The organism is Halorussus sp. MSC15.2, from assembly GCF_010747475.1.
Classification (GTDB): Archaea; Halobacteriota; Halobacteria; order Halobacteriales; family Haladaptataceae; genus Halorussus.
Genome location: NZ_VSLZ01000008.1, coordinates 55218 through 103537, shown reverse-complemented (window position 1 = coordinate 103537; position 48320 = coordinate 55218). Strand labels below are relative to the sequence as shown.

Below are 48320 nucleotides of genomic sequence, written 5' to 3'. Positions count from 1 at the left end.
TTGCCGTCCGTCGATGCTGCTATTCGGGCGGAAAAGCAGAAAACCAGAGAGTACCGCGTCCTACAACTGCACCGCTTTCTTGTTGGTCAGCGTCTGTGGCACGTTGTGGTGGTAGGTCACCGCACCCGCCGAAGTCACTATTTTGATGGTGAAGTCCTCGGCTTCCTTGAGACCGTGAGATTTGTCGGTCAGCGCCGTGGCGTCGAGCGTGACTTGGAACCTGTCGGCCTGATCGACGAGGACCGGCGCGGTGTCGCCGATGTCCTTAATCGCCGAGACGCTGAACTGCGTGTCGTTGGCGACGTCGCCCTTCGTCAGAATCGCCGCGTTGTCGGGACCGAGCCACTCGACCGTGGCGGTCGAGAGGTTCACGTCGCCGGACCCGGAACTCTTCATCACCGTCAGGTCCACGGTGTGAATCGATTCGTCGTTACCGACCGTCCCGGTCGTACTGACGACGTTTACGCGGTTGGTCACCTGTGCCGTCGATTCCTCGCCCGTCTGCTCGGACTTCGTCTGGAGGAAGCCCGCCGTATTGATGAGGACGCCCGCCGCGATTGCGGCGACCAGCACCATCGCGATGAACACGATGAGGGTGCCGATGCCGACCTGACCGCGGTCGACCCGCCCGTTTTCGATGTCGAACATGGTTCTCTTCTGGCCTTCTTTTCTCGGACGTAGGACATAAAACCCCGATATCATTATCACAGTTGAAAATAGGACTGAAACCGCATCTTAGGAACTAACTCGGCATTTCAACCCGACACTACGAATATGGTGTCAGGGTGCGGTCAAATACGTTACTTCGGAAGAAAACGCACTCGACGCAGAGACGCCGTCGCCTCAGGGCCAGTTACCGCTCTCTTCGTATGCATCGACGACGCGCTGGATGGCGACCACGTAGGCGGCCGTCCGCATGTTGGGTGCGCCGGTCTCCTCGTAGGTCTCGACCAGATTGTCGAAGGCGTCGGTGATGATGCGTTCGAGTTCCTCGTTGACGCGTTCCTCGGTCCAGTGGAACCGCTGGCGGTTCTGGACCCACTCGAAGTACGAGACGGTGACCCCGCCCGCGTTCGCGAGGATGTCCGGGAAGACGTAGGTGTCGGTCTCCGAGAGGACGTCGTCCGCCTCGGGCGTGAGCGGGCCGTTCGCGGCCTCGACGACCACGTCGGCCTGCACGTCCCGCGCGAGGTCGCCATCGATGGCGTTTTCGAGCGCGGCGGGCACGAGCAGGTCCACGTCGAGGGTCAGCAGGTCCTCGTTGGTGAGTTCCTCCGCGGCGTTGTGATAGCCGGCGACGCTGCCCGTCTCGCTTTTGTGCTCCTTAACCGCGACGGGGTCGAACCCGTCCTCGCGGTAGATGCCGCCCGAGGAGTCGCTGACTGCCACCACGTTCGCACCGAGTTCGTGGAGGAGTTTCGCCGCAATCCATCCAGCGTTCCCGTATCCCTGCACGGCGACCGACGCGCCCTCGATGTCGCGGCCGAGGTAGTCGAACGCCTCGCGGGCGGTGAGCATGGTCGAGCGTCCGGTCGCTTCGACGCGACCCGCACTTCCGCCGCTGTCGGGCGACTTCCCCGTGATGACGCCGGGTTCGGTCGTGTTCTCCAGCGTCTCGTAGGTGTCCTTTATCCAGTTCATCTCGCGCTGGCCCGTGTTCACGTCGGGAGCCGGGATGTCCTTGTCGACGCCGATGAACGGTCGAAGTTCCTTGGCGAACGACCGGGTGATGCGTTCGAGTTCGTCCTCGCTGTAGTCGTCGGGGTCGATGATGATACCGCCTTTCCCGCCGCCGTACGGGATGTCCACGACGGCGCACTTGTAGACCATCCACCCGGAAAGCGCCTTTACCTCGTCGCGCGAGACGTTCGGGTGGTAGCGAATACCGCCCTTGTAGGGACCGCGGTCGCCGTTGAACTCCGACCGAAACGCCTTGAACACCTCGACGTCACCGTCGTCGGTCTCGACGGAGAGATTCGTCTCCAGCACGCGCTCGGGATGTTTTAGCCGATTCAGCACGTCGTCGCCGACGTTCATGTACTCGGCCGCGTCGTCTATCTGTTCCTGCAGACTCTCGAAGGGGTTTGCTTGCTCGGACATGAATGGTAAACTCTACCGTCGTCTTACGAGTTCTCCGTAGCGACTCATACAGTTTCCGGAACAGTTCAATTATTTGCGGCGTCGTCCGGCCGCAATCTCCCGGTTTTGTCTAACCAATACCCTATCCGACTGATAGCGTAAGTGTGTGTATAAGGTCCTAAGATGAGTCTATAGCATTAATATTTTATACGACTGCGGGAATCTACGGCTACGATGCGTCGCCGCGACGACTCGTGTCGGAATCGGGGCAATCCGACGGGGAGACGACCCGAGAAACGAGTCGAGCAGTCGACGTGACGACTACACCATGTCTTCAGGAACTGTCGAAACCACGGACCAGAAGCGTAGCGACGAAGAGACCGAAGAACCCGAGTCGGCGCTCGAAACGGCACGGCGGCAACTCGACCACGCCGCGGCCCACCTCGACGTGGACGAGGGCGTCATCGAGCGACTGAAACACCCGACGAAGGTCCACCGCGTCGCCGTCCCGCTGAAGCGCGACGACGGGTCGGTCGAAGTGTTCACGGGCTACCGCGCCCAGCACGACGACGTGCGCGGCCCGTACAAGGGCGGCCTGCGCTTCCACCCCCACGTCAGCGAGCAGGAGTGCGTCGGCCTCTCGATGTGGATGACGTGGAAGTGCGCGGTCATGGACCTGCCGTTCGGCGGCGGGAAGGGCGGCATCGTGGTGGACCCGAAGGACCTGAGCGACGACGAGACCGAACGACTCACTCGTCGGTTCGCCGAGGAACTACGTAAGTTCGTCGGGCCGAAGAAGGACATCCCGGCCCCCGACATGGGCACCGACGCCCAGACGATGGCGTGGTTCATGGACGCCTACTCGATGCAGGAGGGCGAGACCATCCCCGGCGTCGTCACCGGTAAACCGCCGGTGGTCGGCGGGAGCGAGGGTCGCCAAGAGGCACCCGGCCGCTCGGTCGCAATCATCGCTCGCGAGGCCGCCGACTACTACGACTACGACCTCGAAGACACCACTATCGCTGTGCAGGGATTCGGGTCGTCGGCGCGAACGCCGCCCGCCTGCTCGACGACTGGGGCGCGAACGTGGTCGCGGTCAGCGACGTGAACGGGGCCATCTACGACCCCGACGGACTCGACACGCACGCGGTTCCCTCCCACGAGGAGGAACCCGAGGCCGTGATGACCCACGACGCCCCGGAGAAGCTCTCGAACGAGAAGATTCTCGAACTCGACGTGGACGTGCTGATTCCGGCGGCTATCGGGAACGTCATCACCGCCGACAACGCCGACGACGTGCAGGCCGACGTGGTCGTCGAGGGCGCGAACGGGCCGACCACGTTCGCCGCCGACGCAACTCTGGAGGAGAACGGCGTCGAAGTCATCCCGGACATCCTCGCGAACGCGGGCGGGGTCACCGTCTCGTACTTCGAGTGGTTGCAGGACATCAACCGGCGTCAGTGGTCGCTCGAACGCGTCAACGACGAACTGGAGAAACACATGCTCTCGGCGTGGGACGACGTGCGGAGCGAGGTCGAGGCCCGCGACGTGAGTTGGCGTGACGCCGCCTACGTCGTCGCGCTGTCGCGTATCGCCGAGGCCAAGACGACACGCGGTCTCTGGCCCTGATAGTCGGTCGGGAATCGAAGCGTCTCCTCTTCTGCGGTCAGTCTCGGTCGGCGGCCTCGGCGTACGCCAGCACGCGCTCGGCCTGCGCTATCAGCGGTGCGTCTATCATCTCGCCGTCCACTCGGAAGACGCCACGACCCTCGGCGTCTGCCTCCGCCTCGGCCGCCAGCACGCGCTCGGCCCACTCGACGCGCTCGGGGTCGGGCGTGAACGACTCGTTGATGGGACCGACCTGCCCGGGGTGAATCGCCATCTTCCCGTCGTACCCCAACTCGACCGCGAACCGGGTCTCTTCGCGGAGGCCTTCCGCGTCCTCGATGTCGGTGTACACCGTGTCGATGGCGTCCACGTCGGCGGCGCTGGCCGCCAGCACGACGTGCTCGCGTGCGTGGAGGACTTCGGTTCCCTCGTCGGTCCGGGTCGCGCCGAGGTCCGCCGCGAGGTCCTCCGCGCCGAACGCCAGCGCGTCCACTTCGGGGACTGCCGCGATGTCTTCGGCGGCGAGGATTCCAGCGGCCGTCTCGACCAGAGCGATAATCGGCACCTCGGCGTCGTGCTCGGCCAGCAGGTCGGCCAGCGTCTCGGCGTCGTCGGGGTCCTCGGTCTTCGGCAGCATCACCGCGTCGAGCGTCGCCGCCGCGTCGCCGCCCTCACCGAGAACGCCACGGAGGTCGTCGTCCGCGGCGATACCCGTCGGATTCACCCGGATACAGACCTCGCAGTCGGGCGAGAACTCGGGGTCGGCGAGAACCGCCCGTACCGACTCCCGGGCGTCGGCCTTGCTTCCCGGAGCGACTGCGTCCTCCAAGTCGAACGCGATTACGTCGGCCCCCGCGGTCGGCGCTTTCCGCATCATCTCCGGGCGGTCGCCCGGTGTGAACAGTAGGCTTCGTCGTGGCATGTGCGTAGGAACGACGGCGTGGGCTTTCAACCTCGTGGAATAGCTCACGACGTTCCGAACGGTCCGACGCGGAGTCGGAGGGAGAGGCGGTCGGAGCTTCCATCGAACGTACGAACACGTTTCTAGTTTATATTATAGAATAATTCATTATAATTTATTACGTATTCGGGGATGCAGTCATGAGACGACGCAAACTACTCAGGAACACCGCATCGACCGGCCTGCTGGCGCTGGGTGCGACGAGCGTCGCCGCGGCCGCGACCGGAGAAGGAGAGTTCGACCCCGAGGAACTCGACGACGACCCGATGGTGTCCGTCGTCGAGGAGGAGACCGGCGAGCGGGTCGAAAAGCCCCTGTCCCAGACCGACGCGACGCTCTCGGACTGTTGTCTGGTGAAAGACGGGTGTGCATGTGCGTGTTACTGCTGCATCTGTTGAGGCAGTGCTGGCCAACAGAAGCGACGTGAGTGTCGAGCAGGAGCGACAACCAATCCGTAGCGCCGGACCGAAACGTCCGGTCACCAGCGGACCGACTCGTTCTTTCGCTTCACCGTGCTCGTTCGACCGACTCCGCGGAGACCCGTCCGTCGGTCGCTTCAGTCCGCGTCAGCGAGCGAAAGCGCAGTGACAGTCCCGCCGCAGTCGGCCACGTAGGCCGTCTCGCCCGCGACGGTCACGGGGGCGACCACGACGTCGTCCGCCCGGTACCACCACGCCACCGTCCCGTCCGCGACGTCTATCCCGTACACCACTCCGGTGTCCGTACCGACGACGACCGTCCCGTCGGCCACCGTCGGCGACGCCCAGATTCGCGCACCGAGGTCCGTCCGCCACGCGACCGCCCCGTCGTCGGCGTCGAAGGCGTAGACGAGGCCGTCTCCGTTGGCCGCGAAGACGGTCCCGTCGGCCACCGTCGGCGACGCCCACACGCCCGCGCCGGTCTCGGCGCGCCACTTCTCTCGTCCCGTGACCGCCGAGACCGCGTACACGCGGCCGTCGTCTACCGTCCCGACGTAGGCCGTCTCGTCGCCGACCGCGGGCGCACCGCGCACCGCGACGTCGGGCACGAACCGCCAGCGCTCGCGGCCGTCGGTCCGGTCGTGGGCGTACGCGCCGCCGTCGAGACTCGCTAGGAGGAGTCGCTCGTCGTCCACCGTGAGCGCACAGAGCGCCCGCGAGGCGTTCCGAAACGTCCGGAGCGGGGAACCGCCTCGGGCGTGGAGGGCGGCCACGCGGCCGTCGTCGGCCGCGACGAACACCGTCCCGTCGGCGACCGCCGGAGACGCCTGTACGTCGCCATCGACCGTGAACTGCCACCGGGGGTCGCCGGTCGCCGCATCGAGTGCGAGGACCGTTCCGCGACTCGTTCCGGTGTAAACCGCGTCGTCGGAGAGAGCAGGACCGGTGACCCGGCCGCCCACGCGGACTGACCAGCGTTTCGTTCCGTCGGCACCATCGAACGCGTGCGTGCAGCCGTTCGCACAGCCGAGGTACACCGTCCCGTCCCGGACTACGGGTGCGGTTTCGGCCGGGCCGTCGGCCCGAAACCGGAATCGCACCCGGTCGGGCGACAGACGCCGGTCGGTCCCGTCGTCCGTCTGTCGCCGGTCGTGCGCTGCGTCGGGGGTCGTCGGACGCCGGCGCGCCCGTCGCGCGTGCGACTCGCGTGCGTCCGACCCACCGGCCGAGGGCGTCGCGCCCCGCGGCGTCCCCTGCGCCGCTTCGCGTCCGGTGGCCGAGCCGACGCTTTCGTCCCCTGTTCGCGGTCGCGCCCACTCGAACCGGCTTGCGTCTTCAGACATGGTAAGCCTCGACTGTGACTGACTGCGACCCAATTTATTCGGGTCTTAGCCTTTGTTATGCTCCCGTTACTGAACCTCAGGTGGGGCCTACCTCCCGCCGCGGCCGGACCGCGCGGTCGAACCGGCGGGATTTTTGCCGAATCGAGCCGACTCCTTGACCATGAGCGGACTCTACTACGAGGAGTTCGAGGTCGGCCAGACCATCGAGCACGAGAAGCGTCGGACGATTAGCGAGAGCGACAATCAGGAGTTCTGCGACATGACGATGAACCAGCAACCGCTCCACCTCGACGCGGAGTTCGCCGCCGACACGCAGTTCGGCGAGCGGTTGGTCAACGGACTCTACACGATGAGTCTGGCGGTCGGTCTCTCGATTCCCGACACCACCGACGGGACCATCGTCGCCAACCTCTCGTACGACGGGGTGGAGCATCCCAACCCCGTGTTCCACGGCGATACCATCCGCGCTCAATCGACCGTGACCGACAAGCGCGAGACCAGCGACGGCGAACGCGGCGTCGTGACGATGCGCGTCGAGGCGTTCGCGGTCAACCGCGACGAGGAGGGTACCGAGGGAGACGGCGAGACACTGGTCTGCGAGTTCGAACGGACGGTGCTGTCGCTGAAGCGCGAGTAAGCCTGACCGACACTCCGAGACCGGGTCGAGTCGTCCCGCAGGACTGTTGACTGTCACACCGTCGGTGAGCGGGCCGTCCGAAGCGACCGGCCCTCCGTGACTCCTCGACCCCGACTACGTGAATTAATTTCTAGAAAAATTTTATGTAACAATAGTGCGTACCGTCTCTTGGCCATGAAACGCCGACAACTCGTCAAGAGCGTGGCGGCCGGAAGCGTCCTCGGCCTCGGAAGCGGTATCGCCAGTGCCGAACCGAAACTCATCAATCCCGAAGACCTCGACGCGATTCACGTCGTCCGCGACGGTGAACGTGTTCGGACCGTGGAGAACCCGACGATGGAGGAGTTCGACCGACTCCACGACGAAATCAGCGGGGACGAGCAGGTGGTGACCCCCGACGGCACCTGTTTCCCGAAGTGCTGTCAGGATTGTCCGCCGGATTGCAGTAGTTGCGGGTGTGCGTGTTACTGTTGTGATACTAGCAGCAACATCTGTTCGTGCTGTAGTCAGGTGGACAACCCCGAGCAGACGACGTGCTGTCCCGACTGTTGAATCCAACCGACGCCAGATAGCGCGCGGTGACCGGTCCGGTCGCGACCGGTCGCCCCGAAGCTATCGACCGGAACCGAATCCATTCGCGGTCGGCGAGGACTCGACGGTGAGTGGCGGACGATGGCCCCGGGAAATCGAGAGACCGTGTTGTGGGAGGGACCGCAGAGACGGCGCAGACGAGAGCGAGGTCGGTCCGCGCCGACTCAAACCACCATCGCGTACAGCGCGAGGTTGACGAGGACCGCTCCCGTCCACGGGACCGCGAGTCCGGCGGGCACGAGCAGGCCGTGTCGGTCGGGCAGGAGTCGCCGACAACCCAGTCCGACGCCGACCGCGAACAGTTTCAGACCGACCATCGCCGAGAACCCGAACGTCTCGATGGCGGTGCGAGCGACCGGGTTCGACTCCGACAGCCCCATCTGGAGACCGTAGTAGGTAGTGAGCAGGTCGCCCACGAGCGCGACCGCCACGAGAAGCCAGAGCAGTCGCTCCGTCCTCGAAACGTCCGCCACCGCGGCGGTCACTCGTCGTCGACCCGTGCGAGTCAGCGTCGGCCAGTAGCGTCCGTCCGAACTCATGGGGAGAACCGGCGCGAGGTGCGCCCAATCACGGACGAACGGACGACGAGACGGGCTATTGTTATACGGGTCCTTCGTTCTCGACGGAGAGCGGTAATCGAGCGATAGCTCGCCTTCTCGCTACGAATCGGGTACTCGGATTCGGACGAATAGCGTGTCGGACACCGCTTCCACCGTTATCGCGGCGATAACGTCCGACAATTGTGGTCTACGAGGCCAACTGTACGAGCAACTGCTGTAGCTACATCTGCGAGCGTTACACCTGCGACGACGGGTCGGAAGTGTGCGACCCGACGACTGTCGGCCGAACGACCGTGGAACTGCCGGGTTACAGAATCGTGCCGTGCTTCTTGTCCGGCAGTTCCTTCTCGACGCCCTCGTAGAACGCGAACCGGTTCTCCAGTTCGGTCCGGAGCGTGCTCGGCGGGACGATTTCGTCCACGACGACTTCGCTCGCCATCCGGTGGATGTCGATGTCCTCGCGGTACTCCTCGCGGAGTTCCTGCTCCATCTGGGCGCGCTCTTCTTCGTCGTCGATTTCGGAGAGTTTGCGGGCGTACACCGCGTTGATGGCGGCCTCCGGTCCCATTATCGCGATTTCCCCGGAGGGGAGTCCGATGATGCTCTCGGGGTCGTAGGCCGGGCCGCCCATCGCGTAGATGCCCGCGCCGTAGGCCTTCCGGACGACGACGGTCTGCTTGGGGACGGTCGCGGACGACGTGGCGTAGATGAACTTCTTGCCCTTTTCGAGGATGGCGTCCTTCTCGACCTGCGACCCGGCCATGAATCCCGGCGTGTCACACAGGTAGAGCAGGGGAATCTCGTAGGCGTCGCAGGTCCAGATGAACTCCGCGGCCTTCTCGGCGGCGTCGGGGAAGATGGCCCCCGCGCGCTGGGCGGGTTGGTTGGCGACGATGCCGACCGGACGGCCGTCGATGCGGGCGAACGCGGTGATTATCTCCTTGCCGTACTCCGACTTGAGTTCGAAGTAGGAGTCTTCGTCCACCACGCGGTCGATGACGTCGGTCATGTCGTACCCTTTGTTCGGTTCCTGCGGGACGATGGAGTCGATTCCCTCGGGCGACTTCAGCGGTTCCCTGCCCTCGGTCTTCGGCGGCTTCTCGTCGGCGCTGTCCGGGAGGTAGGAGACGAGGTCGGCGACGAGTTCGCACGCGTGCTCCTCGTCGTCGGCCACGAGGTCCGCGCTCCCCGAGTGCTTGGCGTGGACGTCCGGGCCGCCGAGTTCCTCCATCTCGATGTCCTCGCCCGTGACCATCTTGACCATCCGCGGGGAGGCGATGGCCATCGCGGACATGTCCCGGACCATGACGGTGAAGTCGGCGAACACCGGCGTGTAAGCGGCTCCGGCGATGCAGGGTCCGTAGAGGACGCAAATCTGTGGGACGCGCCCGGAGAGCATCGAGTGGTTGTAGTAGTACTTCCCGATGCCTTCCCGGTTGGCGAAGAACCCGGTCTGCTGGTCGATGCGCCCGCCCGACGAGTCCATCAGGTAGAGGACCGGCTTGCCGGACTTCAGGGCGCGCTGTTGCATCCGGAGGAACTTCTCGACGCCCTTCTCGGCCATGCTCCCGGCCTTGACGGTGAAGTCGTTCGCCATGAAGTGGACCTCGCGGCCCTCGAACTCGGCCGCGCCCGTGAGCAGGCCGTCGCCGGGGAGTCGGTCGTCGTTGTCCTCGGCGTCCACTTCGGGGCTGTCTCCGTGCCACGCGTCGAAGTTGGCGAACTTGCCGTCCTCGAACAGCATCCCGTCCTCGCCGAACCAGAGGTCGAGGCGGTCGCGGACGAACAGTTTCCCCTGCTCTTCGAGTCGCCGCTTGTACTTCTCGGGACCGCCCAACTCGATGTCCTCGATTTCGGCCCAGAGCGCCTCCTCGCGCTCGGTCGGTCCGAGGTCGTCGGAGTCGGTGGCCCCGGCGGTCGATTCCGCGGCCGACCCGTCTGACGCGCTCGCGGCGACGGGCGCTCGCCGGACGACCGCGGGCGAATCGGCGTCACCCACGAACACTTCCACTTCGTCGCGGACGTGTTGGGCCAGCGCCTCCGCGATGGCGGAGGCCTCTTCGTCGGTCGCACCGTCGCTGACGCGGACTTTCATGTAGATGACTCCGGCCAGCGATTTCAAACAGTTTTCCCTTTAGGTTGGCGAATATTGCCGTCGGCCGGGCGCGACGCCCGCGACGGCGACTGGCCGAACGACGCCGTTCTGCAGCTTCCGTGACCGCGTAACCGACTCCTACGGACGGGACAGACGCCGCTTGCGTCGGCTCACGTCGCTCGTAACTATCCGCTTTCAGATATATCATCGAATATGAACCGCCGAACTCTCCTCGCCACACTCGGCGCTGGCGTGTTCGCTGGCTGTACCGGCTCTGACTCCACCGCACGGACGACCGATGCGACGACAACGGACGAGACGACGACCGCCGGTGAAACCACTACAGGTGACAAGACCCACGAGGCCGACGACACGGAGACGGCCGACAGTGAGTCGGGCGAACGGGCGCTCGCAGTCGGCGAACGGGTGGACGACCAGCAGTTGAGCATGGTCGTCCGCGACGTGTCGAAGACCGACAAGCTCGGAGAGTTCACCACGGCCGGTAGCGGGAACACGTTCGTCGTGGTCCGGCTCGCGGTCAAGAACACCACGAAAGACACCTACCTCGGTTTCAGCGGCTTCCTTCAGACCCGCGCCAAGGACGATTCGGGCTACACCTACGACCAGTCGCTGTCGGCGACCGACCAGACGTTCACCGGCGGCCAACTCGTCCCCGGCGAGGTGTCGCGGGGCGATATCGTGTACGAGGTTCCGAAGGACGCCTCGGGTCTCACCCTCCAGTTCGACTTTCGGGCGGTGTCGTTCCTGACCGTGGACCGCGTGACCGTGGACCTCGAATCGACCGCCGACTCCGTGGCGGACCTGAAACAGGACCTCGGCGTGGACGTTCACGACACCGGGAAGTCGGTCAGTCACGGCGGCGTCGGCGTCACGGTCAACGGCGTGGAGTACGCCGACACGCTCGGGGACTTCGCGCAGGCCGGGGAGGGCAACGAGTACGCTATCGTGGACATTACGACGAGGAACGGGACCGGGAAGGCCCAACACATCTCGACGGCGCTCCAGATGCTCGCGAAGGACGGGAAAGGGCGGTCGTACTCGCTCAGTATCGACGCCGCGACGGCGCTCGACCGACCCTACGACGAGGCCTCGGCGCTGGCCGACGGCGAGAAGCGCCGCGGCAAGGTGGCCTACGAGGTGCCGAAGGGCGTCAGCCCGCTCTACTGGACGTTCGAGTACTCGCTCTGGACCGACGGGGACAAGACGTTCTGGAAGCTCAGGTAACGCTCCGAGTCCACCGGAGCGCTCCATTCTCCGCGCCCGTCCCCCGGTCGGCTCGCAGACACGACCGTCTCCCGACCAACTCCCGCGTACGTCTGATGCGGACACGCTGCGTCTCGACGAGACCGACGGCGAGTTCGGTCTCCGCGACGCCTCAGCCGACAGCCTTTCGGACCACGCGACGAGACCCGAAACATGAATCTCGACGCCTACTTCGGGGACTTCGCGGCCCGCGACTGGCAGACCGCCGCGGAGGGGACGGTCCGAATCGCCCTGCTCGGACTCGGGGGATTCGCCCGCGAGCACGTCCTGCCCGCACTGACGGGCGGCGCGCGGCCGCCGGTGGCGAAAGCGACGCCGCTACCGACCGCACGCGGTTCTGCGAGGTCACGGCGCTGATTAGCGGGTCGCCCGAGAAGGCCGACTCGGTCGCCGACCGATACGGCGTCGGCACCGTCCTCACCTACGACGAGTTCGAAGCGGGCGAGGGTGTCGAGACCTTCGACGCGGTCTACGTCGCGGGACCGAACGCGCTCCACCTCGACTACGCCCGGACCGCGGCCGACCACGGCAAGCACGTCCTCTGCGAGAAACCCATCGAGACGAGCGCGGACCGCGCCCGCGAGATGGTCCGGGTCTGCGAGGACGCGGGCGTGACCCTGATGGTCGGCTACCGCCCGCAGGTCGAACCCGCGACGCGTCGCCTCCGCGAGATGGTCCGAGACGGCGTCCTCGGCGACCCGGTGACGTTCCACGGCTGGTTCACGGGTCACATCCTCGACGCGGGCGGTCCCGACCAGTGGCGACTCGACCCCGAGATGGCCGGGGGCGGCGCGCTGATGGACGTGGGCGTCTACCCCCTGAACGCGGTCCGGTTCCTGCTCGACGCCGAACCGGTCGCGGTCCGGGCGACGACCAGCGCGCCACACGACCAGTTCGAGGGCGTGGACGAACACGTCGCCTTCCAGTTGGAGTTGCCCGAGGGCGCGAGCGCCTCCTGTTCGGCGAGTTACCACGCGCAGGCCGACGACCGCCTCCGACTCGTCGGCACCGAGGGGCAGGCCGAACTCGCTCCCGCGTTCAACTCCGAGATTACCCCGACGCTGACCGTCGAACGCGGCGACCGGCGCGTCGAGTACACCGGCCCGTTCGTCAACGAGGTGGCCGAGGAGTTCGACTACTTCGCCCACTGCGTACTGACGGACGAGACCCCGGACCCCGACGGCCGCGACAGCGTGGCCGACATGGAGGCGGTCGAGGCCATCTACGAGTCGGCCGAGACCGGTCGGCGAGTTACGGTCGGCGACGTCGGCCCGTAATCCTCCGCGCTGCTCAGTTCTCCGATTCGCTCTCGCCGACGTGCAGTCTTTCGCGCCCGGACTCCTCGTTGTACCCTTCCGAACGATACTTTAGATTTATACCACTACGACCGTACCGTAACCTCGTGGACCGAACAGTTCCCCTCGCGTTCGCTCTCCTCGGTGTCGTTCTCGGCGCGGTCGGCCAACTGAACAGTCTCGCCCCGGCGCTGTTGCGGGGACCGAGCCTAGCCACGCTCGGCCCCGGATTCGCCCTGCTCGGCGGCGTCCTCTTCCTACTCTCGACGGTCGTCGTGGCGTGGGTCGGTTACCGGACCGGTCGGCGAGTCAATCTCCCCGCGGAGTTCGGCCGGTTCGCGGCGACCGCAGGTGCCGCCGGTGGACTCGGCTTTCTGGTCGGCGGTACGACCACTCTCCTCGTCGCGCCCGTCCCGCTCGACGACGTTCTCGCCACTGTCGTCTTCGCAGTGGGATACAGCGCGGTCACGAAAGGCGTCTCCATCGGACTCTACGGTCTCGCCGGGGCCGCAGTGGGACACTTCCGCGCTACCGGAGGAGTTTGAGCCGTCGGGAACGGGGTCCGTCGTCAGTCGTCAGCGAGGTCGGACCCGTGCCAGACGACGGCCCAGTCGGCCGGACTCGGAAGCCCACACCCGGTCAGTGCGACGAGTGCGACGGTCCCGAGGTGGTCGTCGGCCGCCACGGGGTCCGGAAGCACCCCCGCCGCGACCAGCACGAGCGGGAGGGCCAGCAGGACTGGGAGGAGCGCGGCGACGCGCAACACCCAGTCGGGCGTCTCGGTCGGCACGTCCGTGACCTCGACGCGCACGAGACCGCCAGTCAGCGCGTTCGGAAGCACGCCCCACCCTATCGGCGAAGTCGAGTCGGCGTCGGTGTCAGGGAGGACGCTGACGGTGTACTCGGCGTCGGTGAACGAGAGCGGAGCGACGTGGAGGAGTTCGTGGACGCAGATTCCCACCGCGAGGGTGGCGAGCAGGACGGCGCCGAGCGCGAACCAGTGGCCGACCGTTTCGGGCGCGAACCAGTGGAGGGCGAATTGCATCGGACGTGACGGCGGTGTTCGTCGCGCGGACTCAACTGTTTCGGAACTGCGTGGGGGCCGCGGTCGGCGGCCGGGTTACTCCAGTTCGAGGTCCTCGGGTCCGTCGGCGGCACGCGCGGCGGCGAGTTCCGCCAGCACGCCCTCGGCGGTCGTTTCGTCGGTCCCGGCGTAGGGGTCGTCTACGGCGTCGAACGGTTCTGAGTCGTCGAGTCCGGCCGCGCGCTCTATCGCGCGACTGAATCGCTCACCCAGCGACGCAGTGAGTCGGTCGGCCGCCGTCTCGGGCGTGACCCACTCGTGGTCGTCGTGTTCGTGATTCAGCGAGACGTCGCGCTGGTCGGTTTCACACCGGTAGACGAGCGTCACCATCGGGTCCGCGGTCTCGCTGTCGAGCCACCCGCCGTACCCGGCCTCGACCGGTGGACCGACCGCAGCGTCGACGTCGAGTTCCTCGCGGAGTTCTCGTCGAAGTCCGCCGACGAGCGTCTCCCCGAACTCGAAGGTCCCGCCGGGTGGCTCCCAGTGGTCGCCGACCCGAGTAACGAGAACGTCGCCGTCCGGGCCGAACAGTATCGCTTTCTGCGTTATCTTCCCGACGAAAGGTTCGGTGTTATCGGCCATGGTGGACCGTACCGGCCAGTCACATAAATAAGTGGACAGAATGCGGACGGCGTGACGTACCGCCCGACTTCAGAACTGCGATTCGAGCCTGTTGATTAGCTCCTCGTTGCCGACGTAGACCGGCGTGCGCTGGTGAATCTCCTCTGTCTCGGCGTCCAGCAGCGACTCCTCGCCGTTCGAGGACGCGCCGCCCGCCGACTCCACGATGTACGCGATGGGGTTGCCCTCGAACTGAAGTCGCAGTTTGCTCTCCGGTCGGGACTCCAACTCGGGGTAGGCGAACACGCCGCCGTAGGTCAGCACCTGATTCACGTCGCCTATCATCGCACCGCCGTACCGGAGTTTGAGTTCGTCCTCGATGTCGCGAGCGTAGTCTGCGAACCGGTCGGTCCAGTCCGGAACGCGCCCGCCGAATCCGTAGACCGTCGGGTCGTCGGGCAGGGTCACGTCCTCGCGGACCGCGCGGCGTTCGGCGGTTCCCTCGTCGGTCTCCTCGACGACGTACTCCGTGACGTCGCCGTCGCGCGCGACGACCATCGTCGTGATGGGACCATAGAGGACGTAAGCCGCGGCGACGAGGTGAGTCCCCTTCGCGGGAAGTTCGGCGTCGTACACCCCGAGGACGGTCCCCATCGAGTTGTTCGACTTGAGGTTCGAAGAGCCGTCGAGGGGGTCCACGGTGACGGCATATCCGCCGTCGTCTCCGCATTGGACGACGTCGTCGCGCTCCTCGCTGGCGAACTGACTCACCCCGTCGATGGCGGTCAGGCGCTCGGCGAGGAGTTCGTCGGCCCAGACGTCGGCGGCCAGTTGAGTCTCGCCGCTGGCGTTCTCGGCGTCGGTCTTCCGGCGACGACCGGAGAGACCACCGCGAATTTCGGGGGCCGCGCGAGCGACGGTCTCGACGATTTCGGTAACCGCGTCGCTCATTCGTCGAGCGCTTCGTCGGCGGTGGCTTCCTCGAAGATGACCTGTTCGAGCGCGTCGAGGATGCGCTCGGGTTCGTCGCGCTGCCAGACGTTTCGACCGACCGCGAGGCCAGCGCCGCCGGCGTCCATGACAGCCTCGACGCTGGAGAGGAACTCGTAGTCGCTGACCTTCGACCCGCCCGACATCACGACCGGCATCTCCGCACCCGACTGGACCGCCCACTCCATCGACTCGCGGTTGCCGGGGTACTTCACTTTCGCCATGTCCGCGCCGATTTCGAGCGCGATGCGAGTGGCGTAGGCGATGACGCTCTCCTTCGTGTCGTTCTTCAGTCCCTGTCCGCGCGGGTACGACCACATGACGACCGGCAGGTCGTACTCGCTGTGGGCTTCCTCCTGCACGTCCCGGAAGTCCTCGTACATGTCCTTCTCGTTGTTCGACCCGGAGTAGACGGTGTAACCGACCGCGTCCGCGCCGAGTTCTGCGGCGTACTCGACCGACCAGTTCTGGGGGGAGTGGGGTTCGCCCATCCAGAGGTTACTGGTCCCGTTGAGTTTCGCCAGCAGGTTCACGTCGTCGTCGTAGGAGGGGTAGTAGGTCTCGGCGACCCCCTTCTGGACCGCCAGCGACGTGACCGCGTCGTGGGTGGCGATGTCGAAGACCTGCTCGGGGTCGAGGGTCTCGGGCACCGAGTCGAAGTCCGCGGAGGGACCGTGTTCCAGACCGTGGTCGTAAGCGAGGATGAGCGCCTTGCCGTCGCGCGTTACCGGGGAGTCTTCGAGTGGTATCATCCGTTTCAATCTCCGATAACATCGTATAAGAGTCTAATGGTCGGAGCGTATTTTCAGAGACTACAGCAGAATCGGTTTCGGGACGTGAGGAAGTCCCTGAGAGGCCGGACGCTAGAAGAGGATATTACTACTTAGATAGTTAAAATCCAGCGAAAGCGGTCGAGTCGCAGCAGTCGAACGCTCGGCGACCGCTCCGGAGAGAGATTCGATAGTCGGGACCACGGACTACGGTCGAAGAGACGAACGTGACCGATACTGCCGACGAACCGCAACGAGAAGGGGCTACGCGAGGTCGCGGGCCGCGTCGCGCCACTCGGCGACGCGCTCCTTGTCGAGTCCCAGCGAGTCGGCGACGTGTTCCGGGTCGGCGGTGGCGAGACTCCGGACGGAGGTGACGCCGCCGTTGGCGAGGATTTCCGCGGTCCGCTCGTTCACGCCGGGGACGTCGGTCACGGGGTCGGGTTTGCTCCGCTCGCGCCACGCGGCCTCGGCCTCCTCGGCGGCCCCGCTTCCGTCGGTGGACGCCTCCCCGGTCGGCGTCCAGTCGCCGCTCGTCACGTCGGCCGTCTCGGGTTCGTTCGACTCCCAGTCGCCGCTGCTCGCGGCGACCCACGCGCGCTCGTTGTCCTGCAGTCCGCGGACCTTCTCCGAGCGGCGTTCGAGCGAGTCGTCGTTCTCGTCGCTGCCGCCGAACGACCAGTGAAGCGAGTGTTCTTTCCTGAGGCGGGTGGCGACGCCGGGGTTCACGCCCGCCTCGACGAGCATCTCGTAGGAGACCGACTTGTCGGCGATGCCGGTCCCGTCGAACTCCGCGTCCGCCAGCACCTCCGCCGTCGCGGGGCCGACGAAGTGTATGTCTGTCAGCTCCGCCACGCCGTCAGTCGATTCGTCGTCGGGGGCGTCGTTTTGGCTCACGAGGCGTCACCAGTTTGTATCCGACTCACACTGACACGGCTTGAATGTTTTGCATAGTGTGAATCGAATTCTACGTGTGACGGGTGGAATTATCTGTGGCCCCGCGGCGAAACACACAGTACCACGCGTTCGGAACTGACAGTCGTGAACGAACTCAGGTCTCACGTGGCCGTAGACCGACGGCGCGACCAGACGCGGGTCGCCAGCGAGCGCCCGATACGAGCGACCCGAAATCGCCCGACTGTGAACCGTCTCACCGGGGTGGTGACGTGAGTCTCGACCTCCCCGATGACGCGGCGCTGGTCCTCGTGGACTTCCAGCGCGGGTTCAACGCGCCGTCGTGGGGCGACCGGAACAACCCCGACGCCGAGGAGCGCGCACGGGACCTCCTCGGGGCGTGGCGTCGAGCGGACCTGCCGGTGGTCCACGTCAGACACGATTCTCGGGAGACCGATTCGCCGCTCCGGAGAGACGGCGAGGGCTTCGCGTTCAAGTCCGGTCTCGAACCCGCCGAGTCCGTGGGAGGTGAGTCTGACGACGGAGATGCAGAGGTGGAGTTGGTCAAGCGGGTCAACAGCGCGTTCGTCGGCACGGAACTGGAGTCGTGGCTCCGCGAGCGCAACTGCGAGACGCTCGTAATCGCGGGACTGACGACCGACCACTGCGTCTCGACCACGACCCGGATGGCCGACAACCTCGATTTTCGGCCCGTCGTCGTCTCCGACGCCACGGCGACCTTCGACCGCGAGGCACCCGACGGGGAAGAGATTCCGGCCGACCTGAGCCACCGGGTCGCACTGGCGCACCTCCGGGGCGAGTTCGCCCGAGTCGCCGACAGCGACGCGGTCGTTCGGTCGCTGGAGTAACCCGCCGCCCTTCGGTAGGCTTACGGCCCGACCGCAAGAATTGCCGACCATGGTACGCGACCTCGACAGCATCGACAGTATCGGCGTCGTCGGCGCGGGAACGATGGGAAGCGGCATCGCGCAGGTCGCCGCCCAGTCGGGTTACGACGTGGTGATGCGCGACGTGAAGGAGGAGTTCGTCCAGAACGGCTTCGACACCATCGAGGACAGCCTCGACCGCTTCGTGAGCAAGGAGAAACTCTCCGCGGAGGAGGCCGAGGCGGCGACCGAGCGCATCACGGGCACCACCGACCTCGCGGACCTCGCGGACTGCGACGTGGTGGTCGAGGCCGCCGTCGAAGACATGGAGGTCAAGCAGGACATCTTCGCCGACCTCGACGAGGCGATTCCCGACGACGTAGTGCTGGCGACCAACACCTCCACGCTCTCCATCACGACCATCGCCTCCGCGACGGAGCGCGAGGAGAACATCGTCGGTCTCCACTTCATGAACCCCGTGCCGGTGATGACGGGCGTCGAAGTCGTCGTCGGCGAGAAGACTGACGACGAGGTGGTCGAGTTCGCCCACGCGCTCGCGGAGGACCTCGGTAAGGAGACGTGGGAGTCCGACGACAAGCCCGGGTTCGTCACGAACCGCATCCTGATGCCGTGGCTCAACGAGGGCATCCGCGCCTACGACGAGGGCGTCGCCAGCAAGGAGGACATCGACAAGGGGATGAAACTCGGCACGAACGTCCCGATGGGACCGCTCGAACTCGCCGACCACATCGGACTCGACATATGTCTCGACGCGAGCGAGACGCTCCACGAGGAGTTGGGCGACCGCTACAAACCGGCCTACCTGCTCAAGCGGAAGGTGGACGCGGGCGACCTCGGAAAAAAGACGGGCAAGGGCTTCTACGAGTACTGAGAGTCGTCTCGAACGGGGGTGGCGTTCTCACGACGGCGAGTACGGCTCTTCTTCCAACTGCGCGCGGAGTTCGCCGATGTTCTCGCGCTCGACCCCGCCGGACTGGAACAGTTGGATGACCGCCATCACCTCCGCACGCGATATCTTCACGCCGCCCTCCTGCACGACGTCCTCGGGTCGCTCCAGCAGTTCGCGGCTAGTGCCGACCGCGAGCAGGAACGGGATGGCCCACGCTTCGAGGGTGTTACCCCGCGACTCCGGCAGGGCTTCGAGGTACCGCTGGGCGTCGTCCATGTACCCCCGCGCGTGGCGAGTCACGCGCTGGATGACGCCGGCGACCGCTGTCTCGTTCTCCGGGGCCGTGACGTTCGACGGACTGACGCCGCGTTCGCGGAGCCACGTCGCGGGGAGGTAGACGTTGTTCTCCTCGCGGAAGTCGTCGGACACGTCTTTGGCGACGTTGACCAACTGGAGCAGGAGCGCGAACCCTCTCGCGTTCGCCCGGAGAATCTCCGCGCGCCGGTCGTCCACGTCTTGGGCGACCAGATTGGTGATGAGTTCGCCGACCGTCCCCGCGGCGTACCAGCAGTACTCCTCGAGTTCGTCGATAGTGCCGATTCTGAGGCCGCCGTCGTCCTCGTATCGTTGGACGAACTCGGCCATCCCGCAGACGAGTTCGCTCACGGGCGGATAGATGGCCGACTGGGCGTCCTCGCCGAGCGACCGGAAGGTGGCCACGACGCGGGGCGACTCGGCGACCACCTCCCAGTCCTCGTCGGCATCGACCTCGTCGGTGTTGGCGGGAAGCCACGGTTCGACCGCAGTTCGGAACTCCTCGATGCTCGTCTCGTCGTCGGGGTCGAGCGCCCGGTCGTACAGACGGAGGAGTCGCGCCTGTTCGTCGGGCGAGATGTGTCCGGCATCCTCGACCGTGTCGGCGACGCGACAGAGCAGGTACCCGACACAGATGTACGAGGCCATCGGCTCTTCCAGCACGTCGATAGTGATGGCGAACGTCCTCGAAACGCCCTGCACAGCGTCGAAACACCAGTCGATATCGCTGTCGGCGAGACGTCCGGTAGGCGACTCCGTGTCCATTGACTTTTGGGTCTTTAGGACCCGAGAGTGAAAAGCTTGAGCAAATACCATAGGATTTACCGCCGACGCGGCGCGAGGTACCCCCGATTCGACCGAAGAGGCGACAGTCCGACGCGACACAAGTCGGCTACCCAACGTTTATTCTGGCCCGGCGCGTCGGAGTAGGTATGATTCCGACGCCGAAAGACGCCGCGAAGGTCCTCGTCGGCAAGCCCCTGAAGTTCCACACGAACAGGCTCAACGTCGCGTCGTTCGTCCTGCAGGCCGCGCTCGCGCTCCGAAACGGGAACCACAAGCGAGCGTTCCTCCTGTTGGGCGCGGCGAGCGTCGCGCCGAAACATCCGGCGGCCTCGTGGCTGGTTCAGGGTGCGCTCACCGCCGACGACATCCGCCGGAAACTGTTCTAACTCGTCCCGGAGTCACCGAACTCTCCGGACGTGACGCGCGTCGGCGGGCCGAATCGCCGAAGCGAGGGGACGCCGAGCCAGTAGGTTCCTGCGAGTACCGACCCGAGCGCGCTAGCGAGCATGACGGTTCGACTGCCGAACCGCGACCCGGCGAGACCGCCGAGGAGCATCCCCGCCGGGACGACGAGACTCGACGCGCTCCCGACGACGGCGGTCACGCGCCCGAGCAGGTCGTCGGGCACGCCGGTCTGAATCGTCGCCGAGACCGAGACGTTGTAGACGCCGGCGGGAACCCGCGAGAGCGCGAACAGCGCGACCGTGGCGAGTCGGCCGGGGACGACCACCGCGAGCGTCCAGAGGAGACCCGACGCGGCGAACCCGACGATAGTGGTCGCACCCAACGGGAACTCGTCCACCGCCGAGGCCGCGACCGACCCGAGCACGATTCCCACAGTGGTCGCCGCCAGCAGCAGACCGTAGGTCTCGGGACCGCCGACCGCGTCGGCGAACGCCGGGAGGACAGCCAGCGTGACCCCCGTCAGGAAGTTGGCAAACAGACTCGCCGCCAGCATCTTGCCGACGATTGACTCGCCGAGGAGCGCAACGCCCTCACGGAGGTCCGCGAGGTAGCTATCGAGGTCGAGACTCTGCGCGGCGGTCTCCCCGTCGCGGGGCGGAATGGACAGCGACCAGTAGAGCAGGCCCGCGACGACGAACGTGGCGGCGTCGACGACGTAGAGCGCGACCGCACCGCTGACGGCGATAAGTGCCCCGGCGACGCCTCTGGCCGCGGCGTCCACGCTCTTCGCGGTGACTTGGGCCGCCGAGTTCGCACGGACTAAGTTCTCGTCCGAGACGAGTCGGGGTAGCGTAGCGTTCTGGGCCGGTCCCGTCAGGAGGTTCGCCAGCGCGAGCAGCGGCATCACGGTCAGCACGACAGCGACGTTCAGGTGTCCGAGCACGGCCGCGAGGGGCACGCCGAGGACGAGGACGGCCTGCGCGAACTCCGAGAGCGTGAGCGCTCGACCGAGGGGGAGTCGGTCCACGACCGGGCCGACGAAGAGTTTCAGCACGCCCGGAACGCGCGTCAGGAACCCCGCGATTCCGGTGTACGCCGTCGAACCGGTCAGGTCGTAGACGAGCCACATCGCGGCGACCGCGTAGAGACCGTCGCCGAGGACGCTCACCGCGTGTCCGGCGAGCATCCTGCGCAGGTCCGCGTTGCGGAGGACCGCCGCTCTGCGGCGGACCGCCGCGCGAAGTCCGTGTCCGTTCACGGTCGAGACCGACGCCCGGCGGTATCTTCAGCGTTCGGCGAACTGCAGTTCTGTAGGATATATTACTTTTTCCGTGAACTTGATGCGCGTGGCGGAAGCAACGACCGGCATGGCGAACTCGGAGGACGTGACGGACGCCCTCGAAGTCCTCGGTAACGAGATTCGCGTCTCCATCCTGCGCGAACTCGCGGACGCCGACGGTCCGCTCTCGTTCACCGAACTCCGCGAACGGGTGGGTATTCGGGACACAGGGAAGTTCAACTACCACCTCACGAAGCTCTGTTCGTACTTCGTCCGCGACACCGAGGGCGGGTACGAACTCGGCCACGCCGGGTCGCGGGTCGTCGCCGCGGCCGACCCCCACGCCGGGTCCGAAGGGTCCGGCGAACCGACCGCCGCCGACGAGACCTGTCCGGTCTGCGGCGACGAGAACTGCGAGAAACTCTTCCACGTCCACCTGACGCCCCCGTGGGGGTGAGGACGAACTCGTCGCCCGACGGGGGTCCGACTCGCGCTCCGAAGGGAAAACTAAAGGGCAGTTCCTCCCCAATTTTCGCCCATGGATTTCAGTCTCTCCGCAGAGCAGAAGCAGATACGCGACATGGTCGCGGAGTTCACGGACGAGGAGATAAAGCCCCGCGCGCCGAAATCGACGAGAACGACGAGTTCCCGCAGGACCTCGTGGACCAGATGGCCGACCTCGGCCTGATGGGGATGCCGTTCCCCGAGGAGTACGGCGGGGCCGGACTCGACTACCACTCCTACGCCATCGGACTGGAGGAGATTTCGCGCGGGTCGGGCGGTCTGGGCACCGTCGTCGCGGCCCACACCAGTCTCGCGGGGAACATGCTCTACGAGTTCGGCGACGAGGACCAGAAACAGGAGTACCTCACGCCGCTGAGCCGCGGTGAAGACGTCGGGGCGTTCGCGCTCTCGGAGGCGGGCGCGGGGTCGGACGTGCCCGCGATGGACACCACCGCGGAGAAGGACGGCGACGAGTACGTGGTCAACGGCGGGAAGCTCTGGATTTCCAACGGCTCGGTCGCGGACACGGTCACGCTGTTCGCCAAGACCGACCCCGACGCGGGCAACAAGGGCATCTCGTCGTTCGTCGTCCGGCCCGAGGAGGACGACGGCTTCCACGTCGAAGGCACCGAGGACAAACTCGGCGACAAGGGGTGTCCGACCGCGGAACTCCGGTTCGACGACATGCGCATCCCCGAGGACCGCCTGCTCGGCGAGGAGGGTCGCGGGTTCGTCCACGCGCTCAAGACGCTCAACGGCGGGCGCATCACCATCGCGGCGCGGTCCATCGGTCTCGCGCGCGCGGCGCTCGAAGACGCCCTCGAATACTCGCAGGACCGCGAGCAGTTCGACCAGCCCATCTCGGAGTTCCAGACCATCCAGCACAAACTGGCCGACATGGACACCAAGGTGCAGGCCGCGAAGATGCTGATGCACCGGGCGGCCGACCGCAAGATGCGCGGCGAGGACTACATCAAGCAGGCCGCGCAGGCCAAACTCTACGCCTCGGAGGTCAGCAGAGAGGTCGCCAACGAGGGCATCCAGATTCACGGCGGGTACGGCTACACCAAGGACTTCCCTGCCGAACGCTACTACCGGGACGCCAAACTGAACGAGATTTACGAAGGGACGAGCGAAGTTCTCCGCAACACGATTGCGAACGAACTCCTCGACTGAGGAGTGGTGTCTCGCCTTCTCGGGTCGCTTCTGCGGGTCCGCTTGCTGTGGCTCCCAGCGGTCGGACTGCTGTTCGGTTCGATGCTGGTCGGCGCGGAACTCCTTCCTGTCGGTGGCGGGGTCGGAATCGTCGTCGCGGGGTCGCTGACCGTGCTCGCGGTGCTTGTCGGTGGACTGCTCTACCTACTGTTCTGACGGCTGACCGCCGTCCACTTTCTCCCGCATCCACTCGAAGTGCTCCTCGACCCGGCGCTCGCCCGCTTCGGTCAGCGCGTACGCCTCGTGAATCCCCTCGGTGCGCTTCTCGACGAACCCCTGTTGAATCAGCCAGTCGAGCGCGCCGTAGAACGACTTCGAATCGAAGTGCGTGTCGTAGTGGTCTTCGAGTCGGGTCTTGAGACTCTGGCCGCGGAGTCGGTCGGTCTCGTAGAGCAGGACGCAGAGGTCGCGTCGCCGCCCGCTCTGGAGCCATCTGGTCATGGTCAAGCGATTCGGCCGAGCGATTACGACGCTTGCGCTTCGGCGACGGACCCACGCGGCGAACGTACGCCCGACCAACCGCCGGGATGCGCCCGGCCGACCAATTCTCGTGGGTGGGATAAAGGGGTCGTCGGTCGCGCCCGAAGGGCTTGGTCGTCAGAGCGACCGCGACCGGGCGAGGGCTTCGATAGACCGTCACTATCATTCTGACCGTCGTTCTATGCCCGATTGAGTTTCTCCGCACTCCCGAGAGACGAATCGGTACCTTCGACTGTCACCACCCCAAACCTTCGGCCATGACCGACGAAGAGCAAGCCGAAAACGCGGGCGTCACCGCACGGTACTACGAGACCGACGACGAGCGCGTGTTGGAGTTCGACGGCGACCGCGCGACCGCCGCCATCGCACAGAACGTCGAGGGGTACGCCATGTTGAAGGTCCGGCCGAGCGCCGACGGCGACGAACTCGAACGCTACTACGGGTTCGACATGGCGCTGGACCACGCCGCCGAACTGCTGGGCGTCGCGCCACACGACCTGCCGATTCCGGGCGACGCCGAAGACATGGGGATGTGACCGACGCGGAACCTCGACGCCGAGCGTCGGACCCGGCGGAAGTGCCGCATCGACTCGACCGGTTCGCTCACTCCGGGCACCCACTCCTCGTGGCTACTGCGGGTTGATGCACCACCGGGAGACTCGCGACTGTCGGGAAACCACGTCAAGGATGTTCAGGGATAGGACGACGCTAGCGCGCCGGAGGACACAACATCTATCCCGCGTGCGGCCCCATTCTCTCGCATGACAGAGTACACCACCGTCTCGATTCCGAAGGACCTCGCAGACCGCGTGGACGAGACCATCGAGGGAACCAGTTTCTCCAGCACGAGCGACCTCGTCCGGTTCCTGCTCCGGAGCATCGTCATCCAGCATCAGAAAGAGGGCCACCTGACCGAGTCCGAGTTCGAGGAGATTACCGGCCAACTGCGGGAACTGGGGTATCTGGAGTAGCGCCGCCGTCGAGCGTCGGGTTCGGTCTCAGACCAGCGACTCCGTGGGCGGTTCCGCGTCCACCACTTCCAGCGGTTGCCTGCGGCCCGAACGGTCGAACGCCGCCAGCGACGACTCGTCCCACGGCGGTACCGCGACGAATATCGTCTCGTGGAGGTCGTCGGTCTTAGCGACTTCGAGGTTACCACGAGGGTGAGAGACGAACCGGCCCTGCGTCTGTCCGGCGGGGACCGACAGGTCCACGCCGAACACGGCGGTCAGCGACTTTCCGGCGTCCGGCGGATAGAAGTGCGTAAAGACGGGGACCTCCGGCGGTACGTCTCCGATGCCCTCCAGTTCTGCCGCGGGCGTCACTGCGAGGGAGACGGTCAACTCGTCCGGTTCCGACTCCGCCGCGAAGTCGAGTAACACGTTCACCAACCCCCGAGTTACGTACACCACACTCGACTTTGGGGGTGTCGGTGTATAACGATACTGCCCTGCGAGGGTATCCGACAGCCGGTCCGGGTGGCGGATGACAACTACTTTCACTTATGACGACGTCCGTCTGACTTACGTCAGACTTCTACATGTTGCGAAATATATAGAATTTTTTATATTTTAATAGCTATTACTGCTAGTTGCAATGGCAGACACCAACGTGACCTCGTACCTCGCAGAGAATCCCCGGATGATGGGCGTCCTGTTCACCATGCTGCTGCTGCTCTCGCAGGCAGGAAACGCGGCAGGAGCGTTCGCAGTCTCGTGCTACGGCCCGTAAATCAGAGTTCGTCCGCGTCGACCGACCGACTCCACGTGAACTGACCGTCGATTTTCAGCGGAATGTTCTCCAGCGCGAGCGTCGTCCGTAACTGGTCCCGAGTCAGCGTGAAGGGACCGTGTTCGCCCGAGGCCAGTCGATACTGCTCGGATTCTTCCAACTGCGGTTTGAAGAAGCCACCCATGCCACCGTCTCCCGAGACGTAGCTCTGGACCGACAGTTCGAACTCGTCGGTCTCCTCGTCGCCGGTCTCGATGGCGCAGAGGACTGCCACCCCGCTCTCTGTCTGGGCGATGTCTACGTTCCCGTCGCCGACGACGATGTACTGATTGCCGACGATGCTCCGGTCCCGAGCGATGGACAGCGCGGCCCGGAGCGGGAACCCCCGGTTCAGCAGGCGAACCATCGTCTTCCCCACCCTGACTGCGCCGCTGTTTATCACGTCGCTCAACGTGACGACGCCGCCGACGCTGCCCGCTTCGACCAGTGCCATCCCCTGCTCGTAGGAGCGACAGGCGTTCAGCACGAACGCCTCGGCACCGACCGACTCCAACTCGGCCGCGTCGAGATGACCGTCGGAACACTGGAACCCGTCGTCGTCGATGTGGCGATGTAGTGGAGGAACGCGGTCTCCTCGGCCAGCACTGCTCGGAGTTGTGCGGTCGTCAGGTCTCGGTGGACCGTCACCTCGAACGGGAGGTTCTCGCGCGACCCGTACACTTCTGCGGCGATGTCGCGCTCCTCGTCCATCTCGACGTCGTTGCATACCACCGCGATTTCGATGTCGTCGGTCTCGGTCTCCTGTTCGAGGCGGTTCCGAAACGCGGTCGTCGTCGCCTTGCTGGCGTCCACCGGAGCGTGGTCGCCGAGCCACGCCTGTTCCACGGAGTCGGTTCGCTCCGGTTCGACTACCGGAAGGTTCTCGCCGGACTCGGCCGTACTCCGGGTGAAGTCGCCGTCGTTCGCCGTCTCGCCGTCGCGGGCGACCTCTCCGACGGTCGCGGTCGAAGTCTGGGGCGTCGTCTGGCGGACGTCCGGTGTTCGGACGACCGCGAGGTCGTCTACCAGAAACGGGAGCGACGAGACGTTCTCCGGCGCGGGTTCGACGTGAGTGGTCAGTTTCCACGACGGAACGTGGTCGGCGACCACCTCGAACGGGACCGAGAGGTAGGCTTCGACGCGCTCGGCCAACGGCCGGTCGTAGAGGTCCGCGAAGTCCAACTCGACCAACGGTTCGACCGCCGCTCGCTCGTGCAACTCCACCGGATAGTACCCCTCGGTTCGCGTGACGCAGTCCAGCAGGAACGTCTGCCGGAGCGTTCTGGCCACCTCTTCTTCGAAGCCCTGCGGGCCGTCGAGCGCGTACTCGAACCCCTCGTCGGTGACGATTCGGGGTGCGCTACCCGGAACCATCTCCGCGCCGAGATAGAACGCGAGCGGCGCCGCCACGTAGGCGTGGCTCAGGTCCGGCGGGAGTTCGACGCGAACGCCGGTCTCGGGCACGTCGAGTTCGTCCGGGACGTGGAGTTGCTCGCCCACTTCGACCAGCGGTGGGTGCCCTCGGAGCGTCGGGAAACTCCGCTCGGGTGACGTGGTCTTCAGCGCCGACCCGAATGTCGAGAGCGCAGTCATGACGTCACGGGGGTTCTCGGTCGTGGTGACTGTCGCCGCGGGCCGCTCGTGGTGCGAGCGCGCACCGATTCGAACCTCCGTCTCGGAGTCGAACTCGAACCGAATCCCGTCGTCGCTCGCCGTCACCGACAGTGCACCCTCGACTGCGAGGTAGAGTTTCATCGGCGTACACAACTCGACGTCGTACGCGCCCGGTGGAAGTCGTCGGTCGGTCCCCGGATTCACTTCGAGACGCATCTCACCGTCCGTGTTCCGGACGTAAGACCCCACGAACGTCGGAAGCGTGACCGCAACGGTCGTGATAGCTACCGCTTCGTCCACCGGAAACCGGAAGCGTTGGGTGTCGGTCGGCGTCGGCGAGACGACCGACGGAGTACGAACGGCGTACGTTCGGCGCTCGATGTGGTCCCGAATCTCGATGCCCGGACGCTCCGACGTCGGGTCGAACGAGAGGCTCACGGCCACACCTCCCGCCGTCTCTGCGCCGAATCCACCCCTCGGAGGAAACGCATAGGATTCAATTTAACGTCCTACTCCAAAAATTTATCGTCCGTTACGTTTCTGCGTCGTTATACTATCGGTTCGCGTTCACTACACTTGTCGCTCGCACGATAGCCGACTCACGCTACCGCTGGAGTAACAGTCGCAGGTTTTCCGCGTAGAGTTTCGGCGTCGCTCGTCGCGCCCCGCTGAGGGCGTCGTCGAGCGCACGCGTCGCATCGTCCAATACCCCCCGTCCGTGGCCGAAGAGGACGCGTTCCGGTCGGAGACCGCGAAGCGACGATGGCGGCGTCAGTCGCAGCATCGGGTGAACGCCGATTCGCTCGCCGGGCGTGGTGAAGTACGGCGCGTTGCCGACGCTCTCGGGGACGACGAGCGTCCCGTTCTCCTCGTCGTAGAGCGCCGCCTCCGCCCACCCGAACGAGTCGAAGACCGTCAGGACTCGGAAGTCGGTCCCCGGCAGGGTGGCGTCGAACCGCCGGAGTTCGGCCTCGGTCTCCGGGACGTCGTCGAACCACGAGGGAACGTAGACCGGAACGTCGTGGCGTTGCGCGATAGCGTCCGCGTCCCGATAGTGGCGGTTCAGGAGGACGACGACGCCCGTGACGTCACCGAACTCCGCGAACAGGTCGTCGATGTCCGCTGCATCGACGGGGTCTACCACCCAGACGCCCGGTTCGGTGGCGAGGGCGTGACTGGCACGCAACATCGCCTCGTCCGGGTGGGCAATCCAGCCGACGCCGTCCTCCCAGCGGTCGATTTCCTCGTAGTCCGTCGCTGGCTGTGACTTCTTCAGTGGCATGCCCGTCGATACGGGTCGTAGCCACAAAATCCCCACCGACGCGGACCGAGACGTGGGAACCGGACGCGCGGACGGAGGTCGCGCCCCGTTTTCGTCACGCACGGGCTTTATCCGCCGGGACCGCGTACCTCGAATCCATGCTCTCGGGGTTGCGATGGCTGGCGCTCGAAGCGAAGTACCTCGACCGTGCACGCGAGTTCTACGCGACGCACCTCGATATGACGGTGGTCCGGGAGGGCGACGGCGAAGTCGTCCTCGACGCCGGTGAGACCGACCTCGTCCTCCGGGAACCGGGAGAGGTACCTCGCGGCGGAGTCCATACACACTACGCGTTCGCCGTACCGCCGGACCGCTACGACGCGTGGTACGACCGTCTCGACGAGTCGTTCGACCTCACCGAGTTCGACTTCGGCGGTGGGAAGTCGTTGTACTTCTACGACCCGGACGGCAACTGCGTCGAAATCGGTAGCGTCGGCGAGGGCGACGCCAGTATTACCGAGGTGTTCGAGATAGTCCTCGAAGTCGAGGACCTCGCGCGCGCCGAATCGCTCTACCGCTCGCTCGGCTTCGAGGTGGTGGACCGCGGCGACCAGCGCCGCCGTGTACGCCTCGGCGGTCCGGTGGACCTCGAACTCTGGGAACCCCACTTGGGTATCGCCGACGCTCGGGGCGGTCTCCACGTCGATGTCGGGTTCGCGGCCGAGGACCCGGACGCGGTGGCCGAATCGGTGCGCGACCGCGTCTGCGAAGTCGAGCAGAGAGACGACGGCGTCCGCGTGCGCGACCCGGACGGCCACTACCTGACGTTTCAGTGAGGGCCGAAACCGGAGTCGGGACCCGTCGCCCGTTCGCACTCGAACCGGCGCGCCGCTCGTCGTCCGACGTGTCCGGACGCTCCGACGTGGCGGGGAGGAATCGCCTCAGAGCCGGTCGGCGTCCACGCTGACGTCGGTGGGAGTCACGATGAGGAACTCCCGGAAGTGAATCAGGTTCCCGCCGCGTTCCTTGACTCGCGGCGCGAGGTCGGCCGCCAGTTCCGGCAGGTCCCCCTCGATAGCGAGTACGAGAACGTCACCGCGTTCGATTACCTCGAACCACTCGCGCTCGTCGGTCGTCCCGTCGAGTTCGCCGAGAACGATTCGCCGGTCGCCCTGCTCGCGGTCCTCGTCGCCGTCCTCTATCTCCTGTTCGACTGTCTGGAGGTCGAGGTCGAAACCACTGGTCATACCCGCTCGCTCACACTCCCTCGGGAAAGACCTTGCCCCCGGCGGTCGGTCGGACGCCGCTCGTTTTAACTCGAGGAGCGAATCGCACGCCGAAGTCGTCACTGGGGTCGGTTTCGATACGGAGAGAACGAATTCAGCGAGAGTCGTCAGTCCTCGTCGTACTCGCGCTTGAACCCGCGGAACTCGGTCCGGTGGGCCTCCTCGTCCGCGAGGATGGTCACCGCGATGTCTTCGGTCACGGGGTCCTCGTCACCGGCCGCCGTGATGAGCGAGCGGTACGTCTCGATGGCGTCCTCCTCGGCGTCGAGGACGCCCTCGATGACCGACAGCACGTCGGTGCTGTTCTCGGGCGGTTGGAGGCTCTCCTGTCGGGCCTCGAAGTCGTAGGACGCGGGCGGGCGCTCGTCGAGTTGCTTGAGTCGCTGGCCAAGCATCTCGGCGTGATTGAGTTCCTCCTGAATGTCGGTTTCGAGGCTCTCCTTGACCTCCTCGGCGCTCACGCCGTCGAGAACGATGGAGTTAGTCAGGTAGTTCATCACCGTCTCGATTTCGTCGCTGTACGCCTTCTTGAGCAGGTCCGTGACCTCTTGAGTTGTCATACGTACGGCACTACGTCCGCCAGCCTTCTTACTGTTCCGGCGATGACAACGTGTTTGACGAGTCCGCGCCCGAGAGATTTCCCGCTCGGTGTGTGAGCAATTAACTCGCTCGACCTCGCTCGCCCGCCCGTTATAATAATATGTGTATTAGGTAGACTAAGGCAATACGAATGATTACAGGACGTTTCAGTCGTGCGATTTTGCGAGCAGTCCGTCTCTCGCCGTGGTGTCACTCGTCCGAAACCACCTGTCTCAGCGACACCCTTAAATAGGAGAAGGGCACCACCCTGAGTTACGATGTCCGACAACGACATTGGCTCGTCCGGTACCAGCCGGGCGGGTCGAGTTCTTCGATGGCACGTTAGCTACTGAGACCGAGTTCGAGTCCGCGCGGGTCTTCGACACCACCCTGCGGGACGGCGAACAGGCTCCCCGTACCTCCTTCTCATACGACGAGAAGCGAACTATTGCAGAGGCCTTGGACCGGATAGGTACCCACGTCATCGAGGCGGGGTTCCCGGTCAACTCCGACGCCGAGTTCGAGGCCGTCAGCGACATCGCCGCGAGTACGTCCGCGACCACCTGCGGTCTCGCGCGCATCGTGGAGAAGGACGTGGAAGCCGCGCTCGACTCCGGCGTCGAGATGGTCCACGTCTTCGCCTCGACCAGCGACGTGCAGATAGAGGATTCGATGCACGCCACCCGCGAGGAGGTCGTGGAACGCTCCGTCGCCGCGGTCGAACGCGTGAAGGAGGCGGGCGCGACGGCGATGTTCTCGCCGATGGACGCCACCCGGACCGACGAGGACTACCTGAAGCGGGTCGTCGAGGCGGTCTCCGAGGTCGGCGTCGATTGGATAAACATCCCCGACACGTGCGGCGTCGCCACGCCGAGTCGGTTCGCCGACGTAGTTCGCACGGTAGACGAACACAGCGACGCGCGAATCGACGTTCACACCCACGACGACTTCGGCATGGCCACGGCCAACGCCATCGCCGGATTCGAGGCCGGGGCCGACCAAGCGCAGGTCTCGATAAACGGCATCGGCGAGCGAGCCGGTAACGCCGCCTACGAGGAGGTCACGATGGCGGTCGAGTCGGTCTACGGCGTCGATACCGGCATCGACACGACCGGCATTTCGGAACTCTCGGCGATGGTCGAGGAGTACAGCGACGTCCCGGTCCCGGCGAACAAGCCGGTGGTCGGCGACAACGCCTTCGCCCACGAGTCCGGCATCCACGCCGCCGGAGTCATCGAGAACTCCGACACCTTCGAACCGGGCGTGATGACCCCCGAGATGGTCGGTGCCGAGCGCGAGTTCGTGCTGGGCAAGCACACCGGCGCGAACTCGGTCCGCAAGCGACTGGAGGAGAGCGGGTTCGACCCGACCGACGAGGAGGTCCGGACGGTGACCCGCCGGGTCAAGGACTACGGCGCGGAGAAGAACGCCGTGACGGTGGCCGACCTCGAACGGTTCGCCCGCGAAGCGGGCATCACGCACGAGGAATCGGAGGTCCGCGCCTGATGACGACCGACGGAGTCGCCTCCGCCCGCCAGCCGTGCGCGGCGGAGTCCGGACGAGGAACGCAACCGGCGCGCCCCCGTCGGCGGACGGTCGCCGGTGTGGCACGACTGCGACCTTCGCGCAAAGGTTGCGCGGCACACAAAGGTTATGAGCGTCGCCCCCGGAACGTACTCAGTAACGATGCGACAGTCACCCACTGCTACCGACGCGGGGCGTCTCACGTCGGTCGGCGCGCGAGCGGCCGACGCCGCGAGCAGTGCGACTGTCGAGCGCGTGATTATTGTAGGGGCCTAAGCCCCTACACTACCACTTCTCCGACCCGAGTTTTCGCACCGTTTTCAGACCGACCAGCACGCGCTCGACCACCAGTGACACGAAATCGCACGACGCCGATGACCCAAGACGCATCGACAGAGACCACCCGCAGACGAACCGCTCGGGGAGGTGACTACCGTGAGTGAACCCGCGAAACCGCGGTTCCCCGAGACCGACGACGCCGACGCCGAGGAGTCATCGACCGAGGTGACGGCGGACGACGCGCGCACCGAAGCCGAGACGACCGAATCCGGTCCCACGACCGCGCGGAGGCCGTCGTCACGGCGCTCGAACGCGCCGGGGCCGAGACGCTGTTCGGCGTGCAGGGAGGGGCCATCATGCCCGTCTACGACGCGCTCTACGACTCGGACCTCCGGCACGTCACGATGGCTCACGAGCAGGCCGCTGCCCACGCCGCCGACGCCTACGGCATCGTCTCGGGGACGCCGGGCGTCTGTCTGGCCACGTCCGGGCCGGGCGCGACCAACCTCACGACCGGCATCGCTGACGCCGACATGGACTCGGACCCGATGGTCGCGCTGACCGGACAGGTACCCACGGAGTTCGTCGGCAACGACGCCTTCCAAGAGACCGACACCACCGGACTGACCACGCCGATTACGAAGACGAACTACTTCGCCCAGCGCGCCGACGACGTCGGCGACACCGTCGGCGAAGCGTTCGCGCTGGCGGGCGCGGGCCGACCCGGCCCGACGCTGGTGGACCTCCCGAAGGACGTGACGCAGGCCGAGACCGACGCCGAACCGGGCGAGGCGAAGACGCCCGAGACCTACAACCCGCAGACGGTGGCCGACGAGGAGTCGGTCGCCGCGGCCGCGCGCACGCTCAAACGCGCGGAGAAACCCGTCGTCCTCGCGGGCGGCGGCGTCGTCAAGGGCGAGGCCAGCGAGCAACTGCGCGAGTTCGCCCGGCGATACCAGATTCCGGTCGCCACCTCGATGCCCGCCGTGGGAGCGTTCCCCGAGGACGACGACCTCGCCGTGGAGATGGTGGGGATGCACGGGACGGGCTACGCGAACATGGCCACGACACACTGCGACGTGATGCTGGCGGTCGGTTGTCGCTTCGACGACCGACTCACCGGCGGCGTAGAGACGTTCGCTCCCGACGCCGAAGTGGTCCACGTGGACATCGACCCCGCGGAAATCTCGAAGAACGTCTACGCGGACGTCCCCCTCGTCGGTGACGCCGCGACGGTCTTGGAGCAGTTGGACGACGAGATGGGAAGCGAAACCGGGGCCGACCCGGACGACATCGCCGACCGCTATCGGGAGTGGCGCGACCAGTGCCAGCAGTGGAAAGCGGAGTACCCGATGGACTACCGGACGCCGTCAGAGACGAGCGCTGACGAGCCTTCGACGGAGTCGAAGACCGCGGAGGGTCTCGACGAACCGCTCAAGCCGCAGTTCGTCGTGGAAGCGCTCGACGAGGCGACGGACGACGATGCCATCGTCACCACGGGCGTCGGCCAGCACCAGATGTGGGCGGTCCAGTACTGGACGTTCCGCGAACCCCGGACGTGGGTGTCGAGTCACGGACTCGGCACGATGGGCTACGGCCTGCCCGCCGCCATCGGCGCGAAACTGGCCGCCCCGAACAGGGAGGTCGTCAGTTTCGAGGGCGACGGCTCGTTCCTGATGACTATTCAGGAGTTGGCCGTGGCGGTCCGCGAGAATCTGGACATCACGGTCGCGGTCCTCAACAACGAGTACATCGGGATGGTCCGCCAGTGGCAGGACGCCTTCTTCGAGGGCCGCCACTCGGCCTCCGAGTACTCGTGGTGCCCCGAGTTCGACAAGTTGGCCGAGGCGTTCGGCGCAAAGGGTCTCTCGGTCTCCTCGTACGACGAGGTGCCCGACGCCATCGAGTCCGCGATGGCCCACGACGGTCCCTCCGTCGTGGACTTCCGCATCGACCCCGACGAAAACGTCTACCCGATGGTTCCCTCGGGCGGAGCAAACGGCGAGTTCGCGCTGTCGGAGGACCAGCTATGAGCGACAGCGAGAACGGAACGTCCGGACTGCGGGGACCGACCCCCGAGGAGCGACCGAAACCCGAGGGCCGCCGGAACCGACACGGCGAGCGCGTCGATTCGGCGACCGACGCCGAGCAGGACACCCGGACCGCGGAGGTCTCGGTGCTGGTCGAACACGAACCCGGCGTGCTGGCGAAGGTGTCGGGCCTGTTCTCCCGGCGGCAGTTCAACATCGAGAGCCTGACGGTCGGCCCGACGACGGTGGACGGCCACGCCCGAATCACGCTGGTCGTCGAGGAGACCGACGCCGGTATCGAACAGGTCAAGAAACAGGTCGAGAAGTTGGTCCCCGTCATCGCGGCGGGCGAACTCGGCGACGACGCCGTCTGCGCCGAGTTGGTCCTGCTGAAGGTGCGCGGCGAGGAACCCGACAAGGTTCACGCCATCACCCAGATGTACGAGGGCCAGACGCTCGACGCCGGACCCCGGACCATCACGGTCCAGATAACCGGCGACCAGCAGAAGATAGACGACGCGGTGGACGCGTTCCGGCAGTTCGGCATCATCGAAATCGCCCGGACCGGCCAGACCGCGTTGGCCCGCGGCGACACGCCGACGACGCCGGGCGAGTCGCCCGCGGCGTCCGCAGAGAGTACCGCGAACACCGAACAGACGGCGGAGAACACCGACAACGATGACTGACGAATTCAACACCACGGTTTACTACGACGACGACGCGGACAGCGCGCAAATCGAGGACGCGACGGTCGCGGTCCTCGGATACGGAAGTCAGGGCCACGCCCACGCCCAGAACCTCGCCGACAGCGGGGTAGACGTAATCGTGGGCCTGCGAGAGGACTCTTCCTCGCGCGACGCCGCCCGAGCGGACGGTCTCCGCGTGGCGACGCCGACGGAGGCCGCGAGCGAGGCGGATGTCGTGTCCGTCCTCGTGCCCGACACGGTCCAACCGGCCGTCTACGCCGACATCGAATCGGAACTGGAGGCCGGCGATACCCTCCAGTTCGCCCACGGGTTCAACATCCACTACGGCCAGATAGAACCCCCTGAGGACGTGGACGTGACGATGATAGCCCCGAAGTCGCCGGGCCACCTCGTCCGACGCAACTACGAGAACGGCGAGGGCACGCCCGGCCTGCTGGCGGTGTATCAGGACGCGACCGGCGACGCCAAGGAGCAGGCCCTCGCGTACGCGGAGGCCATCGGGTGTACGCGCGCGGGCGTGGTCGAGACCACGTTCCGCGAGGAGACCGAGACCGACCTGTTCGGCGAGCAGGCCGTCCTCTGTGGCGGCATCACCGAACTCATCAAGGTCGGCTACGAGACGCTCGTGGACGCGGGCTACAGCCCCGAGATGGCCTACTTCGAGTGCCTGAACGAGATGAAGCTCATCGTGGACCTCATGTACGAGGGCGGAATGCGCGAGATGTGGGACTCGGTCTCGGACACCGCCGAGTACGGCGGCCTGACGCAGGGACCCGAAATCATCGACGAAGACGTGCGCGAGAACATGGAGGAGACGCTCGAAGCGGTGCAGAACGGCGAGTTCGCCCGCGAGTGGATTACCGAGAACCAGACCGGACGCCCGGTGTACCGCCAGCGGAAGGAGGCGGACGTGAACCACGACATCGAGGACGTGGGCGCGCGACTCCGCGACCTATTCGCGTGGGCCGACGACGAGCAGAACGACGAATCGACCGAGAAAGTGACTGCGGACGACTGAGACCATGAACCGAACCGACCGACACGACCCGACGACCGACGACCCGACAGACCGAGAATCGACCCCGATGGGCGAGGTGAGCCACACCCATCCCCACGCCGACCGCGGCACCGTCAACCGCCCCTTCGAGCGCGGACCGATAGTCGCCGCCGACGGGGGCGAACGCGACGCCTACGACGCCGCCGCCCGCGAGGAGGACGACGAGGACGACTCCGACCGGATGGAGGACGTGAACCACACGCCGCCCCACGGCGACGGCGTGGACCGCGTCTTCACGAGAGGAAACGAGAACGAACCCGTAGAGTCCGAAGAGTGAGCCAGTAGCTACCGATGAACGTACGAACCGATTTCTTCGACGACGAGACGCATAGCGGGTGGTCCGCGTGAGCGAAGCCACCTTGTACGACAAAGTCTGGGACCGCCACAAGGTGACCGAACTCCCGACCGGGCAGGACCAACTGTTCGTGGGTCTCCACCTGATTCACGAGGTGACGAGTCCGCAGGCCTTCGGGATGCTGCGGGAGCGCGACCTCGACGTCGCCTACCCCGAGCGTACCCACGCCACCGTGGACCACATCGTGCCGACCGAGGGCCGCGACCGACCGTACGAGGGCGCGGCCGAGGAGATGATGGCCGAACTGGAGGAGAACGTCCGCGACGCGGGCATCGAGTTCTCCAGTCCCGACACCGGGAATCAGGGCATCGTCCACGTCATCGGTCCGGAGCAGGGCCTGACCCAACCCGGGATGACCGTGGTCTGTGGCGACAGCCACACATCGACTCACGGTGCGTTCGGCGCGCTGGCGTTCGGCATCGGTACCTCCCAGATTCGGGACGTGCTGGCGACCGGCACCGTGGCGATGGAGAAGAAGGACGTGCGCCGGATTCGGGTCACGGGCGAACTCGGCGACTCGGTCGAGGCCAAGGACGTGATTCTCCAGATAATCCGGCGACTCGGCACCGACGGCGGCGTCGGCTACGTCTACGAGTACGCGGGCGAGGCCATCGAGAGCTTGGACATGGAGGGCCGGATGAGCATCTGCAACATGTCCATCGAGGGCGGCGCTCGCGCGGGCTACGTCAACCCCGACGAGACCACCTACGAGTGGCTCGAAGAGACCGACGCGTTCCGCGACGACCCCGAGAAGTTCGAGCGACTGAAACCCTACTGGGAGTCCATCGCGTCCGACGACGACGCCGAGTACGACGACGAGGTGGTCATCGACGGCGACGACCTCGAACCGATGGTGACGTGGGGCACCACGCCCGGACAGGGCGTGGGCATCACCGAACCGATTCCGGAACCCGAGGACCTGCCCGCCGACAAGCAGGACACCGCTCGGCGCGCGCAGGAACACATGCGCGTCGAACCCGGCGATACGATGGAGGGGTACCCCATCGACGTCGCCTTCCTCGGTTCGTGCACCAACGCGCGCCTGCCGGACCTCCGGCGGGCCGCCCGCCTCGTCGCCGGCCGTGAGGTCCACGACGACGTGCGCGCGATGGTCGTCCCCGGGAGCCAGCGGGTCAAGGCCGCCGCCGAGTCGGAGGGACTGGACGAGATATTCCGCGAGGCCGGATTCGAGTGGCGCGGCGCGGGCTGTTCGATGTGCCTCGGGATGAACGACGACCAACTGGAGGGCGACGAGGCGTCGGCCTCCTCCTCGAACCGCAACTTCGTCGGGCGACAGGGGAGCAAGGAGGGCCGGACAGTCCTCATGAACCCCCGGATGGTCGCCGCCGCCGCCGTCGAGGGTGAAGTGACCGACGCTCGCGAACTGCCTGCGACCGACGTGGACGACTCGGAGGTGACGCGGGCATGAGCGGACAGACCACCGAAACCGACATCGAGACGGTCGAGCGCGTCTCCGGGACCGGCATCCCGCTCCGGGGCAACGACATCGACACCGACCAGATAATCCCGGCCCGCTACCTCAAGGCCGTCACGTTCGACGGTCTCGGCCAGTTCGCCTTCCAAGACCAGCGGTTCACCGACGACGACGAGCCGAAAGACCACCCCTTCAACGAGGACCGGTTCCGCGACGCCTCGGTGCTGGTCGTCAACGCCAACTTCGGCTGCGGCTCCTCGCGCGAGCACGCCCCGCAGGCGCTGATGCGCTGGGGTATCGACGCCATCGTCGGCGAGAGCTTCGCCGAAATCTTCGCCGGGAACTGTCTGGCGCTGGGGATTCCGACCGTCACCGCAGAGCAGGACGAGATAGAGACCCTGCAGGCGTTCGTGGACGAGAACCCCGACGCCGAAATCGACGTCGACGTGACCGCGGAGACGGTTAGCTACGACGGGACCGAAATCGACGCCGCGGTGGACGACGCCCAGCGGAAGGCGTTGGTCGAGGGCGTCTGGGACACCACCGCACTGCTCGGGTCGAACCCCGAGTCGGTCGCTCAGACCGCCCGCGACCTGCCGTACGTGGAGGAGGCGGAATGACCGACGACGACTCCGCGGAGACCGCCGCCGACGAACCTGAGCGAATCGCCGTGATTCCCGGCGATGGAATCGGACAGGAGGTCGTCCCCGCTGCCCAGAAGGTGCTGGAAGCGGTCGGACCGGACTTCGAGTTCGAGGAGGCCGACGCCGGAGACGCGGTGAAGGCTGATACCGGCGAGGCGCTCCCCGAGGAGACCCGCGAACTCGCCGCGAACGCCGACGCCACCCTGTTCGGCGCGGCGGGCGAGACCGCGGCCGACGTCATCATCCCGCTCCGACGGGCGGTGGAGTCGTTCGCCAACGTCCGACCGGTCCGGGCCTACCCCGGTACGGACGCCCTACAACCGGACACGGACCTCGTGTTCGTCCGCGAGAACACCGAAGGGGTCTACGCCGGACACGAGTCAGAGATTGCGCCGGGCGTGACGACGCTGACACGGGTTGTTACCGAGGCGGCGTCCGAGGAAATCGCGCGTTACGGCTTCGAGTACGCCGCCGAGCGCGGGTCGCACGTGACGATAGCCCACAAGGCGAACGTGATGCGGACGACCGACGGCCTGTTCCTCGACACCGCGCGCCGGGTCGGAGCCGAGTACGACGTGGACTACGACGAGGCACTGATGGACGCGCTGGCGATGCACCTCGTCCAGCGCCCCGAGGAGTACGACGTGGTGGTCTGCCCGAACCTCGCGGGCGACGTGCTGTCGGACCTCGCGGCGGGTCTCGTCGGCGGTCTCGGTCTCCTGCCGAGCGCGAACGTCGGCGACGAGCGCGCGCTGTTCGAGCCGGTTCACGGCACCGCGCCCGACATCGCGGGGCAGGGCGTCGCGAATCCGTCCGCGGCGATGCTGTCGGCCGCGATGCTGCTGGAGTACCTGGGCTACGACGACGCCGGAGAGCGCGTTCGCTCGGCCGTGACGGCCACGCTGGATTCCGGACCCCACACGCCGGACCTCGGCGGCGACGCGACGACGAGCGACGTGACCGAGGCTGTGCTGGCGAAACTCTGAACTAGCGAGAACGTAGTTCGTTCCGAAATCGTTCCGAACGGTTATCGAAGCGGTTCGCGGCCGCCGATGAGGTTGGTCGTGTCTACCTCGTCGGCCCGTGCGCCTCCTTTCTTGACCTCTGTCGCGGTCATGCACTCCAGACAGCCGAAGACTTCGTTGTGGTTGTTCCCGAAGACGCGAGCGAAGTCGCGCGTAACGAAGGAGCCGCAGCTCTGGCATCGGTTCTCGGCCATCGTGTCGTCGCCGTTGGTGAGTCGGTTGTCGGTCGTGGTCATGTCTGCGCGATAGATACACACAATCCTACCCACTTTGTTATCCAGTACCTACACCCCTGTAACCGGGGCTTAGCGGACCCAGTAACCGATTGTTACGCGGTCACCCACCTCTCGGGATGTTCCGCAAACGACCCCGTAATTTAACACGGAGGGGTGTGAATCGAGTGGGACGTCTCTGCGAGCGAGGTCCGCGCCTACCGGGATGGGAGTCGAAAGAACGGTCCGACTCGGATTCGGTAGTGTCCGATTTCGGAACCGAATTACCGAGTCTGCTTGCGCCGACAACCAACTCCGCAACGGTCGTCACTCGCTCACGGCGGCGCGGCGCGCTCGCCGCCGCGGCCGCGAGACGCCCCCGGTCGCTTAAGAGGATTGATGGCATACTCCGTGACGATGCCCGAGATACAACTCGACGAGGAGACGATAGAGCGCTCGACAGTCTCCGGGTGGAAGACGAGTCCTACGACGAAATCGTCAGCGAACTAATCAACATCTACGAGGCCGAGGAACGGACGCTGTTCCACGGCGGCGATTACAGCGGCGATTAGCGCTCGGCGATTACCGTCTCGCCCGCCCGCACCTTCTGGCCCGGTTCGACGGTCACGTCCGCGGGGTCGAACGACTCCGGGAGCAACACGTCCGCGCGACTGCCGAACGAGATGTGGCCGAGTCGCTCGCCGCGGTCGAGTTCGTCGCCGGGTTCGACGTAGGGGTGGATGCGGCGCGCGAACGCTCCGGCAATCAGCGTCACCTCGTGGTCCGGGAACCGGACGTGGAGTTTCTCGTTGTTGTCCGACTCCTTCGAGAACGCCGGGCGGTGCTTGCCGGGTTCGTGTTCGACCGCCTCGACGCGGCCCCCGAACGGCGCTCGATTGACGTGGACGTCAGTGACGTTCATGAACACGCCGATTCGGACTCTCTCACCCGCTCCGTCCGGACCGTCCTCCTCGCGCACGACCGAGACGCGACCGTCGGCGGGCGCGAGGACGCCGGAGTCCGGCGGCGTTCGGTCGGGGTCCCGGTGAAACAGCAGCGCACCGACCGCCAGAAGCGGGGCCGTGACGCTCCAGCGCCGCGACCGGTCGGCCAGACGCGAGAGTATCGAGGCGGGTATCGCCAGTGCCAGCGCCAGCAGGGCGTACCGCCACGCCCCCGGCGCGAACCGACCAAGCAGTCGCTGGCGACCGGCGTTTCGCTGGCGGTCCATCACTCGGCGGCCGCGTCGCGGACTTGTGACCACTTGCCCTGCGATTCGAGTCGCTGCTGGAGTTCGCCCGCGTACTCCTGTGCGAGGCGGTCGGCCGCCTCGATTCGGTCGCGGTCCGCACCGCCACCGCCGCCCAGACCGAGGGCGTCCTTCACGGAGTCGAAGACGCCACCGCCGCCGCCGTTACCCCCACCGCCGCCACCGGCCATGGAGTTCATCTGATTCCGGATGTTCTCCAGTTCCGGCATCACCTGCTCTACCTTCGAGGTGTCGGCGACGATTCGCGCCTGCTCGTCGTCCCCGGGGTTCTCGATTTCGAACTCCACCGCGGTCATGATGAGACCCCACTCCTGCCGGGAGAACTGGGAGTCGGTAATCCGCTGTGCGAACTCCTGGTCGACTGCCATCCGGTCGCCGACGATGAGGTCCTGCCACGCGCGTTCGGTCATACCCGGACTGTTCGGGTGGAGATGGTATGAGGGTTTTCCTGCGTGACGGCAACAGCGAACCCGTTTTCGGAAAAAGAACGGTCCGACGGAGAGTGCGACGCCGGTCTTCAGAACGCGCCGCCTTCGACCGTGACGTCCGCGGCCAACTCGCCCTTCAGCGCGTCGTGGACCTTACAGAGTTCGTCGGCACGCTCGACGACCTCGTCGGCCTGTTCGTCCTCGATTTCGGTCTCGTCCGGACCGTGAACTGGACGGCGTCGAGTTTGTCGTCGTCGTTGAGGTCGCCGCTCACGTCGATTTCGATGCGACCGAGGTCGCCGACGTCGCGCTGTTCTGCGCCGACGCGGAGCGCGGGGACGTAGCACGACCCGTACGCCGCCAGCAGACTTTCGAGCGTGTCGGGTGCGTCCTCGCCGGTCGCGTCGATGGTGACCTCAAAGTCGCGTACCTGATTCTCGGACTTGTACCCCTCCTCGGAGACAGTTGTGACTTCCTTCGTCATGCGCCCGGACGTTCGCCCGCCAGACCCCTAAGTATTGCTCTCGGCCGACGTGCGTGAAACGATACCTGACGTTCGGACCGATTACGCCGCGAGTACGGCAACCGTAGCACGCGCCGGGCAGGAGAGAAGGAGACGGGAACCGCCCGGAGTCGAACGCCGGAGCGTCAGTAGAGTTCGCCGCCGAGGTCGAACGTCTCGTCGCCGTCGAGAATCTGTACGTCGGCGTCGCTTCCCGCTCCTTTGACCTCCTTGCGGAAGTCCTCGGGGTCCTGCTCGATGGGCGGGAAGGTGTCGTAGTGCATCGGGAACGCGTAGTCGGCGTCCACCCAATCGACCGCGATGGCGGCCTGCATCGGTCCCATCGTGAAGTGGTCGCCGATGGGCACCGCGGCGGCGTCGGGTTCGAGGAACGGACCGATGACCTCGCGCATCTCGGTCTGGAGCGAGGTATCGCCGGCGTGATAGAACGACTGGCTCTCCTCGTCGCTGATTTGGGTGGGTTTGGTGTCGCTGACGACGAACCCGGCGGGCATCCCGCCGGAGGTGCCGTAGGAGGTGTCCATGCCGTTGGTGTGGTCGGCCCGGACCATCGTGACGAAGGCGTCGTCGCACTCGACGGTCCCGCCGAGGTTCATCCCCATCCCGCCGACGGCCTCGAAGTCGCCGAACTCGTCGCGGCAGTACTCCACGACTTCGGGCGTGGCGACCAGTTCGGTCCCCTCGTAGCGGTCCACGTCGCCGATGTGGTCCGCGTGGCCGTGGGTGAGAAGGAGGTAGTCGGGGTTGAGTTCCTCGGGGTCGGTCTCGGTCTTCGGGTTGTCGAAGAAGGGGTCGATGAGGAGTTCCGTTCCGTCTACCTCGACGTGCCACGTCGAGTGGCCGTACCAAGTGAGTTTCATGTGCGGTTCGAACTACACTCGTTTGCCACTTAAAGGGTGTTGGCAGAGTGAACTGGAGGTCCTCACTGGCGTTCGCGGGTGCGGTTCGACGTGAAGACGTTCCAACCGACGACGTTTCGGGCTACCCAATCGAGGACGAGTCCGAGCGTGACTACCGCGAGCGAGACGGCGGCGTACAGGCCCACTAATTGACCGATTTCGCCCAGGGACGTCGTGACGAACAGGCCGAGCACGAACAGCACCGAAGCCATGAACAGTATCGGCGCGACGAACCACTTCAGAACCCAGTGGTCGTTGAGGAACCGGCTCACCGTCCGGAGCAAGTCACTCATGATAGTCTCCTGACGCAGACCTTCGACTTCACCGCACGTAAGTGTTGCCTCAGAAACAGATAATCGTCGGGACTCCAGAAACGACGTGACCGCCGGGTTTCCGAGTGTGCTACAGTTCCGCTTCAGGTACCAGCGTACCGACAGCACCGACATGGTAACCCCTAAGTTTTAGGCTGGCCTAACTCGGTGCAGATGGAACTGACTCGTCGAGACGCGCTGGCCGCCCTCGCCGCCAGCGGCGTCGCGGTCGGGACCGGCGCGGTCGTCGGAACCGACAGTGACGGGGGACTCCGGAACCCCTTCGCCGAGACCCCCTCGCCGGAGGACAGGATGGCGACCCTGCTCGCTGTGGCCGGCGTGGTCTACCCATCCGCAGTCACGGGCGTCGAGGAGTTCGTCCGCACCTACGCCCTCGGCCGGACGAAAGACCGAGCAGACTATCGCGAGGGGATGGTCGAAGCCCTCTCGACGCTCGACGAGTACGCCCGGACGTGGCACGGTGCCGACTTCCGCGGCCTCGACGCCGAAACCCGCGAGTCGGTGCTGGACCAGATGGGCGCGGACACCGCCGACCCGGACCCGGAGGGGAGCGACCCGGCCCGCGTCCGGTACTACCTCGTCAACGAACTGCTGTACGCGCTCTACACCTCGCCGACCGGCGGGAGGTTGGTCGGCATCGAGAATCCGCAGGGTCACCCCGGCGGAACCGGGAGCTATCGACGCGGACCGAACGCCGACGGAGGCGGAGAATGACCGACAGGAACCCGTCCGAACGCGCCGACGTGTGCGTGGTCGGGGCTGGACCAGCGGGCGCGCTCGCGGCACACCGACTCGCGGAGCGGGGGTACGACGTAGTCGTTCTCGAAGCAGGGGAGCGCTTCGACTTCGAGGACCGTAAGCGGCGGATGGAGCGCGCGATTCGCCCCGGTCACGACCCCCTGTCGGTCTGGGAGATGGGCGGCCCGCGAGACGCCTACACTTCCAGTGGAGAGCGATTCTACCCGCTTAACCGCGCCCGCGTCAAGGGCGTCGGCGGCACCACGCTCCACTGGCAGGGGATGGTGATGCGCCTCCACGAGTCGGACTTCGAGTCGTGGCCGCTCGACTACGGGGACCTCCGGCCGTACTACGCCGAGGCCGAGCGGGCGCTGGGGGTCGCGGGCGCGGACGACAACCCCTACGCGCCGCCTCGCGAGAAACCGTTCCCGATGACGGCGTTCCCGCCCTCGCACAGCGATTCGCTGTTCGCAGTAGCCTGCGAGCGCCTCGGCGTCACGATGCACTCGGTGCCCAACGCACGGAACTCCGAGTCCTACGACGACCGGAGCGCCTGCGTGGGCTACGGCACCTGCAAGCCGGTCTGTCCCTCCGGCGCGAAGTACTCGGCCGACCACCACGTCGAGAAGGCCGAGAGCGAAGGGGCGCGGGTCATCGACCGAGCGCCGGTTCAGCGCCTCGAACACGACGACCCCGGCGAGCGCGTCACCGCGGCGGTCTACGCCACCCCCGACGGCGAGACCCACCGGCAGGAGGCCCGCGAGTTCGTCCTCGCGGCGGGGGGCGTCGAGATTCCCCGCCTCCTGTTGCTCTCGAAGTCGGCGCAGTATCCGGACGGACTCGCCAACTCGTCGGGCGCAGTCGGCCGGTACTTCATGGACCACCTGTTCGCGGGCGTCGGCGGGACGCTGGACCGGGAGACCCGCCAGAATCACGTCGGGTTCATCACCAGCGAGTGCCACCAGTTCTACGACGACCCGACCCGGGGGACCGAGGGTCCGGACGGCGGTGTCCCGGAGTGGACCGACTCCGGCGACGAACCGGCCCCCGACAGCATCAAACTGGAGTTCCTGAACTACGCCGGTCCCTCGCCGGTCGAAATGGCGCTCTCGGGCGACCAGTGGGGCGACGACCTGCTCGACACCCTCCGGGAGGGGTACGGAAACTCGATAGCGATGGGCGGACTCGTCGGCCAGCGCCCGCGGAAAGAGAACCGCGTCACGCTCGACCCGTCCACCACGGACGACCACGGGAATCCCGTCCCGAAGATACACTGGTCGGTGGACGCTCGGACGAAGTCGTCGCTCCGGCGGGCGAACGAAATCCAGCGCGCGATACTCGACGAACTCGGCGCGGACGTCTCGTGGACCGTCGGCCCGGAGAACACGGGTCCCGCGTTTCACCACATGGGTACGACTCGGATGGGAACCGACCCCGACGAGAGCGTGGTGAACTCGCGACTGCGGACCCACGACCTCCGGAACCTCGCTATCGCGTCGAGCAGCGTCTTCGTGACGAGCGGCGCGCTGAACCCGACGCTGACTATTGCAGCGCTCGCGCTGAAGGCGGCCGACCACGTGGACGAGCGACTGTAACCGGGAGACTGATTCGACCGCCGGAGGACCGTCGTTCGTCCCAATCAGGCGTCCTTCAGAGGGCCGTCGTTCGTTCCGGTCAGTCGTCCTCGTCCGGGGTCTCCGAGGCGTCGGTGGCGTCCGGAGGTTCCGGCGCGTCGGGGAGGTTCGCACCCGCGCTCGCGGTGTCGGCCGACCGTCGGCGTCGCCAGAGCGCGACAACCCCGCCGACGGGAACACCGAACGCCAGCAGATACGGCATCGCGTAGGCCAGTCCCACCGCGAGACCGCGAACCACGACGACGACGCCGTCTGCCGACGCGAGGAACGCAGAGACCAACCCGGTGTCGTACCACGCGTCTCGGTCCTCGTCGGGCGATTCGGGTTCGGGCGGGCGCTCGTTCAGTCGGACGGTCAGCGTCGAGTAGGCGACTTGGCGCTTCAGCGACTTGCGCTGGGCCTGAAGCCGCTCGATTTCGGACTGGACCTCAGAGAGTCGCTGCTGGACTTCGAGGACGTTCTCGGTGTCGTTGGCCTCCTCGTAGAGACTCCGTAGCTTCTCGCGCTGGGCCTCCAGATTCTTCAGTCGGGCGTCGATATCCACGAGTTTCTCGGTCACGTCCTTGGTGTTCGTACTGGCCTTCCGGACCTCGCCGGTCCGCTTGGCCCGGGTGACGAGCGCCGAGAAGTTCTCCTTGGGAACTCGGACGACCAGTTTCCCGGTGGTCCACGACCGATTCCCGCGGGTGTGAACCTTCTCGGACGAGTCCCCGACGAACCCGCCGAGTCGCCGGGTCGTCCGCGTGAGGTTGCGCCGGACGTCGTCGTAGTCTTCGACTTCGACCGACACCGTTCCCGTCCGAATCAGCGCTCGCTGGCGGACCTGCGCGTCCTGTCCCTGAAAGCCGGGATTCGAGGTGCCCGACGACGCCTGCGTCGCCGCCTCGTCGTTCGACAGACTCGGGTCGCCTGCGGCGGCGGTCGCTTGCCGCGAAGCGTCACTGCCGCTGCCCGAACATCCCGCGAGAACGAGCAGGAGCGCGAGCGCCACGGGAACTAGCCATCGTCGCGTGTCGCGTGCCATAGGCTACCTATCATATCGAGACCCCGTAAAGTTCTGGATGGGTGAAAGGACCGTTTTAGCGTTCCGAGGGAACCTGCCACCGAATCACTCGAACTCGGGCAACACCTCGTCCTCGTAGAACTGGAAGAACTGCTCCTGATTCGGGCCGACTTGGTGGACGTAGACGTGGTCGTAGCCCGCGTCGGTGAACTTCCGGAGGTTCTCGACGTGCGCCTGCGGGTCGGGGTCGGTCACGATGCTGTCGGACTCGCGCACCTTCTCCTCCGTGACCAGTTGGCTGGCCTCCTCGAAGAGTTTGTGCGTCTCCAGTTCGGTGGCTAACTGTCCGGGGAGAAGGCTCTGACGCCACATCTGGTGAGCGGTCTCGACCGCCTCGTCCTCGTCGTCGGCGTAACAGACCGTCAACTGGCTGAACTTCGGTCCCTCGCCGCCTTCGTCCTCGAAGGTCTGGACCACGTCTCGGGGACCGACCGACCAGAAGCCGTCGCCGAGGTCGGCCGCCTTCTTCGCGGTCTGGTCGCCGTAGGCGGACACGCAGATGGGTGCGTTCTGCTCCGGGAGAGTGAACAGTTTGGCGTTCTCGACGGTGTAGTGGTCGCCGTGATAGCTCACCATCTTGCCCGTCCAGAGTTTGCGAATCACCTCGACGGCCTCTTCGAGCATCTCCAGTCGGACGTGGTGGGGCGGCCAGTGGTCTCCCGTGACGTGTTCGTTCAGGTTCTCTCCGGTGCCGACGCCGAAGTAGAACCGCTGGCCGTCGTCTTCCAGCATCGTCTCGACGGTCGCCGCGGCCTGCGCGAGGACCGCGGGTTCGTACCGGATTATGGGACAGGTCACGCCCACGCCCACGTCGATGTCGATGGTCGCACGAGCGATGCCGCCGAGCGTCGCCCACGCGAACGGGGACTCGTCCTGTTCGCTCAGCCACGGGTGGTAGTGGTCGGAAATCGAGACGAAGTCGAAGCCCACGTCCTCGGCGCGGACCGCGTAGTCCACGAGGTCGTTGGGGCGATGCTCTTCGCTGGAGAGCGCGTAACCGAGTTCGACCATAGAAGTGGCACGGCAGTCGTCGGTAAGGCGATTGTGGCCACCCGTGAAGAGGCGAAGTCCGGCGGGGGACGGCCCCTCTCTTACCGGTCCACCGACCCCAACACGATGTCCAAACTCCCCAGTGCGGCCACGAGGTCAGGGACGTACTCGCCCTCGGCCATCGACTCCAGCGAGTGGAGGTTGTTGAAGCACGCGCTCCGAATCTTGAATCGCGCGGGTTGAGAAGTGCCGTCCGACCGGATGTACACGCCCAGTTCCCCCTTGGCGGCCTCGACCGCGCGGTAAATCTCCGTGTCGGGTTCGGGCTTGAGAGTCCGCGGGACGTTGCTCTGGATGTTGCGCTCGTCCTCGGGCCAGTCTTCGAGCAGGTCGATGCACTGGCCGATTATCTTGGCCGACTCCTCGACCTCGCGCATCCGAACCATCACACGCGAGAAGTTGTCGCCGTACGGTTCCGTGACGACGTCCCAGTCGAGTTCGTCGTAGTAGCCGTAGGGGTCGTCGCGGCGCAGGTCGTAGTCAACGCCCGACCCGCGGGCGACCGGTCCCGTACAGCCGTACGCCTTGGCCGTCTCCGCGGAGATGACTCCGGTATCGACGGTCCGCTTCTGGAAGATTTCGTTGTCGGTCAGCAGGTCGTGGTACTCCTCGACGTGTTGCGGTAGCGCGTCGAGGAACTCCCGGACCTTGGC

53 protein-coding genes and 3 pseudogenes (1 of these 56 only partly in view) are annotated in these 48320 nt (G+C 66.0%); 27 read left to right on the top strand and 29 right to left on the bottom strand.

Annotation, left to right across the window (positions count from 1 at the left end):
• Positions 1-60: 60 nt before the first annotated feature.
• Positions 61-648, bottom strand: coding sequence for an archaellin/type IV pilin N-terminal domain-containing protein (locus FXF75_RS20735; protein ID WP_163523972.1), 588 nt, complete (start codon positions 646-648; stop codon positions 61-63).
• 195 nt (positions 649-843) lie between these two features.
• Positions 844-2100 (bottom strand): Glu/Leu/Phe/Val dehydrogenase, encoded by a 1257-nt coding sequence (locus FXF75_RS20730; RefSeq protein ID WP_163523971.1) that lies wholly within the window; start codon positions 2098-2100, stop codon positions 844-846.
• A gap of 307 nt (positions 2101-2407) precedes the next feature.
• Between FXF75_RS20730 and gdhB the strand changes: the two are divergent.
• Positions 2408-3708: pseudogene (gdhB, locus tag FXF75_RS20725) on the top strand (glutamate dehydrogenase GdhB).
• 37 nt (positions 3709-3745) lie between these two features.
• Here gdhB and FXF75_RS20720 read toward each other — a convergent pair.
• Complete coding sequence (locus tag FXF75_RS20720) at positions 3746-4609, bottom strand: CoA ester lyase (RefSeq protein WP_163523970.1); 864 nt, start codon at positions 4607-4609, stop codon at positions 3746-3748.
• A 179-nt stretch (positions 4610-4788) separates the two neighbouring features.
• Here FXF75_RS20720 and FXF75_RS20715 point away from each other — a divergent pair, with 179 nt between their 5' ends.
• Positions 4789-5046 (top strand): hypothetical protein, encoded by a 258-nt coding sequence (locus FXF75_RS20715; RefSeq protein WP_163523969.1) that lies wholly within the window; start codon positions 4789-4791, stop codon positions 5044-5046.
• A gap of 158 nt (positions 5047-5204) precedes the next feature.
• On the opposite strand, the gene FXF75_RS20710 is transcribed toward FXF75_RS20715, so the two are convergent.
• The gene (locus FXF75_RS20710) at positions 5205-6410 is read right to left on the bottom strand and encodes a PQQ-binding-like beta-propeller repeat protein (RefSeq protein ID WP_163523968.1); all 1206 of its coding nucleotides are present in this window, start codon (positions 6408-6410) and stop codon (positions 5205-5207) included.
• A 154-nt stretch (positions 6411-6564) separates the two neighbouring features.
• Here FXF75_RS20710 and FXF75_RS20705 point away from each other — a divergent pair, with 154 nt between their 5' ends.
• Positions 6565-7047 (top strand): MaoC family dehydratase, encoded by a 483-nt coding sequence (locus FXF75_RS20705; protein ID WP_375335557.1) that lies wholly within the window; start codon positions 6565-6567, stop codon positions 7045-7047.
• Between the two features lie 174 nt (positions 7048-7221).
• Positions 7222-7599, top strand: a complete 378-nt coding sequence (locus FXF75_RS20700) for a hypothetical protein (RefSeq protein WP_163523966.1) — start codon at positions 7222-7224, stop codon at positions 7597-7599.
• A 203-nt stretch (positions 7600-7802) separates the two neighbouring features.
• Here FXF75_RS20700 and FXF75_RS20695 read toward each other — a convergent pair whose 3' ends face one another.
• Positions 7803-8177 carry a DUF5658 family protein gene (locus FXF75_RS20695; RefSeq protein WP_240334843.1) on the bottom strand — a complete coding sequence of 125 codons (375 nt, stop codon included), beginning with the start codon at positions 8175-8177 and terminating at the stop codon, positions 7803-7805.
• A 328-nt stretch (positions 8178-8505) separates the two neighbouring features.
• Complete coding sequence (locus tag FXF75_RS20690) at positions 8506-10293, bottom strand: acyl-CoA carboxylase subunit beta (protein WP_163523965.1); 1788 nt, start codon at positions 10291-10293, stop codon at positions 8506-8508.
• Between the two features lie 213 nt (positions 10294-10506).
• Between FXF75_RS20690 and FXF75_RS20685 the strand changes: the two genes are divergently transcribed.
• From FXF75_RS20685 to FXF75_RS20675, 3 genes are all read left to right on the top strand, one after another.
• Positions 10507-11538: a DUF4352 domain-containing protein gene (locus tag FXF75_RS20685; protein ID WP_163523964.1), complete on the top strand. Its 1032-nt coding sequence runs from the start codon at positions 10507-10509 to the stop codon at positions 11536-11538.
• Positions 11539-11633: 95 nt separating this feature from the next.
• Positions 11634-12854 carry a D-xylose 1-dehydrogenase Gfo6 gene (gene gfo6, locus FXF75_RS20680; protein WP_240334841.1) on the top strand — a complete coding sequence of 407 codons (1221 nt, stop codon included), beginning with the start codon at positions 11634-11636 and terminating at the stop codon, positions 12852-12854.
• A 125-nt stretch (positions 12855-12979) separates the two neighbouring features.
• Positions 12980-13417 (top strand): hypothetical protein, encoded by a 438-nt coding sequence (locus tag FXF75_RS20675; protein ID WP_163523963.1) that lies wholly within the window; start codon positions 12980-12982, stop codon positions 13415-13417.
• Positions 13418-13440: 23 nt separating this feature from the next.
• Here FXF75_RS20675 and FXF75_RS20670 read toward each other — a convergent pair whose 3' ends face one another.
• The 5 genes from FXF75_RS20670 to FXF75_RS20650 all read right to left on the bottom strand — a co-directional run bounded on the left by FXF75_RS20670 (position 13441) and on the right by FXF75_RS20650 (position 17174).
• Positions 13441-13917: a hypothetical protein gene (locus FXF75_RS20670; protein ID WP_163523962.1), complete on the bottom strand. Its 477-nt coding sequence runs from the start codon at positions 13915-13917 to the stop codon at positions 13441-13443.
• Between the two features lie 75 nt (positions 13918-13992).
• The gene (locus FXF75_RS20665; protein ID WP_163523961.1) at positions 13993-14538 is read right to left on the bottom strand and encodes an NUDIX domain-containing protein; all 546 of its coding nucleotides are present in this window, start codon (positions 14536-14538) and stop codon (positions 13993-13995) included.
• Between the two features lie 69 nt (positions 14539-14607).
• Positions 14608-15468 (bottom strand): class 1 fructose-bisphosphatase, encoded by an 861-nt coding sequence (locus FXF75_RS20660; RefSeq protein WP_163523960.1) that lies wholly within the window; start codon positions 15466-15468, stop codon positions 14608-14610.
• Positions 15465-16259 (bottom strand): class I fructose-bisphosphate aldolase, encoded by a 795-nt coding sequence (locus FXF75_RS20655; protein ID WP_163523959.1) that lies wholly within the window; start codon positions 16257-16259, stop codon positions 15465-15467. The genes FXF75_RS20660 and FXF75_RS20655 overlap by 4 nt, the downstream gene beginning before the upstream one ends.
• A gap of 282 nt (positions 16260-16541) precedes the next feature.
• Complete coding sequence (locus FXF75_RS20650) at positions 16542-17174, bottom strand: helix-hairpin-helix domain-containing protein (RefSeq protein WP_309221879.1); 633 nt, start codon at positions 17172-17174, stop codon at positions 16542-16544.
• A 269-nt stretch (positions 17175-17443) separates the two neighbouring features.
• Between FXF75_RS20650 and FXF75_RS20645 the strand changes: the two genes are divergently transcribed.
• A complete protein-coding gene (locus tag FXF75_RS20645) occupies positions 17444-18040 on the top strand; it encodes a cysteine hydrolase family protein (RefSeq protein ID WP_163523958.1) in 597 nt (198 codons plus the stop codon).
• Positions 18041-18089: 49 nt separating this feature from the next.
• Positions 18090-18950 (top strand): 3-hydroxyacyl-CoA dehydrogenase family protein, encoded by an 861-nt coding sequence (locus FXF75_RS20640; RefSeq protein ID WP_163523957.1) that lies wholly within the window; start codon positions 18090-18092, stop codon positions 18948-18950.
• Between the two features lie 27 nt (positions 18951-18977).
• Here FXF75_RS20640 and FXF75_RS20635 read toward each other — a convergent pair whose 3' ends face one another.
• Positions 18978-20048: a phytoene/squalene synthase family protein gene (locus FXF75_RS20635; protein ID WP_163523956.1), complete on the bottom strand. Its 1071-nt coding sequence runs from the start codon at positions 20046-20048 to the stop codon at positions 18978-18980.
• Between the two features lie 167 nt (positions 20049-20215).
• On the opposite strand from FXF75_RS20635, the gene FXF75_RS20630 reads away from it, so the two are divergent.
• A complete protein-coding gene (locus FXF75_RS20630) occupies positions 20216-20455 on the top strand; it encodes a hypothetical protein (protein ID WP_163523955.1) in 240 nt (79 codons plus the stop codon).
• Here the strand turns inward: FXF75_RS20630 and FXF75_RS20625 are convergent.
• Complete coding sequence (locus FXF75_RS20625; protein WP_163523954.1) at positions 20452-21732, bottom strand: MFS transporter; 1281 nt, start codon at positions 21730-21732, stop codon at positions 20452-20454. The genes FXF75_RS20630 and FXF75_RS20625 overlap by 4 nt on opposite strands.
• Positions 21733-21814: 82 nt before the next feature.
• Here FXF75_RS20625 and FXF75_RS20620 point away from each other — a divergent pair, with 82 nt between their 5' ends.
• From FXF75_RS20620 to FXF75_RS20610, 3 genes and pseudogenes are all read left to right on the top strand, one after another.
• Complete coding sequence (locus FXF75_RS20620; protein ID WP_375335556.1) at positions 21815-22210, top strand: ArsR family transcriptional regulator; 396 nt, start codon at positions 21815-21817, stop codon at positions 22208-22210.
• 81 nt (positions 22211-22291) lie between these two features.
• A pseudogene (locus FXF75_RS20615) lies at positions 22292-23433 on the top strand (acyl-CoA dehydrogenase).
• A 6-nt stretch (positions 23434-23439) separates the two neighbouring features.
• A complete protein-coding gene (locus tag FXF75_RS20610) occupies positions 23440-23628 on the top strand; it encodes a hypothetical protein (RefSeq protein ID WP_163523953.1) in 189 nt (62 codons plus the stop codon).
• On the opposite strand, the gene FXF75_RS20605 is transcribed toward FXF75_RS20610, so the two are convergent.
• A complete protein-coding gene (locus FXF75_RS20605; RefSeq protein ID WP_163523952.1) occupies positions 23617-23913 on the bottom strand; it encodes a helix-turn-helix transcriptional regulator in 297 nt (98 codons plus the stop codon). The two genes, FXF75_RS20610 and FXF75_RS20605, sit on opposite strands and share 12 nt — an antisense overlap.
• A 296-nt stretch (positions 23914-24209) precedes the next feature.
• Here FXF75_RS20605 and FXF75_RS20600 point away from each other — a divergent pair, with 296 nt between their 5' ends.
• Positions 24210-24488, top strand: a complete 279-nt coding sequence (locus FXF75_RS20600) for a hypothetical protein (RefSeq protein WP_163523951.1) — start codon at positions 24210-24212, stop codon at positions 24486-24488.
• A 225-nt stretch (positions 24489-24713) separates the two neighbouring features.
• Positions 24714-24923, top strand: a complete 210-nt coding sequence (locus tag FXF75_RS20595) for a ribbon-helix-helix domain-containing protein (RefSeq protein WP_163523950.1) — start codon at positions 24714-24716, stop codon at positions 24921-24923.
• A 27-nt stretch (positions 24924-24950) separates the two neighbouring features.
• Here FXF75_RS20595 and FXF75_RS20590 read toward each other — a convergent pair whose 3' ends face one another.
• On the bottom strand, positions 24951-25364 hold the full coding sequence (locus tag FXF75_RS20590; protein WP_163523949.1) for a hypothetical protein: 414 nt from the start codon (positions 25362-25364) through the stop codon (positions 24951-24953).
• A 184-nt stretch (positions 25365-25548) separates the two neighbouring features.
• Between FXF75_RS20590 and FXF75_RS23230 the strand changes: the two genes are divergently transcribed.
• On the top strand, positions 25549-25683 hold the full coding sequence (locus FXF75_RS23230; RefSeq protein ID WP_275897453.1) for a hypothetical protein: 135 nt from the start codon (positions 25549-25551) through the stop codon (positions 25681-25683).
• Between the two features lies 1 nt (position 25684).
• Here the strand turns inward: FXF75_RS23230 and FXF75_RS23410 are convergent, their stop codons facing one another.
• From FXF75_RS23410 to FXF75_RS20580, 3 genes are all read right to left on the bottom strand, one after another.
• On the bottom strand, positions 25685-26236 hold the full coding sequence (locus FXF75_RS23410) for a hypothetical protein (protein ID WP_309221877.1): 552 nt from the start codon (positions 26234-26236) through the stop codon (positions 25685-25687).
• Positions 26203-27774, bottom strand: coding sequence for a hypothetical protein (locus FXF75_RS20585; RefSeq protein WP_309221876.1), 1572 nt, complete (start codon positions 27772-27774; stop codon positions 26203-26205). The genes FXF75_RS23410 and FXF75_RS20585 overlap by 34 nt, the downstream gene beginning before the upstream one ends.
• Positions 27775-27940: 166 nt before the next feature.
• Positions 27941-28618: a hypothetical protein gene (locus FXF75_RS20580; RefSeq protein ID WP_163523948.1), complete on the bottom strand. Its 678-nt coding sequence runs from the start codon at positions 28616-28618 to the stop codon at positions 27941-27943.
• Positions 28619-28755: 137 nt separating this feature from the next.
• Between FXF75_RS20580 and FXF75_RS20575 the strand changes: the two genes are divergently transcribed.
• Positions 28756-29433 (top strand): VOC family protein, encoded by a 678-nt coding sequence (locus tag FXF75_RS20575; RefSeq protein WP_163523947.1) that lies wholly within the window; start codon positions 28756-28758, stop codon positions 29431-29433.
• Between the two features lie 105 nt (positions 29434-29538).
• Here the strand turns inward: FXF75_RS20575 and FXF75_RS20570 are convergent, their stop codons facing one another.
• Together FXF75_RS20570 and FXF75_RS20565 are read right to left on the bottom strand one after the other, a co-directional pair.
• The gene (locus FXF75_RS20570; RefSeq protein ID WP_163523946.1) at positions 29539-29844 is read right to left on the bottom strand and encodes a DUF5779 family protein; all 306 of its coding nucleotides are present in this window, start codon (positions 29842-29844) and stop codon (positions 29539-29541) included.
• Between the two features lie 146 nt (positions 29845-29990).
• Positions 29991-30443: a ferritin-like domain-containing protein gene (locus FXF75_RS20565; RefSeq protein WP_163523945.1), complete on the bottom strand. Its 453-nt coding sequence runs from the start codon at positions 30441-30443 to the stop codon at positions 29991-29993.
• Between the two features lie 313 nt (positions 30444-30756).
• Here FXF75_RS20565 and FXF75_RS20560 point away from each other — a divergent pair, with 313 nt between their 5' ends.
• The 8 genes from FXF75_RS20560 (at position 30757) to FXF75_RS20525 (ending at position 39479) form a co-directional block, all read left to right on the top strand.
• Entirely contained in the window at positions 30757-31968 is a 1212-nt protein-coding gene (locus tag FXF75_RS20560) for a LeuA family protein (protein ID WP_205427931.1), read from the top strand.
• Between the two features lie 563 nt (positions 31969-32531).
• Positions 32532-34298, top strand: a complete 1767-nt coding sequence (gene ilvB, locus FXF75_RS20555) for a biosynthetic-type acetolactate synthase large subunit (protein ID WP_163523975.1) — start codon at positions 32532-32534, stop codon at positions 34296-34298.
• Entirely contained in the window at positions 34295-34981 is a 687-nt protein-coding gene (gene ilvN / locus FXF75_RS20550; protein ID WP_163523944.1) for an acetolactate synthase small subunit, read from the top strand. Before ilvB ends, ilvN begins: the two co-directional genes overlap by 4 nt.
• Positions 34974-36020: a ketol-acid reductoisomerase gene (gene ilvC, locus FXF75_RS20545; protein ID WP_163523943.1), complete on the top strand. Its 1047-nt coding sequence runs from the start codon at positions 34974-34976 to the stop codon at positions 36018-36020. Before ilvN ends, ilvC begins: the two co-directional genes overlap by 8 nt.
• Positions 36021-36024: 4 nt before the next feature.
• Positions 36025-36336: a hypothetical protein gene (locus FXF75_RS20540; protein WP_205427929.1), complete on the top strand. Its 312-nt coding sequence runs from the start codon at positions 36025-36027 to the stop codon at positions 36334-36336.
• A gap of 67 nt (positions 36337-36403) precedes the next feature.
• Entirely contained in the window at positions 36404-37843 is a 1440-nt protein-coding gene (leuC, locus tag FXF75_RS20535; protein WP_163523942.1) for a 3-isopropylmalate dehydratase large subunit, read from the top strand.
• Positions 37840-38469 (top strand): 3-isopropylmalate dehydratase small subunit, encoded by a 630-nt coding sequence (gene leuD, locus FXF75_RS20530; protein ID WP_163523941.1) that lies wholly within the window; start codon positions 37840-37842, stop codon positions 38467-38469. The genes leuC and leuD overlap by 4 nt, the downstream gene beginning before the upstream one ends.
• A complete protein-coding gene (locus FXF75_RS20525) occupies positions 38466-39479 on the top strand; it encodes an isocitrate/isopropylmalate dehydrogenase family protein (protein WP_163523940.1) in 1014 nt (337 codons plus the stop codon). The genes leuD and FXF75_RS20525 overlap by 4 nt, the downstream gene beginning before the upstream one ends.
• Before the next feature lie 41 nt (positions 39480-39520).
• Here the strand turns inward: FXF75_RS20525 and FXF75_RS20520 are convergent, their stop codons facing one another.
• From FXF75_RS20520 to FXF75_RS20495, 6 genes and pseudogenes are all read right to left on the bottom strand, one after another.
• Positions 39521-39754 carry a hypothetical protein gene (locus tag FXF75_RS20520; RefSeq protein WP_115863977.1) on the bottom strand — a complete coding sequence of 78 codons (234 nt, stop codon included), beginning with the start codon at positions 39752-39754 and terminating at the stop codon, positions 39521-39523.
• Positions 39755-40298: 544 nt separating this feature from the next.
• On the bottom strand, positions 40299-40961 hold the full coding sequence (locus FXF75_RS20515; RefSeq protein ID WP_163523939.1) for a protein sorting system archaetidylserine decarboxylase: 663 nt from the start codon (positions 40959-40961) through the stop codon (positions 40299-40301).
• Complete coding sequence (locus FXF75_RS20510; protein ID WP_163523938.1) at positions 40961-41410, bottom strand: DUF5799 family protein; 450 nt, start codon at positions 41408-41410, stop codon at positions 40961-40963. Before FXF75_RS20510 ends, FXF75_RS20515 begins: the two co-directional genes overlap by 1 nt.
• Before the next feature lie 107 nt (positions 41411-41517).
• A pseudogene (locus tag FXF75_RS20505) lies at positions 41518-41912 on the bottom strand (OsmC family protein).
• Between the two features lie 164 nt (positions 41913-42076).
• Positions 42077-42811 carry a metal-dependent hydrolase gene (locus FXF75_RS20500; RefSeq protein WP_163523937.1) on the bottom strand — a complete coding sequence of 245 codons (735 nt, stop codon included), beginning with the start codon at positions 42809-42811 and terminating at the stop codon, positions 42077-42079.
• A gap of 62 nt (positions 42812-42873) precedes the next feature.
• A complete protein-coding gene (locus FXF75_RS20495; RefSeq protein WP_163523936.1) occupies positions 42874-43143 on the bottom strand; it encodes a hypothetical protein in 270 nt (89 codons plus the stop codon).
• 192 nt (positions 43144-43335) lie between these two features.
• Between FXF75_RS20495 and FXF75_RS20490 the strand changes: the two genes are divergently transcribed.
• Positions 43336-43896 (top strand): gluconate 2-dehydrogenase subunit 3 family protein, encoded by a 561-nt coding sequence (locus FXF75_RS20490; protein ID WP_163523935.1) that lies wholly within the window; start codon positions 43336-43338, stop codon positions 43894-43896.
• Positions 43893-45515, top strand: a complete 1623-nt coding sequence (locus FXF75_RS20485) for a GMC family oxidoreductase (protein ID WP_163523934.1) — start codon at positions 43893-43895, stop codon at positions 45513-45515. The genes FXF75_RS20490 and FXF75_RS20485 overlap by 4 nt, the downstream gene beginning before the upstream one ends.
• Before the next feature lie 79 nt (positions 45516-45594).
• On the opposite strand, the gene FXF75_RS20480 is transcribed toward FXF75_RS20485, so the two are convergent.
• The 3 genes from FXF75_RS20480 to FXF75_RS20470 all read right to left on the bottom strand — a co-directional run.
• Entirely contained in the window at positions 45595-46578 is a 984-nt protein-coding gene (locus tag FXF75_RS20480) for a DUF4349 domain-containing protein (RefSeq protein WP_163523933.1), read from the bottom strand.
• A gap of 84 nt (positions 46579-46662) precedes the next feature.
• Entirely contained in the window at positions 46663-47628 is a 966-nt protein-coding gene (locus FXF75_RS20475) for a TIGR03557 family F420-dependent LLM class oxidoreductase (protein WP_163523932.1), read from the bottom strand.
• 80 nt (positions 47629-47708) lie between these two features.
• A protein-coding gene (locus FXF75_RS20470) for an NADH-quinone oxidoreductase subunit D (protein ID WP_163523931.1) crosses the window boundary here: on the bottom strand, positions 47709-48320 show its 3' portion. It continues 1062 nt past the right edge of the window; the window shows 612 of its 1674 coding nt (coding positions 1063-1674); its start codon lies beyond the right edge, outside the window; its stop codon occupies positions 47709-47711.

What these genes read in the sequence shown, in the direction of transcription:
- FXF75_RS20635 (WP_163523956.1), bottom strand. Translation starts at nt 20,048, where the DNA reads ATGGACACGGAGTCGCCTACCGGACGTCTCGCCGACAGCGATATCGAC.
- FXF75_RS20525 (WP_163523940.1), top strand. Translation starts at nt 38,466, where the DNA reads ATGACCGACGACGACTCCGCGGAGACCGCCGCCGACGAACCTGAGCGA.
- FXF75_RS20495 (WP_163523936.1), bottom strand. Translation starts at nt 43,143, where the DNA reads ATGAGTGACTTGCTCCGGACGGTGAGCCGGTTCCTCAACGACCACTGG.
- FXF75_RS20580 (WP_163523948.1), bottom strand. Translation starts at nt 28,618, where the DNA reads ATGCCACTGAAGAAGTCACAGCCAGCGACGGACTACGAGGAAATCGAC.
- FXF75_RS20710 (WP_163523968.1), bottom strand. Translation starts at nt 6,410, where the DNA reads ATGTCTGAAGACGCAAGCCGGTTCGAGTGGGCGCGACCGCGAACAGGG.
- FXF75_RS20575 (WP_163523947.1), top strand. Translation starts at nt 28,756, where the DNA reads ATGCTCTCGGGGTTGCGATGGCTGGCGCTCGAAGCGAAGTACCTCGAC.
- FXF75_RS20670 (WP_163523962.1), bottom strand. Translation starts at nt 13,917, where the DNA reads ATGCAATTCGCCCTCCACTGGTTCGCGCCCGAAACGGTCGGCCACTGG.
- FXF75_RS20695 (WP_240334843.1), bottom strand. Translation starts at nt 8,177, where the DNA reads ATGAGTTCGGACGGACGCTACTGGCCGACGCTGACTCGCACGGGTCGA.
- FXF75_RS20685 (WP_163523964.1), top strand. Translation starts at nt 10,507, where the DNA reads ATGAACCGCCGAACTCTCCTCGCCACACTCGGCGCTGGCGTGTTCGCT.
- FXF75_RS20660 (WP_163523960.1), bottom strand. Translation starts at nt 15,468, where the DNA reads ATGAGCGACGCGGTTACCGAAATCGTCGAGACCGTCGCTCGCGCGGCC.
- FXF75_RS20700 (WP_163523966.1), top strand. Translation starts at nt 7,222, where the DNA reads ATGAAACGCCGACAACTCGTCAAGAGCGTGGCGGCCGGAAGCGTCCTC.
- FXF75_RS20600 (WP_163523951.1), top strand. Translation starts at nt 24,210, where the DNA reads ATGACCGACGAAGAGCAAGCCGAAAACGCGGGCGTCACCGCACGGTAC.
- FXF75_RS20570 (WP_163523946.1), bottom strand. Translation starts at nt 29,844, where the DNA reads ATGACCAGTGGTTTCGACCTCGACCTCCAGACAGTCGAACAGGAGATA.
- ilvC (WP_163523943.1), top strand. Translation starts at nt 34,974, where the DNA reads ATGACTGACGAATTCAACACCACGGTTTACTACGACGACGACGCGGAC.
- FXF75_RS23230 (WP_275897453.1), top strand. Translation starts at nt 25,549, where the DNA reads ATGGCAGACACCAACGTGACCTCGTACCTCGCAGAGAATCCCCGGATG.
- FXF75_RS20485 (WP_163523934.1), top strand. Translation starts at nt 43,893, where the DNA reads ATGACCGACAGGAACCCGTCCGAACGCGCCGACGTGTGCGTGGTCGGG.
- FXF75_RS20735 (WP_163523972.1), bottom strand. Translation starts at nt 648, where the DNA reads ATGTTCGACATCGAAAACGGGCGGGTCGACCGCGGTCAGGTCGGCATC.
- FXF75_RS20730 (WP_163523971.1), bottom strand. Translation starts at nt 2,100, where the DNA reads ATGTCCGAGCAAGCAAACCCCTTCGAGAGTCTGCAGGAACAGATAGAC.
- FXF75_RS20715 (WP_163523969.1), top strand. Translation starts at nt 4,789, where the DNA reads ATGAGACGACGCAAACTACTCAGGAACACCGCATCGACCGGCCTGCTG.
- FXF75_RS20515 (WP_163523939.1), bottom strand. Translation starts at nt 40,961, where the DNA reads ATGGACCGCCAGCGAAACGCCGGTCGCCAGCGACTGCTTGGTCGGTTC.
- gfo6 (WP_240334841.1), top strand. Translation starts at nt 11,634, where the DNA reads ATGCGGACACGCTGCGTCTCGACGAGACCGACGGCGAGTTCGGTCTCC.
- ilvN (WP_163523944.1), top strand. Translation starts at nt 34,295, where the DNA reads ATGAGCGACAGCGAGAACGGAACGTCCGGACTGCGGGGACCGACCCCC.
- FXF75_RS20690 (WP_163523965.1), bottom strand. Translation starts at nt 10,293, where the DNA reads ATGAAAGTCCGCGTCAGCGACGGTGCGACCGACGAAGAGGCCTCCGCC.
- FXF75_RS20475 (WP_163523932.1), bottom strand. Translation starts at nt 47,628, where the DNA reads ATGGTCGAACTCGGTTACGCGCTCTCCAGCGAAGAGCATCGCCCCAAC.
- FXF75_RS20510 (WP_163523938.1), bottom strand. Translation starts at nt 41,410, where the DNA reads ATGACCGAACGCGCGTGGCAGGACCTCATCGTCGGCGACCGGATGGCA.
- FXF75_RS20665 (WP_163523961.1), bottom strand. Translation starts at nt 14,538, where the DNA reads ATGGCCGATAACACCGAACCTTTCGTCGGGAAGATAACGCAGAAAGCG.
- FXF75_RS20720 (WP_163523970.1), bottom strand. Translation starts at nt 4,609, where the DNA reads ATGCCACGACGAAGCCTACTGTTCACACCGGGCGACCGCCCGGAGATG.
- FXF75_RS20630 (WP_163523955.1), top strand. Translation starts at nt 20,216, where the DNA reads ATGATTCCGACGCCGAAAGACGCCGCGAAGGTCCTCGTCGGCAAGCCC.
- leuD (WP_163523941.1), top strand. Translation starts at nt 37,840, where the DNA reads ATGAGCGGACAGACCACCGAAACCGACATCGAGACGGTCGAGCGCGTC.
- FXF75_RS20500 (WP_163523937.1), bottom strand. Translation starts at nt 42,811, where the DNA reads ATGAAACTCACTTGGTACGGCCACTCGACGTGGCACGTCGAGGTAGAC.
- FXF75_RS20655 (WP_163523959.1), bottom strand. Translation starts at nt 16,259, where the DNA reads ATGATACCACTCGAAGACTCCCCGGTAACGCGCGACGGCAAGGCGCTC.
- FXF75_RS20520 (WP_115863977.1), bottom strand. Translation starts at nt 39,754, where the DNA reads ATGACCACGACCGACAACCGACTCACCAACGGCGACGACACGATGGCC.
- FXF75_RS20565 (WP_163523945.1), bottom strand. Translation starts at nt 30,443, where the DNA reads ATGACAACTCAAGAGGTCACGGACCTGCTCAAGAAGGCGTACAGCGAC.
- FXF75_RS20540 (WP_205427929.1), top strand. Translation starts at nt 36,025, where the DNA reads ATGAACCGAACCGACCGACACGACCCGACGACCGACGACCCGACAGAC.
- FXF75_RS20595 (WP_163523950.1), top strand. Translation starts at nt 24,714, where the DNA reads ATGACAGAGTACACCACCGTCTCGATTCCGAAGGACCTCGCAGACCGC.
- FXF75_RS20605 (WP_163523952.1), bottom strand. Translation starts at nt 23,913, where the DNA reads ATGACCAGATGGCTCCAGAGCGGGCGGCGACGCGACCTCTGCGTCCTG.
- FXF75_RS20490 (WP_163523935.1), top strand. Translation starts at nt 43,336, where the DNA reads ATGGAACTGACTCGTCGAGACGCGCTGGCCGCCCTCGCCGCCAGCGGC.
- FXF75_RS20480 (WP_163523933.1), bottom strand. Translation starts at nt 46,578, where the DNA reads ATGGCACGCGACACGCGACGATGGCTAGTTCCCGTGGCGCTCGCGCTC.
- FXF75_RS20620 (WP_375335556.1), top strand. Translation starts at nt 21,815, where the DNA reads ATGCGCGTGGCGGAAGCAACGACCGGCATGGCGAACTCGGAGGACGTG.
- FXF75_RS20640 (WP_163523957.1), top strand. Translation starts at nt 18,090, where the DNA reads ATGGTACGCGACCTCGACAGCATCGACAGTATCGGCGTCGTCGGCGCG.